The 56,748-nt window shown below is 65.9% G+C and carries 53 protein-coding genes and 1 pseudogene (2 of these 54 cut by a window edge); 36 read left to right on the top strand and 18 right to left on the bottom strand.

What is annotated here, in order from left to right; translation table 11 throughout:
• The 4 genes and pseudogenes from OVY01_RS02770 to OVY01_RS02755 all read left to right on the top strand — a co-directional run.
• Positions 1-277 carry the 3' end of an amidohydrolase family protein gene (locus tag OVY01_RS02770; protein ID WP_267845465.1) on the top strand. The gene continues 584 nt to the left of window position 1, outside the view, so 277 of the gene's 861 nt are visible here — the last part of the coding sequence; its start codon lies beyond the left edge, outside the window; the stop codon is at positions 275-277.
• A gap of 135 nt (positions 278-412) precedes the next feature.
• A complete protein-coding gene (locus OVY01_RS02765) occupies positions 413-1,471 on the top strand; it encodes an aliphatic sulfonate ABC transporter substrate-binding protein (protein WP_267845464.1) in 1,059 nt (352 codons plus the stop codon).
• 16 nt (positions 1,472-1,487) lie between these two features.
• Positions 1,488-2,378 (top strand): annotated as a pseudogene (locus tag OVY01_RS02760) (ABC transporter permease); the annotation flags it as partial.
• Positions 2,379-2,471: 93 nt separating this feature from the next.
• Positions 2,472-3,311 carry an ABC transporter ATP-binding protein gene (locus tag OVY01_RS02755; protein ID WP_432422216.1) on the top strand — a complete coding sequence of 280 codons (840 nt, stop codon included), beginning with the start codon at positions 2,472-2,474 and terminating at the stop codon, positions 3,309-3,311.
• Between the two features lie 60 nt (positions 3,312-3,371).
• On the opposite strand, the gene OVY01_RS02750 is transcribed toward OVY01_RS02755, so the two are convergent.
• The 5 genes from OVY01_RS02750 to OVY01_RS02730 all read right to left on the bottom strand — a co-directional run bounded on the left by OVY01_RS02750 (position 3,372) and on the right by OVY01_RS02730 (position 11,622).
• A complete protein-coding gene (locus tag OVY01_RS02750) occupies positions 3,372-3,713 on the bottom strand; it encodes a hypothetical protein (RefSeq protein WP_267845463.1) in 342 nt (113 codons plus the stop codon).
• A 5-nt stretch (positions 3,714-3,718) separates the two neighbouring features.
• Positions 3,719-6,208, bottom strand: a complete 2,490-nt coding sequence (locus tag OVY01_RS02745; RefSeq protein ID WP_267845462.1) for a putative bifunctional diguanylate cyclase/phosphodiesterase — start codon at positions 6,206-6,208, stop codon at positions 3,719-3,721.
• A gap of 206 nt (positions 6,209-6,414) precedes the next feature.
• Positions 6,415-7,629 carry a porin gene (locus OVY01_RS02740; protein ID WP_267845460.1) on the bottom strand — a complete coding sequence of 405 codons (1,215 nt, stop codon included), beginning with the start codon at positions 7,627-7,629 and terminating at the stop codon, positions 6,415-6,417.
• A 69-nt stretch (positions 7,630-7,698) separates the two neighbouring features.
• Complete coding sequence (locus OVY01_RS02735) at positions 7,699-9,228, bottom strand: methyl-accepting chemotaxis protein (protein ID WP_267845458.1); 1,530 nt, start codon at positions 9,226-9,228, stop codon at positions 7,699-7,701.
• Positions 9,229-9,324: 96 nt separating this feature from the next.
• Entirely contained in the window at positions 9,325-11,622 is a 2,298-nt protein-coding gene (locus OVY01_RS02730; RefSeq protein WP_267845456.1) for a xanthine dehydrogenase family protein molybdopterin-binding subunit, read from the bottom strand.
• Positions 11,623-11,801: 179 nt separating this feature from the next.
• On the opposite strand from OVY01_RS02730, the gene OVY01_RS02725 reads away from it, so the two are divergent.
• The gene (locus tag OVY01_RS02725; RefSeq protein ID WP_267845454.1) at positions 11,802-12,416 is read left to right on the top strand and encodes a LysE family translocator; all 615 of its coding nucleotides are present in this window, start codon (positions 11,802-11,804) and stop codon (positions 12,414-12,416) included.
• A 29-nt stretch (positions 12,417-12,445) separates the two neighbouring features.
• Here OVY01_RS02725 and OVY01_RS02720 read toward each other — a convergent pair whose 3' ends face one another.
• Together OVY01_RS02720 and OVY01_RS02715 are read right to left on the bottom strand one after the other, a co-directional pair.
• A complete protein-coding gene (locus OVY01_RS02720; protein ID WP_267845452.1) occupies positions 12,446-13,273 on the bottom strand; it encodes an HpcH/HpaI aldolase/citrate lyase family protein in 828 nt (275 codons plus the stop codon).
• Positions 13,274-13,365: 92 nt separating this feature from the next.
• Positions 13,366-14,166 carry a tetratricopeptide repeat protein gene (locus tag OVY01_RS02715; protein ID WP_267845451.1) on the bottom strand — a complete coding sequence of 267 codons (801 nt, stop codon included), beginning with the start codon at positions 14,164-14,166 and terminating at the stop codon, positions 13,366-13,368.
• Between the two features lie 147 nt (positions 14,167-14,313).
• Between OVY01_RS02715 and OVY01_RS02710 the strand changes: the two genes are divergently transcribed.
• Together OVY01_RS02710 and OVY01_RS02705 are read left to right on the top strand one after the other, a co-directional pair.
• Positions 14,314-15,741, top strand: a complete 1,428-nt coding sequence (locus OVY01_RS02710; protein ID WP_267845449.1) for an MFS transporter — start codon at positions 14,314-14,316, stop codon at positions 15,739-15,741.
• Positions 15,742-15,851: 110 nt separating this feature from the next.
• Positions 15,852-16,112 (top strand): DUF1488 family protein, encoded by a 261-nt coding sequence (locus OVY01_RS02705; RefSeq protein WP_267845448.1) that lies wholly within the window; start codon positions 15,852-15,854, stop codon positions 16,110-16,112.
• Positions 16,113-16,145: 33 nt separating this feature from the next.
• Here OVY01_RS02705 and OVY01_RS02700 read toward each other — a convergent pair whose 3' ends face one another.
• A complete protein-coding gene (locus tag OVY01_RS02700; RefSeq protein WP_267845447.1) occupies positions 16,146-16,352 on the bottom strand; it encodes a hypothetical protein in 207 nt (68 codons plus the stop codon).
• A gap of 132 nt (positions 16,353-16,484) precedes the next feature.
• Between OVY01_RS02700 and OVY01_RS02695 the strand changes: the two genes are divergently transcribed.
• The gene (locus OVY01_RS02695; RefSeq protein WP_267845445.1) at positions 16,485-17,597 is read left to right on the top strand and encodes an alpha/beta hydrolase family protein; all 1,113 of its coding nucleotides are present in this window, start codon (positions 16,485-16,487) and stop codon (positions 17,595-17,597) included.
• 37 nt (positions 17,598-17,634) lie between these two features.
• On the opposite strand, the gene OVY01_RS02690 is transcribed toward OVY01_RS02695, so the two are convergent.
• Positions 17,635-18,630 (bottom strand): GntR family transcriptional regulator, encoded by a 996-nt coding sequence (locus tag OVY01_RS02690; protein ID WP_267845444.1) that lies wholly within the window; start codon positions 18,628-18,630, stop codon positions 17,635-17,637.
• Positions 18,631-18,833: 203 nt separating this feature from the next.
• Here OVY01_RS02690 and OVY01_RS02685 point away from each other — a divergent pair, with 203 nt between their 5' ends.
• From OVY01_RS02685 to OVY01_RS02650, 8 genes are read left to right on the top strand one after another with little or no spacing between them, the layout of a single operon-like run.
• Entirely contained in the window at positions 18,834-19,553 is a 720-nt protein-coding gene (locus tag OVY01_RS02685; RefSeq protein WP_267845442.1) for an amino acid ABC transporter permease, read from the top strand.
• A gap of 15 nt (positions 19,554-19,568) precedes the next feature.
• Positions 19,569-20,318 carry an amino acid ABC transporter ATP-binding protein gene (locus OVY01_RS02680; RefSeq protein WP_284700731.1) on the top strand — a complete coding sequence of 250 codons (750 nt, stop codon included), beginning with the start codon at positions 19,569-19,571 and terminating at the stop codon, positions 20,316-20,318.
• 14 nt (positions 20,319-20,332) lie between these two features.
• Positions 20,333-21,496, top strand: coding sequence for a M20 family metallopeptidase (locus OVY01_RS02675; RefSeq protein WP_267845441.1), 1,164 nt, complete (start codon positions 20,333-20,335; stop codon positions 21,494-21,496).
• 4 nt (positions 21,497-21,500) lie between these two features.
• On the top strand, positions 21,501-22,847 hold the full coding sequence (locus OVY01_RS02670; protein ID WP_267845439.1) for a mandelate racemase/muconate lactonizing enzyme family protein: 1,347 nt from the start codon (positions 21,501-21,503) through the stop codon (positions 22,845-22,847).
• Positions 22,848-22,882: 35 nt separating this feature from the next.
• Positions 22,883-24,058, top strand: coding sequence for a M24 family metallopeptidase (locus tag OVY01_RS02665; protein WP_267845437.1), 1,176 nt, complete (start codon positions 22,883-22,885; stop codon positions 24,056-24,058).
• Positions 24,059-24,075: 17 nt separating this feature from the next.
• Positions 24,076-25,350 (top strand): pyridoxal phosphate-dependent aminotransferase, encoded by a 1,275-nt coding sequence (locus tag OVY01_RS02660; RefSeq protein ID WP_267845435.1) that lies wholly within the window; start codon positions 24,076-24,078, stop codon positions 25,348-25,350.
• Positions 25,351-25,364: 14 nt separating this feature from the next.
• Positions 25,365-26,624 carry a glutamine amidotransferase-related protein gene (locus OVY01_RS02655; protein WP_267845434.1) on the top strand — a complete coding sequence of 420 codons (1,260 nt, stop codon included), beginning with the start codon at positions 25,365-25,367 and terminating at the stop codon, positions 26,622-26,624.
• A gap of 59 nt (positions 26,625-26,683) precedes the next feature.
• Positions 26,684-28,903 (top strand): response regulator, encoded by a 2,220-nt coding sequence (locus OVY01_RS02650; protein WP_267845433.1) that lies wholly within the window; start codon positions 26,684-26,686, stop codon positions 28,901-28,903.
• 28 nt (positions 28,904-28,931) lie between these two features.
• Here the strand turns inward: OVY01_RS02650 and OVY01_RS02645 are convergent, their stop codons facing one another.
• The 4 genes from OVY01_RS02645 to OVY01_RS02630 form a co-directional block, all read right to left on the bottom strand.
• A complete protein-coding gene (locus OVY01_RS02645) occupies positions 28,932-29,927 on the bottom strand; it encodes a threonine ammonia-lyase (protein WP_267845430.1) in 996 nt (331 codons plus the stop codon).
• A gap of 85 nt (positions 29,928-30,012) precedes the next feature.
• Positions 30,013-31,221, bottom strand: a complete 1,209-nt coding sequence (locus tag OVY01_RS02640) for a porin (RefSeq protein ID WP_267845429.1) — start codon at positions 31,219-31,221, stop codon at positions 30,013-30,015.
• An 8-nt stretch (positions 31,222-31,229) separates the two neighbouring features.
• A complete protein-coding gene (locus OVY01_RS02635; RefSeq protein ID WP_267845428.1) occupies positions 31,230-32,048 on the bottom strand; it encodes an ABC transporter substrate-binding protein in 819 nt (272 codons plus the stop codon).
• A 205-nt stretch (positions 32,049-32,253) separates the two neighbouring features.
• Complete coding sequence (locus OVY01_RS02630; protein ID WP_267845426.1) at positions 32,254-33,123, bottom strand: LysR substrate-binding domain-containing protein; 870 nt, start codon at positions 33,121-33,123, stop codon at positions 32,254-32,256.
• A gap of 107 nt (positions 33,124-33,230) precedes the next feature.
• Here OVY01_RS02630 and OVY01_RS02625 point away from each other — a divergent pair, with 107 nt between their 5' ends.
• The 4 genes from OVY01_RS02625 to OVY01_RS02610 all read left to right on the top strand — a co-directional run bounded on the left by OVY01_RS02625 (position 33,231) and on the right by OVY01_RS02610 (position 37,032).
• Positions 33,231-33,644 (top strand): VOC family protein, encoded by a 414-nt coding sequence (locus OVY01_RS02625; protein ID WP_267845425.1) that lies wholly within the window; start codon positions 33,231-33,233, stop codon positions 33,642-33,644.
• Positions 33,641-34,585: a 2-hydroxyacid dehydrogenase gene (locus OVY01_RS02620; protein ID WP_267845424.1), complete on the top strand. Its 945-nt coding sequence runs from the start codon at positions 33,641-33,643 to the stop codon at positions 34,583-34,585. Before OVY01_RS02625 ends, OVY01_RS02620 begins: the two co-directional genes overlap by 4 nt.
• Positions 34,586-34,842: 257 nt before the next feature.
• Positions 34,843-36,288 carry an inorganic phosphate transporter gene (locus OVY01_RS02615; RefSeq protein WP_267845422.1) on the top strand — a complete coding sequence of 482 codons (1,446 nt, stop codon included), beginning with the start codon at positions 34,843-34,845 and terminating at the stop codon, positions 36,286-36,288.
• 66 nt (positions 36,289-36,354) lie between these two features.
• Positions 36,355-37,032 (top strand): DUF1003 domain-containing protein, encoded by a 678-nt coding sequence (locus tag OVY01_RS02610; RefSeq protein ID WP_267847642.1) that lies wholly within the window; start codon positions 36,355-36,357, stop codon positions 37,030-37,032.
• Positions 37,033-37,059: 27 nt separating this feature from the next.
• On the opposite strand, the gene OVY01_RS02605 is transcribed toward OVY01_RS02610, so the two are convergent.
• Positions 37,060-37,608, bottom strand: coding sequence for a GAF domain-containing protein (locus OVY01_RS02605; protein ID WP_267845421.1), 549 nt, complete (start codon positions 37,606-37,608; stop codon positions 37,060-37,062).
• Between the two features lie 113 nt (positions 37,609-37,721).
• On the opposite strand from OVY01_RS02605, the gene OVY01_RS02600 reads away from it, so the two are divergent.
• Positions 37,722-37,937, top strand: a complete 216-nt coding sequence (locus OVY01_RS02600) for a GNAT family N-acetyltransferase (protein ID WP_267845419.1) — start codon at positions 37,722-37,724, stop codon at positions 37,935-37,937.
• Between the two features lie 73 nt (positions 37,938-38,010).
• On the opposite strand, the gene OVY01_RS02595 is transcribed toward OVY01_RS02600, so the two are convergent.
• The gene (locus tag OVY01_RS02595) at positions 38,011-38,634 is read right to left on the bottom strand and encodes an FMN-dependent NADH-azoreductase (RefSeq protein ID WP_267845417.1); all 624 of its coding nucleotides are present in this window, start codon (positions 38,632-38,634) and stop codon (positions 38,011-38,013) included.
• A gap of 121 nt (positions 38,635-38,755) precedes the next feature.
• Complete coding sequence (locus OVY01_RS02590; RefSeq protein ID WP_267845415.1) at positions 38,756-39,463, bottom strand: zinc-binding dehydrogenase; 708 nt, start codon at positions 39,461-39,463, stop codon at positions 38,756-38,758.
• A 75-nt stretch (positions 39,464-39,538) separates the two neighbouring features.
• Here OVY01_RS02590 and OVY01_RS02585 point away from each other — a divergent pair, with 75 nt between their 5' ends.
• On the top strand, positions 39,539-40,312 hold the full coding sequence (locus OVY01_RS02585; protein WP_432422215.1) for an SDR family oxidoreductase: 774 nt from the start codon (positions 39,539-39,541) through the stop codon (positions 40,310-40,312).
• A gap of 51 nt (positions 40,313-40,363) precedes the next feature.
• Here OVY01_RS02585 and OVY01_RS02580 read toward each other — a convergent pair whose 3' ends face one another.
• Complete coding sequence (locus OVY01_RS02580) at positions 40,364-40,876, bottom strand: hemerythrin domain-containing protein (RefSeq protein ID WP_267845413.1); 513 nt, start codon at positions 40,874-40,876, stop codon at positions 40,364-40,366.
• Positions 40,877-41,313: 437 nt separating this feature from the next.
• Between OVY01_RS02580 and OVY01_RS02575 the strand changes: the two genes are divergently transcribed.
• The 13 genes from OVY01_RS02575 (at position 41,314) to OVY01_RS02515 (ending at position 54,479) form a co-directional block, all read left to right on the top strand.
• Entirely contained in the window at positions 41,314-42,630 is a 1,317-nt protein-coding gene (locus OVY01_RS02575) for a Zn-dependent hydrolase (RefSeq protein ID WP_267845412.1), read from the top strand.
• Positions 42,620-43,690, top strand: a complete 1,071-nt coding sequence (locus OVY01_RS02570) for an aminoglycoside phosphotransferase family protein (protein WP_267845411.1) — start codon at positions 42,620-42,622, stop codon at positions 43,688-43,690. The genes OVY01_RS02575 and OVY01_RS02570 overlap by 11 nt, the downstream gene beginning before the upstream one ends.
• On the top strand, positions 43,687-44,622 hold the full coding sequence (locus OVY01_RS02565) for a choline kinase family protein (protein WP_267845410.1): 936 nt from the start codon (positions 43,687-43,689) through the stop codon (positions 44,620-44,622). The genes OVY01_RS02570 and OVY01_RS02565 overlap by 4 nt, the downstream gene beginning before the upstream one ends.
• 61 nt (positions 44,623-44,683) lie before the next feature.
• On the top strand, positions 44,684-45,334 hold the full coding sequence (locus tag OVY01_RS02560; RefSeq protein WP_267845409.1) for an HAD family hydrolase: 651 nt from the start codon (positions 44,684-44,686) through the stop codon (positions 45,332-45,334).
• Between the two features lie 114 nt (positions 45,335-45,448).
• Entirely contained in the window at positions 45,449-46,693 is a 1,245-nt protein-coding gene (locus OVY01_RS02555) for an urea ABC transporter substrate-binding protein (RefSeq protein WP_267845408.1), read from the top strand.
• 13 nt (positions 46,694-46,706) lie between these two features.
• Entirely contained in the window at positions 46,707-47,579 is an 873-nt protein-coding gene (locus OVY01_RS02550) for a branched-chain amino acid ABC transporter permease (protein WP_267845406.1), read from the top strand.
• On the top strand, positions 47,576-48,682 hold the full coding sequence (locus tag OVY01_RS02545) for an ABC transporter permease subunit (RefSeq protein WP_267845405.1): 1,107 nt from the start codon (positions 47,576-47,578) through the stop codon (positions 48,680-48,682). Before OVY01_RS02550 ends, OVY01_RS02545 begins: the two co-directional genes overlap by 4 nt.
• A complete protein-coding gene (locus OVY01_RS02540; protein ID WP_267845403.1) occupies positions 48,679-49,416 on the top strand; it encodes an ATP-binding cassette domain-containing protein in 738 nt (245 codons plus the stop codon). Before OVY01_RS02545 ends, OVY01_RS02540 begins: the two co-directional genes overlap by 4 nt.
• Positions 49,413-50,189 carry an ABC transporter ATP-binding protein gene (locus OVY01_RS02535; RefSeq protein ID WP_267845402.1) on the top strand — a complete coding sequence of 259 codons (777 nt, stop codon included), beginning with the start codon at positions 49,413-49,415 and terminating at the stop codon, positions 50,187-50,189. The genes OVY01_RS02540 and OVY01_RS02535 overlap by 4 nt, the downstream gene beginning before the upstream one ends.
• A gap of 57 nt (positions 50,190-50,246) precedes the next feature.
• The gene (locus OVY01_RS02530; protein ID WP_267845400.1) at positions 50,247-51,791 is read left to right on the top strand and encodes an amidase; all 1,545 of its coding nucleotides are present in this window, start codon (positions 50,247-50,249) and stop codon (positions 51,789-51,791) included.
• Between the two features lie 12 nt (positions 51,792-51,803).
• Positions 51,804-52,637, top strand: coding sequence for a DeoR/GlpR family DNA-binding transcription regulator (locus OVY01_RS02525; protein WP_267845398.1), 834 nt, complete (start codon positions 51,804-51,806; stop codon positions 52,635-52,637).
• A gap of 71 nt (positions 52,638-52,708) precedes the next feature.
• A complete protein-coding gene (locus tag OVY01_RS02520; RefSeq protein WP_267847641.1) occupies positions 52,709-53,362 on the top strand; it encodes a nucleoside/nucleotide kinase family protein in 654 nt (217 codons plus the stop codon).
• Between the two features lie 130 nt (positions 53,363-53,492).
• Complete coding sequence (locus tag OVY01_RS02515; RefSeq protein WP_267845396.1) at positions 53,493-54,479, top strand: hypothetical protein; 987 nt, start codon at positions 53,493-53,495, stop codon at positions 54,477-54,479.
• A gap of 21 nt (positions 54,480-54,500) precedes the next feature.
• Here OVY01_RS02515 and OVY01_RS02510 read toward each other — a convergent pair whose 3' ends face one another.
• Entirely contained in the window at positions 54,501-56,123 is a 1,623-nt protein-coding gene (locus OVY01_RS02510) for an alpha-amylase family glycosyl hydrolase (RefSeq protein ID WP_267845395.1), read from the bottom strand.
• Between the two features lie 33 nt (positions 56,124-56,156).
• Here OVY01_RS02510 and OVY01_RS02505 point away from each other — a divergent pair, with 33 nt between their 5' ends.
• Positions 56,157-56,748, top strand: partial view of an alpha-amylase family protein gene (locus OVY01_RS02505; protein ID WP_267845393.1) — the start only. 1,073 nt of this gene lie beyond the right edge of the window; only the first 592 of its 1,665 coding nucleotides appear in the window; it begins with the start codon at positions 56,157-56,159; its stop codon lies beyond the right edge, outside the window.

Raw genomic sequence — 56,748 nt, 5'->3', positions numbered from 1 at the left:
CGGTGCTTATAGAATCAGCCCACGTACGACGGCCGGGGCGACGAATCACGAAGCGGGGCGTGATCATATCAAGACGACCGCACGCACGGCGTATGGCATGTTGAAGGACGCGTTTGGCGTCGGCAGACTGATCTGGGGCAGCGACTGGCCCCACACGAGCTATGAGAGCACCGAGAACCATGCTGCGGCATATGCATTGTTCAACGACATCGTTGATGATCCTTCCGATCGCCAGGCGATTTTGAACGATACCCCGAAGGCGTTGTTCGGGTTCTGAATCACGGATCCGGCTTTAGCATCGCAAGCGCTTTGCTTCGACGAATTGCTTGATTCAATATCGCGCCGGTTGGTCCTATATTGTTCGACCTGACATGCGATCGGGCATCCAGGTAGTCAAAACAGGGACCATACAATGTTCGCATCATCGCCGGCAGCACGTTCCCGCTATTTCGGTCGCACGGGCGTCCTGTCGAGAATCGGCGCCGCGGCGGCGTTCGCGTTCGCCGCGTGCGTGCCGACGTTCGCGCACGCGGCGCCGGCGGCGCAGGTGACGCTCGACTACGCCTACTATTCGCCGGAAAGCCTGGTCATCAAGCAGCAGGGCTGGCTCGAAGCGGCGCTGGCGCCGGAGCATACCCAGGTGAAATGGATATTGAGCCTGGGTAGCAATCGCGCGCTCGAATACCTCAACAGCGGCGCGATCGACATCGGTTCGTCGGCCGGACTGGCCGCCGTGCTGGCCAAGGCCAACGGGAACCCGATCAAGGCGGTCTATGTGTTTTCCCGTCCGGAGTGGACGGCGCTGGTCGTGGGCAGGCAGTCGCCGATCAGGACGCTCGCCGATCTGAAGGGCAAAAAAATCGCGGCGACCGTCGGCACCGATCCGTTTCTGTTCACGCTTCGCGCATTGCACACGATCGGTCTGGGTCGCGAGGACGTCGAGTTGGTCAATCTGCAACACCCGGACGGCCGCACCGCGCTGGCGAAAGGGCAGGTGGACGCCTGGGCCGGACTCGATCCGCACATGGCCGCCGCCCAGGTCGACGATGGCGCCCGGCTTCTATACCGGAATGTGGACTACAACACGTATGGTTTTCTGAATGCGCGCGAGGACTTCATCAAGGCGCATCCGGAAACGCTGACGGCGGTGCTGAAGGTTTATGACAAGGCCCGGGTATGGGTCATCGCGCATCCGGCGGAGACCGCCCGGATTCTTGCCGAAGCGTCCAAGGTATCGTTGCCGGTCGCACAACTGCAATTGAGCCGCAACGATTTCAGCCAGCCGGTCCCCGGCGCGACGCAGGCCGCCGCATTGAAGGCCGCCGCGCCGATCCTGCTCCAGGAAAACCTGGTGCGGCCCGGCACGCAGCCGGACCGGGTGATCGATGCGTTGATCGATGGCGAATTCGCCCGGTCGGTCGCACCGGCGGCGGTGACGCCAGCCGCAACGGCGCACGCCGCGAGTCAATAGAAGGCCGCGAGAAGACATGGCGAAGCGAGCCGACGATACCTTGCGCCTCGAACAAGCGGGCACCGCGGAAGAACCGCGCGATGCGGTGCGAAAGCGCGCAGCGGGGCAGCGCGGATCAGGTCCGGCGGCAGGCGTCACGCGGTGGACACCCGGGACGGCACGCGATCTGCGCCGCTATCGCGTCGTCGGCCTGGTGTTGCCGCTCGGGTTGCTGGCGTTGATCGAGTTGCTCGTGCGTGCGCACTGGCTGGCGGACAATCTGGTGCCGGCACCATCGACGATCGTGGCGTCGTTGTGGCAGATGGGTGCGGCGCGGTTGCTGCGTCACATCGGCGCCAGTGCGCTGCGGGTGGCGGGCGGTTTCGTCATCGGCGCTTCGCTGGCGATGCTGCTGGGCGCGGCGATGGGGTTGAGCCGGCGAGTGGAGGCCTTGTTCGATCCGCTCTGCCAGGCGTTGCGCGCGATCCCGTCGCTTGCCTGGGTGCCGGTGCTGTTGCTTTGGATGGGCATCGACGAAGCGCCGAAAGTGACGATGGTTGCCATCGGTGCGTTTTTTCCGGTGCATCTGGCGGTCGTGTCGGGTATTCGGGGCGTGGATCGCAAATTGATCCAGCTCGGCGAGGTCAACCGTCTGGGCAGAGGCGCGTTGTTCTACCGCATCCTGCTGCCCGCCGCATTGCCGCAGATCTTTACCGGGCTGCGAACCGGCCTGAGTCTGGCATGGATGTTCGTGGTGGCGGGGGAGCTGATCGCGGCGACACGCGGGCTGGGCTATTTGTTGAGCGACGGACGCGAGACGGGACGTCCCGATATCGTCTTCGGCGCGATCATTCTGCTTGCGCTGCTGGGCAAGCTGAGCGACAGCGCGCTGCGCCTGGTGGAGAACGCGACGCTGTCGTGGCGCGACGTGAAACACGAGGCCTCGACGCTTCCCGCTCCATCCGCCCCATCCGCCACGGCGGCCGTCGCCGCCACGGATGCCACGGATGCCACGGCCGGCATGGCCGCCACTGCCCGGGAAACGGTGACGCTCTTCCGTTCGCGAGGTCCCGTGGCCAGGCCCTTGCTCGATATCCGAATCCATGGAAAGTGGTATGGAGAGCGCCGCATCCTCGATGCGCTGGAGTTATGCGTCGACCCGCGCGAGGTCGTGAGTCTGGTGGGTCCCAGCGGTTGTGGGAAAAGTACCTTGCTCAGGATCGTCGCCGGACTCGATGCGGATTTCAGCGGGAATCATGTGCTGGACGGGCAGGCGCAGGTCGGCCCCTCGCCGAAGATCGGCGTGGTGTTTCAGGAGCCGCGTTTGTTGCCGTGGTTGAGCGTCGCCGACAATATCGCGTTTTCGTCGGGTCATCGGCGCGGCGGCGATCCGCGGGTGGCGCGATTGCTGTCCGAGGTCGGGCTGGCGGGCGCGGCGCATCTCCTGCCCAAGCAGCTTTCGGGCGGCATGGCGCAACGCGTGGCGCTCGCCCGGGGACTCTTCGCCCAGCCCCGTCTGCTGCTGCTGGACGAGCCTTTCAGCGCCGTGGATGCGATCACGCGGGAACGTCTGCAGGACCTGCTGCAGAGATTGACGCAGGCGCACGGCACGGCGACCTTGCTGGTGACGCACGACCTCGATGAAGCGGTCCATTTGTCGGATCGTGTTCTGGTGATGACGTCCGAGGGACGGCAAGGGGCCGGGCATATCGCCGAAACCTGCGTCATCCCCGGGCCGCGTCCCCGAACGCGGCGCGAAACACCTCGCGACGGCACGCGCCACCAGCCTGTCACGCAGGACGACCTCGCTGCCGTCAAAATGCGCGTGGCCGGGCGTATCCGCGCGAGCATGACCGGTTGATCGCAAGACAAGGTTCCCGTGCATCCGGAAAGTCCCGTTCTCCGGGCGGGCGAAGACGCCTTACGGGCGCGATTCATCCTCAAGACGCAGTCCGAGGAACCATTCGGCGTAGGGCGTATTGACCGCCATGTGACGGTTCCAGTCCGGGGCGCCATCCGACCACCAGACCGGTCCGCGCTCGCCCAGTTGGTGTTTCGCCCGATCCACCCGCCGACGCGCTTCTTCCCGCGCCACGATGTCTCCCTTGCGCATGGCCTCGCCTTTCGCCCTGCGCGCCTGCATCAACTCCGCGATCAGACCCGCCTTCGTTTCCGGCGGCAACGACGGATCGGTGCACCGCCAGAGACGCGCTCTGACGACGAAGTACCGTCCGTCCGGGGTGGTGGGGTGCGGGGATGTCATGGCCGTCATATTCCCACGGGAACGGCGGTGTGGCTGGGAAGATTGCGCTGTTCCGTCCAAAAGGAAGGCCGCCCGATAAAATAACCTTGCAGATAATCCACGCCATATTGTTCCAGCAGCGTGACGATCTCTTCGGTTTCGACATATTCCGCGATGGTTTCGCACCCCAACGTATGGCCGATGTCGTTGATCGCGATGACCATATCCTGGCTGACCGGGTCCTGCGGGAGATTCTTGACGAAGGAACCGTCGATCTTCACATAGTCGATCGGCAGCTGCTTCAGATAGCCGAATGACGACATGCCGGCGCCGAAATCGTCCAGGGCGAAACGGCAGCCCAGCGTGCGCAGTTCATTCATGAAATGGGCCGCGCACGACAAGTTGCTGATCGCGGCGGTTTCGGTGATCTCAAAGCACAGCAAACGGGGGTCGACGCCACTGTCCGCGATGCATTCGACGATGTAGTTCAGAAAGCGGGAGTCGCCGACGGACGCTCCGGAGAGGTTGATGGCATATTCGCTGTACAGCGTGACCGGTGTGTGCGCGAGCGTGTGCAGGGCCGTGCGCACGACCCATCGATCGATCGCGGTCATCAGGCCATACCGTTCGGCTGCGGGAATGAATTTATCCGGCGTGATCTCCACGCCTTCGTCGGGGTCGACCATGCGGATCAACAACTCGACCTTGTCCGCGCGGTCGGCTTTTCCGGCCGTTGCATCGTTTTTTCGAATCGGCTGGGCGTGCAGGCAGAACAGGCCGTGCTCCAGTGCGTGCTTCAACCGCCGCGCCCATGATGCCTCGTTGACATGCGTGGCAAGGCGGCTGTCGTCCAGATCGACCTCCTGCAAACGGTCCCGGCCTCGTTCCTTGGCGACAAAGCAGGCGATATCGGTCATCCGCATGGCGGATTCGGCCGTCATGTCCGGCCCGTTCAGGACCAACAGGCCGATGCTCAGGCTCGTCTTGAACAGCTGCGCTTCCCATTCGTAGAAAAAGTGATTGGCGAGGTGCAGGAGCTTGCTCGCCAGTCTCAAGGCGTCTTCCCGGCCGTGGCCTCGCAGCAATGCGCCGAATTCATCGCCGCCTAGCCGGGCGAACGTATCGGTCGTGCGAAAGTGTTCCATCAGGTAGATCGAAATCGCACGCAGCATCGCGTCGCCGGCGGCGTGCCCGCACGTGTCGTTGACGATCTTGAAACGGTCCAGGTCGAACAGGAGCAGGACGTCCGGAACGGACAGGGTCCGGTGCGACGCATCCTGCAGGGAAACAGTGAGCTGTCGGTCGAATTCCGTGCGGTTGACCAGCCCGGTGAGGCTATCGTGCGATGCCTGCCAGGCGAGGTTTCGAACGTATTCCCGCTCGCGCGTGATGTTGCGCAGGATGATGACGAAACCGTCTTGCCCCCGGTCCGCGTCGCCCCGGTCGCCAGGACCGAAGGCGGATCCACTGATGCGCGATACCGTGGCCCTGACGTTGATTTCCACACCGTCCCGGAGAACGAGCACCATCTCGACGAATGACTCTTTTTCCGGATGGCCCGGCGTGCCGTCGTTCGCGAGATTGGCAAGCAGCCGCTCCGGCTGACGCGAATGCTCGTAAAGCAGCGAAAAGGCATCGGAGAACGGACGTCCGCCACATGCCGCGCTTCGCGTGCGAAGGAGACCCTCCGCCGCGGGATTGATGAATTCGATGTGGCCCGCGAGGTTCGTGGCGATGACGGCCTCGCCGATCGATCCCAGGGTCGCCCTGGCGCGCGCTTCACTGCGGCGCCACGCCTCCTCGGTTCGCCTGCGCTGCGTCACCAGCCGCCGGACGTGCGATATGGTGAGCAGCATCAGGCTGCTCGCCGCCATCAGGTCGAACAGAAACAACAACAGGGCGACCTGACGGAAAGTTTCGCTCAACTCGAACGAAAAGCCCTGGGTAAGCGGCGCGACTTCTTCGTTGATCTGGAAGATTTCCTTCGCTTCGGCGACGTTCGGAATCGCCGTTGCGGACGATGTGGCGAGCCGGCGGTGAAGCCGCTCGCCTATCCGTTCCAGCCTATCGATGACGTCATCCGTACGCCGCCAGAGATTTACCGGCTCTTTGAGGTAACTGACGTTGCGGAAGATGCGATACACCAACACCGCGCCGCGCGCATCGGGTTGCGCAAATCCGCCCAGCACGAGTTCGTCCATCGCCGGGCGCAATTCGGTTTCGCGGCGGTCTAGCAGGTCGCGAGCCGCTCGCAGATGGCGAAGGTCTTCTATCGCCTGCGCATGCCGCCGAAAATATTCGGCTTCGCCGGTTTCCGCATACAGGTGCAGAAAAAAAATCGCGTCTTTTTCGTTCTTGGACCACACGCTCTCGGCCGCGATATAGGCGCGCAGCGACGACATGATTTCGATACTCACGAACGCGAGGGTGAGCAGAACGAGAACCACCGCGACAAAAGGCCAGACGAGACCGAAGACTTCGCCCCCCGCGGCGCGGCGCGCATATTTTACGAACATGAGAATGATCCGTTGGCATGCCATCTCATTCGCTCGAACGAACGACGGTAGTTGGCTATCGACGGTCCTGACGTCGATCGACTTTCCGAATGTACGGACTGTTTTGTCCGGTGGGTACCGTCACGTGAAACGGCGGGATCGGCAGATTCCTTGAACCATACCGATCGCCCGGGACGACGGGGCCGCGGGGGGCGGTTCGAATCGCTTTAGAACCGGTGAATGATGCCGACCGCTGCGGCGATCTGGCTGCGCGAAGACGCGGGCGCCGATTGAAAACCATCGCCGATGCTCGGTGTCGCATTGATGATGGCGCTTTCCCCCGCCGTGCCCAGCGTTTTTCCGTTCGCGCGTTGAAAGGCCTGTACCGCGTACAGTCCGGTGCGCTTGGACAGGGCGTAATACTGAGACAGGTTGAACTGCTGATACTGCGCAGGGTCCGTGATGCCGTTGGCGCGCGTCGCGCGGGTATAGCTGTAGCCCGTGGCAAGATCGACCCGCGGCGTGGCCACCCAGTGCAGCACCGCTCCCGCCGTATTGAAAATCGCGAGATCGTGGTAAAGCGAGTTGCTGCCCGGCACGTACTGGACGTTGGAGTAGGAAAACGACACATCCCACGAGGCATTGAACTTGTAGCCCGCCGCCACCGCGGCACGTTGTTGCGCCTGGGCCGTCTGATAGCCGTTCGTCACGGACGAGACGCCTTGTTCGCCGTTCGCGTTGGACGTGGAATCGCTGCTGTAGGCGCCGCCGCCAGGCGTCGCGTTGTTGATGCGGGTAATCGCCGCCGTGATGCCGAAGGGTCCGTTCGCGTAGCGCAGCGCGCCGCTCCAGGTGGCACCGCGATTGACGCTGCCCGCGACGCCGGCCAGCGCGTACGAGCCGCTCACGGTGAATCCCATGAGGGTCGGCGACGTATAGACGATCGAGCTGTTGGCCCGATAGATGGTGTCCATTTCGTCCAGGTCGCCGGGGTGCGCGCCGAAGGCGCCGGTGAGCCAGGTGGTCGGACCGTAGGCCGCGAGCAGGGAATAATACGATGTGTACTGGCGGCCAACCGTCAGGGAGCCGAACCTCGGATCGCTCAAACCAACCCAGGCTTGCCGGCCGAACATGGCATTCGTGTACTGCTGGGCGCCCGAGGCCGGGTTGAAACCGGATTCGAGCGTGAAAATGGCTTTCGTTCCGCCGCCAAGGTCCTCGGCGCCCTTGAACCCGAAGCGGCTTCCCGACCATACGCCGGTCAACATCTTGACATTCGACTTCCCGCCCGAATTGGCACCAAGCGAAGCCTGGCTGTTTTGATAGGAAATCGACTCGTCGACGATGCCGTACAGGGTGACGCTGCTTTGGGCGAAAACCGGCATGGCAAACACTACGCCGCAGGCGAACAGCGGCAAGGCGACAGCAGTATTTTTCTTCATGATATTTTTCCTATTCTTTGATTTTGGAATTTTTTTACGGATACCCCGTAAAACGTTGTACCCGTGGTTTCACACCCGGAAGACGGACACCGTCGCCGACAGGCGTTCGGCCTGATCGGCCAGCGAACCCGCAGCGGCGGCGGCTTCCTCGACCAGCGCGGCATTTTGTTGGGTTACCTGGTCCATCTGGGCCACCGCCTGGTTCACCTGTTCGATACCGGATCGTTGCTCGACGGAGGCGGTGGAAATGCCGCTCATGATTTCCGTGACGTCGCCCACGGCGCTCACGATCTCGCTCATGGTGCGACCCGCGGCGCTGACCTGATTGGAGCCCTCGCGTACCTGGTCGATCGAGTCTTCGATCAACGACTTGATTTCTTTCGCCGCCAGGGAACTGCGCTGGGCGAGCGAGCGCACCTCCGATGCGACGACCGCGAACCCGCGGCCCTCCTCGCCGGCGCGCGCGGCTTCCACCGCCGCGTTCAATGCCAGGATATTCGTCTGGAAAGCGATGCTTTCGATCGTCGCGGTGATATCGGCCATCTTCCCCGAGCTTGCGGAAATGGCGTTCATCGCCTCCACGACGCGCGCCACTACCACGCCGCCATTTTGTGCCGTCGAGGAAGCGTTCGCGGCGAACTGGTTGGCGCGCTGCGCGTTTTCCGAATTCTGTTGAACGGTCGCCGTCAGCTGTTCCATGCTCGCGGCGGTTTCCTGAAGCGAGGCGGCCTGTTCTTCCGTGCGGGAAGAGAGATCGTTGTTGCCCGATGCGATCTCGTTCGTGCCGACCGTGACGGCTTCGGAACCGGCCCGGATGCGGTTGATCATGTCCACCAACGATGTCTGCATTTTCGCGATGGAGGCGAGGAGACTCTGCTGGTCGCCGGCCTGCACGACGATGCGCTCCGTCAAGTCGCCCGTGGCGATGCGCTGGGTCACCTTGGCGGCGTATGCGGGTTCGCCGCCCAGTGCACCCACGACGTTTCGGATGATCTGCCAGGAAAGCGCGCCGATGACCCCGGCGGCGACGACGATCAGGCCGATCAGGAACCCGGCCGTTTCCCAGAACGTCTTGTTGATGTCGTCGATGAAGATACCCGTGCCGATCCACCAGTTCCAGGGCTTGAACTCGATCAGGCCATTCAATTTATCCGTCATGACGCCCGTGGAGGGCTGTCTTGCCTGAACCGCCATGATCGGCATCGGATCGCGAGCCAGCGCTTCCCGAAACACATCGCCGTCGGAGCGTCCATCGAGTGCCTTGCCGGCGTTGTTCTTGCCGATCAGCGCCTGATTCCGGTGGATGAGCGTGATGCCTTCCGGCGTCCGGGCCCAGAAAAAGCTTTTATCCGAATAATTCAGTTGGGTCAGGGCTTGCTTGACGCTCGCTTGCGCCTGCTCGCGGGTCAGGGTGCCCGCGACTTCCTGATCATGATAATAATCGGCCAGATGCTGCGCCATTTGCAGCAGATTCGTGATCTGCGCGCGCCGTTCGTCGAGCATCGTATGCTTCAACGTCGTGAGGGCGTAGCCCCCCACGGAAAAAAGCGCGACGAGCGCTGCGGCCACGAGCAAGACTAGCCGGGTGGAAATTTTCATTGGGTTGGTTCTCGATTGGATCCGAAGCGCCGGAGCTCTTACGTCTTGACCCAACCTATAACGGGCGCGCGGGAAAATACTGTAGGCCATTTACCCTTATAAAAGATCCTCGCATCGTATCGGCAGGCGGCGTATCCGTTTGCCGGTCGCGTCGAACACCGCGTTGGCGATCGCGGCGTTGACGCCGATGATGCCGATCTCCCCCAGGCCCTTTACGCCTTCGGGGTTGACCTCCCGGTCGTCGTCGTCGACGAACAGCGCGCTCAGCTCGCCGACGTCGGCCGCGCAGGGAACCAGATAGTCGCCCAGGCTGGCGTTCGGATAATGGCCGGTACGCGCGTCGATGTCCGTGCATTCGAGCAGCGCCGAACCGAGTCCCCAGACCATGCCGCCCTCGACTTGGGCGCGTGCGGCCAGCGGGTTCAGGATCCGTCCCGCGGCGAACGCGCCGACCATGCGCGGCACCCGTATCTGCCCGGTCAGGGCATGTACGCGCACCTCGACGAATTGCGCGCCGAAGGCCCAGGCGAGCTTGTCCCGACGCGGCGTGGACAGTTGCGCGATACCCCGCTCGAGCTTGCCGATCAGCGCGGCATCCGCACCCGCGGGGAGATAGGTGAAGGTGATGTCGATGCGGCCCCCGAACGCGTCCGCCAGCAGCGTGGCGAGCGGCAGCGCGCGTCCGTCGGCATGGCGGATCGCGCCGTCGGCGAAGCGCAAGGCGTCGCGCGTGCTGCCGGCGAGCGCACCGCCGTCGCGCGTCGCGGCTGCCAGCAGCCGGTCCCGTATCTGCGCGCATGCCTGGCCGAGCGCGTTGACCAGGCTGGTCGACGTGGCGGAGCCGCCCGACAGGCCCGCCGGCGGCAGCGCCGTGTCGCCCAGTTGCACGTGCACGGCGTCGACGCGCCATCCCAGTCGGTCCGCGAGCGTCATCGCGAGCAGCGTGGTCAGACCGTTGCCGATCTCGTGATGCGCGGTGGCCACGCCGGCGCAGCCGTCGGCGCACAGGGTGACGCGCACCATCGCCGCCGCGGTCTTCACCGGGCGCGCCGCGCTGGCGCAGCCCCGGCCGATGAGCCAGTCGCCGTCGCGGCGAGCGGCGGGGCGGAGCGCCGCGCCGGGCCCGCCCGTGGCGCGCGGGCCGCCGGTCCAGCCGAACGCGGCGGCGCCGGCATCGAAGCAACGCATCAGCGGCCGCGTGGTGAAAGGCTTGCCGCTGACGGTGTCGCGGCGGGTATCGTTGATACGTCGCAGTTCGATGGGGTCGCGCCCGAGACGATGCGCGAGTTCATCGACGGCGGATTCGAGCGCGAACAGATAGGGCACCTCGGGCGGCGCGCGCATCGGACCCGGCGTATTCCGATCGACCTGCGCGATATGTTCGCGCGTGCGCACGTTCGGGCAACGGTACAGCGCGGAGGTGACATCCACGCCTTCCATCGCGAACAGGTCGAAGCGCGACGTCGCCGCGCCCGCCTCGTGGACCAGCGCCGTGAAATGGCCGCGTGCATCGGCCCCCAGTTGCACGCGATGCCGCGTTTCGGTGCGGTGCGTCGCGACGGTGAAGCTGTCGCGGCGGCCGATTTGCAGCGTCAGCGGCCGGCCGATCCGGCGCGCGGCGAGCGCCACCGGGGCGGTATATTGGGACAAGCCGAGCTTCGAGCCGAAATGACCGCCGATGAAGCGCGCGATCACGCGGATGTGGTCGGCGTCGATGCCCAACTGTGCGGCGAGGCCGTGCCGGACCGCGCCGACGAAGCGGGTGGGTTCGTAGACGGTCAATCGGTCGCCTTCCCAGACGCAGGTGGTGCCGGGCAGTTCGATCGGGTTGTGATGCTGAATCGGCGTGGCGTAGCAGGCGTCCACGTAGGCCACGGATGCGGCGAGACCCTGGAGCGTGTCGCCGACCTGCGGATCCGCGTAGTCGTCCTTCAGATCGGCCAGCGCGCGGGGCGCCAGACGCGCATCGTCCAGGCTGTAGACGCCCGGCGCGGCGGTCTCGTACCGGATCGCGAGGCGCGCGGCGGCCTCCTGCGCCGCTTCCCGGGTGTGCGCGGCGACCAGCGCGACGATCTGACCGGCGTAATGGATGACCGGCGACGCCAGCGGGCAGAGCGTGCTGTTCGCATAGCCGCCGCCGAGCACGTGCCCCACCGGGCGGATCGCGTCGCCGACGTTCTCCCAGGTCAGGATTTCCAGCACGCCGTCGATGCCGAATGCCGCCCGGGTATCGATGCTGCGGATTCGGCCCTGGCCGATGGGGCTGGTCACGACGACCGCGTGCGCGAGACGGGGAATGGCCTCGTCGAGCGCGAACGTCGCCGTGCCGGTGACCTTGGCGACGCCGTCGATGCGGCGGTGGGGATGACCGAGAATCAGGGAAGCGGACGGCATGCGGCGTTCTCCACGGTGTGCGGCTTGTCCGGACGGACTGGCATGTCCTGCAGCAACTAGCGTGCACGGGCCGCCGCCAGGGCAATCCGTACCGGCGCGCAACACGTGAATTGTACCGGTACTGTACCGGGTTCAGTGGTTACACTGTGTCTTCCATTGAACCGAGACCGGAGTTCCCCATGTTGATCGAGATCCTCAGTGCCTTGCCTGCCGGCATTCTGTTCGCGACCGTCATGTCGATTACGCCGGGACCGAACAACATGATGTTGCTCGCCTCGGGCGTCAATTTCGGATTCCGCCGGACCGTGCCGCATCTGTTCGGCATCAGTTCGGGAGTGGCGCTGCTGACGTTATCGGTGGGTTTCGGGCTGGGAGAGGCGTTGCAACGTTTTCCCCGCCTGTACACGGTGCTCGAGGTGGCGAGTGTCCTGTACCTGCTGTACCTCGCCTGGAAAATCGGCACGTCCGGCGGCATACAGACGAAAAAGGGCGAGCGCCGGCCGATGCGCTTTCTCGAAGCGCTCGCTTTCCAGTGGGTCAATCCGAAGGCGTGGATGATGGTATTGACCGCGGTGACGACGATCCGCCTGAGCACGGATTTCAACGTCAACACCGTGTTGATGGCCGCCGTGTTCTACCTGGCCGGGTTGCCCTGCATCTGTTTGTGGGCCGGTTTCGGAACGGCGATGCGGCGTCTTCTGTCACGGCCGGTATGGCTGCGGACCTTCAATATCGCGATGGCTCTCGCGCTCATCGTGACGGTGTATCCGATGGCCCGGCAGATGCTCGGATAGCGGCAGGGAGCGGCAGGGAGCCGGGCAGTTCAACTCGCCAGAATGCGCTTCGCGCGATCGGTCACGGCCTTGTCGATGAACTTGCCGTCGACGGCGGTCGCGCCCTGCGGGTTCGCCGTCCATGCGGCGACCACGCGCGCGGCCCATTCGCGCTGCGCGTCGGTTGGCGCGAAGCCATGGTTGATCGCTTCCACATGGCTGCCATGCAGGCAAAGCTTGCCGCCGAAGCCGAAGCGACGCGCCGTCGCCACCGCGGCGGCGATCGCGTCGGCCTTGTCGGTGGTGCCCGGTTTGTCGTGCGAACGCGTCACGCCGTCGATCGGGGCGGGCAGGCCGGCATGGCGCGACGCGATCACGAACGCGGTACGCACCGCGTCGAGTTCGCTGCCGTCGCCTTCGATGCCGGCATCGACGCCGAATTCGAAGGACCCGAAGGCGAGCCGCGCGACGCCGGGGGCCTGCGCGATGTCGCGCAGTTGCACCACGCCCGCGACCGATTCGACCAGCGCGATCACGACCGCTCCCTCGCCCGCGCGCGCGGACAACGCCGCCAGTTGTCCCGCGCTTTCCACCTTCGGCACCATGAGGTGATGCAGCGGTGTGTCCTTGAACATCGCGAGGTCGTCGTCGTGCCATGGGCTGCCCGGAGCGTTCACGCGAATCACGAGGCGGCCGCGGTTCGCGTCGGTGAGGGCGGTCTGCAGCCAGACCGCGAGCTGTTCGCGCGCGCGGTCCTTCGCGTCATGCGCGACGCCGTCCTCGAGATCGATGACGACCTGGTGCGCGTCGGTCGCGAGCGCCGCGGCGAACCGTTCGGTGTGATCGCCCGGCACAAACAGATAGCTTCTCAGGGTCATGCTGCTTCCTTTCGGTGAACGGCGTTGGCGGGCGTGAGGTCATGCTGCGGGCTGGTTGCCCATGACGCCCGCGAAGGAATTGTTGCACGACTTCACGACGCCTGCGCGTCGTCCGGCGCGCTCGGGATCACCTGGAGGTCCGCTCCGCCTCTCGCCGGCCTGGCGGGCGGCGCGGCCCCGGGCGCCGCGCGCAGCCGGGCGGAGACTTCGTCGAACTTGAGCCGCGCGGCCGGATCGCCGCCCTGGGCCGCGGCCAGCGCATACCAGAGACGCGCCGAGGTCAGATCGACGGCCACGCCGTCGCCGCCTTTCTCGTAAAAACTCGCGACGATATATTGCGACGCCTCGTCGCCGTTCTTCGCCGCCTTCAGATACCAGCCGAAGGCGCGCGCGTAATTGCGCGGGGTGCCGCGGCCATCCATGTACTGCGTCGCGAGCGCGACCTGGGCATCGACGTGACCCTGCGCGGCGGCCTTCAGGAACCAGCGGTGCGCGAGCGCCGTGTCGCGCGGCACGACCTGTCCGTCGTCGTAGAGACGCCCGTACGTGAATTGCGCGTGGGACATGTTCGCCTGCGCGGCCTTGCGCAGCCAGATCAGCGCGCCGGGAATGTCCGGCGGCGTGCCTTCCCCGTTGAGCAGCATCATCGCATAGTCGAATGCGGCGATGCGATTGCCGTGCCGGGCCAGGGTGGCGAATTCACGCAGCGCGACGGGGAAATTGCTCTGCTGGTAATCGGCCAGCGCCGTTTGCAGCGCCGGCGAGGCGGCGGCCTCGGATGTGCCGGGGGCGCGATGCGCCGGCGCCGCGAGCGGCGCGCCCGAAGCGGCGACGAGGGCGAGGGCGATGGCAAGGCCGGCCAACGGGCCGGCGGTACGGGAGGACAGGGACATCGCAATGGTTCCAGAAGGCGATCGGGGCTATCGATCGGGCTATCGATCGGACTATGATATGCGTCCGTGAGCATCGTGGACGAATCCCGCGCGCGGCTTCGGCGTATCCACCCGTTCCGCCTCGCAAAATCATAGGCTGTCGAAAACATGTCCGCATCCACCGGTAAAGAAAAGCACGCGCACCTTCTGCCTTACATCGTCGCCGCCACGTTTTTCATGGAATACCTCGACACGACGGTCATCGCGACCGCGCTGCCGCAGATGGCGCGGACCTTCCATGTCGGGCCGAACGAACTGAGTCTCGGCATGACCGCCTACATGCTCGCGCTCGCGGTCTTCATCCCGGTCAGCGGCTGGGTGGCGGACCGTTTCGGCGCGCGGACCGTCTTCGGTAGCGCGATCGTGGTTTTCACGCTGGCGTCGGTGCTGTGCGGCCTGTCGGGCAGCGTCGGGGAATTCACCGCCGCGCGCCTGCTGCAGGGGCTGGGCGGGGCGATGATGGTGCCGGTCGGCAGATTGATCGTCGTGCGCAATACCGAGAAAAGCCGGTTGATGCAGGCGATCTCGACCATCACCTGGCCGGCGATCGCCGCGCCGGTCGTGGGACCGCCGATCGGCGGATTCATTACCACCTACGCGTCGTGGCGCTGGATATTCCTGCTCAATGTGCCGTTCGGCATCGCGGCCCTGCTCGCGGTGCTGTGGCTGGTGCGCAATGAGCGCGAAAGCGCGCCGCGTCCGCTCGACGTCACGGGCTTCGTGCTGAGCGGCGCGGCGCTGACGGCGATTCTGTACGGCACCGAACTCGCCAGCCAGCGGGAGGCGAGTGTTACGTCCGCGGTACTGTACGTAGTCGTCGGCGTGGTCCTGGGCCTCGTGTCGTTTCGCCATGCATCGCGCGCGGCGCATCCGCTGATCGACTATACGACCCTGCGCGTGCCCACGTATGCGGTGACCGTCGTCAGCGGCGCGATCACGCGCATCGGCATCGGCGCGGTGCCCTATCTGATGCCGCTGCTGTTCCAGCTCGGTTTCGGCCTGTCGGCATTCAAATCGGGATTGCTGCTGCTGGCCAGCGCGGTCGGCAATCTCGGCATGAAGGCGCTGACGACGCGCATCCTCAAACGCCACGGCTTTCGCCGGGTCGCGCTGGTGGACGTGACCGTCGCCGGCGTGTTCATCATCGCCTGCGGACTGCTGACGCCCGAAACGCCGTTGGTCGTCACGCTCCTGGTGGTGTTCGTCTACGGCGTGGCCCGGTCGATGCAGTTCTCGCTGCTCGCGACGCTGGCCTATGCGGATATTCCGCAGAAGCAGATGAGCGGGGCGAGCACGTTGTGGAGCGCGGCGTCGCAGATGACGACCGGGATGGGAATCGCGTTCGGCGCGCTGGCATTGCGCCTGGCCGCCGCTTCACGTGGCGAGGGCGGGGCGCTGCCCGCCGGACATTACACACTGGGGGATTTTCGCTGGGCTTTCGCGCTGGCCGGTGTCGTGACCCTGCTGTCGCTGCCGGGGTATTTCAGGATGGCGTGCGATGCCGGCAGCGGTCTGCGGGAACGCTCGGGCGGTTGAGGGAAGGCCGCACGCGGTGCCCGGATTCGGGGCATCGCGTGCGGGGCATTCGCACGAGGCACGCGGTTTGCTTGCCTGTCGGTCTGTCTTTCACATAAAGGAATGCGATTATGAAGATTGAGTTCACCGGACGCCGTGAAGTGGTCGCGGCCGCGCGCGTTGCCTTTGAAGCCCTCGTGGATGGAAAAGACGTGTGGTGCAGCGTTTCCCTCGATGCGCTGGCGGATCATTACGGCGTGGACGGCCCCGCGTCCCATGACCTCGTGACGACCTTCGAGGCGAATCGCGTGCAGATCGAGGCCTCCGCGGCGAAGCTGCTGGAAAAGAACGGCGGTCAGTCCGTCGAGTTGGAAACCACCGACCTGAACTGAGCCGGGTGTCCGTGGCGCGGTCGCGGCCATTGCCTATTCCGGTGGCATCGCTTCGAGCGCCATGGCACTTGCCCACAGACCGTCGAGCATCCTGTCGGCCCTCTGTTCCGAAAATCCCGCGGGCAGTTCGGCGCGGACCTTCCCCATGACCGCCGGCGTGCGTGCGATGATCTCTCGCAGCAGCGGCCCGGCGTCCCCGCCGTATCCAGAAAAGATTTGCGCGGCCATCAGTGCGCGCATGTCCTTCTGCGCGTCGCGTTGGACATGTGGAACGTGTCATGATTTCCCCGGGCTTGCTGTACTCTTCGAGGCTGGCGGAGGCGTCCTCGTCCGACAGGGCGTCCCACCGATCCATCCTGAGGAGACATGGACATGAAAGCATTCGGTTGTTCCTTCACGCGCACCGTCGCCCGCGCGGGGTGCGCCGCGCTGACGCTGGCGCTCGGCGCCTGCGTTGTTTTCCCCTACTCGATTCCCGCGACCTCGCTGGACAACGCCGCGGCGCGGCAGGCGAGCGCCGATGCGTTGACGGGGCCGGTCGCGATCCTGCGACAAGGCAGCTTCTTCCTCGGCGGCCACGATGTCCATTCGGACACGCTGTCGACGTCGCCGAAATACGAGGCGTCCGGCACGGTCACCGTCGACCAGATGTACGTGCATTACCAGACGCCGGTGAACGCGAAACCGGTGCCGATCACCCTCGTGCACGGTTGCTGCCTGACGGGCACCAGTTGGGAAACGACGCCCGACGGCCGGATGGGCTGGGACGACTATTTCGTCCGTCGCGGTTATTCGACCTATGTCATCGATCAGTCGGAACGCGGCCGCTCGGCGGCGAAAATCGGCGCGATCAACGGCGTCAAGCTCGGCAGCGCGCCGCCCGCGCGCCTGCCGGACGTTTTCGCGGCGTCGCACGAGGCGGCGTGGAAGATCTTCCGTTTCGGCCCCGCCTATCCGCAAGCCTGGCCGGGTGAGCAATTCCCGGTGGAGGCGCAGGGGGAGTTGTGGAAGCAGATGGTGCCCGACTGGAGCGGCTCGTTGCCGACGCCCAACCCGACGGTGCCGGCACTCTCGCAATTGGCGATCAAGCTCGGCCACACCGTGCTGGTGAGTCATTCGCAGGCCGGCATCTACCCGTTCCAGACGGCGGCGTTGAGCACGCGCGGTGTGGCGGGAATCGTCGCGCTGGAGCCGGCCGAATGCCCGTCCGCGAGCGCGGATCTGACGCCCTACGCCAAGATGCCGATTCTGGTGGTGTTCGGCGACTACATCGACCAGTCGCCCCGCTGGGCGCCGCGCCTGAAGGCCTGTCGCGGGTTCGTCGATGCGACGAACCGCGCGGGTGGACAGGCGAAACTGCTGGTGTTGCCCGATATCGGCATCCATGGCAATACCCACATGATGATGCAGGACCGCAACAACCTGGAAGTGGCCGATCAGGTGTTGCAGTGGATCGATACCCAGGTGGAGCGGGCCGCGCAGTGAGCGCTCAGGCCAGCGGCATGCCGCTCGGCGGCCGAGGCTAGCTCCGTGCCGCGGCTGGCCGGGCGATGCGCGTCGCCCGACGTGCGCCGCCCGGCGCCTTTGCCGCGGTGTGGGGGATGTCGCCGATCCCCGGGCGCACCACCGGCACCGGCTCCTCATCCACCAGACGGAAGGCGCGCGACAGATGCTCGCGCATGCTGTCCGCGGCCAGCGTCATGTCGTTCGCCAGAATCGCGTCGATGATCCGCAGGTGCTCGCCGCACCATTCCTTGATGCGCCGCCGGTTCTCGTAACCGCGGAACTCCAGCAGCCGGCGCAGCCGGTTCTGCTGCTGCATCGATTGATGCATGAACGCGTTGCCGCTGAACTCCGCCAGCATTTCGTGGAAATTCGCGTCGGTGTCGAACAGTTGCTTCGGGCTCGCGCCGTTCAGGCCCAGTTGCGAGGTCAGCAGGATATGCTCGCGCCGGCAGCGTTCGAGCGCCGAGCGGTCCGGCGCAAATGTCGCGAGCAGCAGTCCCGCCGGTTCGATCGTCATCCGGAAATCGTAACTGCTGCGCAGCGTGATCGCGGAATCGAGCGATGGCTGGAAACTCCAGCCATGCCCCTTGTTGCGCGCGATCAATCCATCCTCCGATAAACGCGACAGGGCGCGGGTCATCGTCACCCGGTCCACGCCATACCGCTGCGCGATGTCGGTTTGCGTGAGCGAGGCCGGCACGCGCCCCGCCAGACGGTCCGTCACGAGCTGACTGTACAAGGCTTCGTCGCCGGAGACCGGCAGGTCGAGTTCCACGCGATGCGTACCGTCGGCGGGCTTGATCAGGAAGAATCCCTGGTTCCGGCGCGCTTCGATCACGCCAAGCGATTCGAGCACCGTCATCGCCGCGCGCACCGGCGTGCGGGATACGCCGAGCAGGTCGGCCAGTTGCTGTTCGCGCAGGTGATATCCCACCTCGAACCGGGCTTCCCTGATCAGATCCAGTATCTGCTTGGCCAGGAAATGCGCGCCCTTGCCTGCCCCACGTGCCATTGTGCCTCTCCTTCGGCGGTGAAGAAAAAATTATAACAAACAATACAATCCCGAAAACGGGAAAGTGCTCTCACGCCCCGGGAAATCGACGGTAACTCCGACCGAACGGGAATAAACGGCTTGACGCGTCATTTTCGTATTTGTATAAATTGATACAATTCAGACAAACAAAGTCTCGTTGAGACTTTTTTCCGGAGCGCGATATGTCACTGCACCTCCTGCTCGATTACCTCGCGTCGGCCGCTTTCGCCCGGGGCGCGCTCGTCACGCTGGCGCTGACCATCGTCTCGCTGCTCTTCGGCATGGTGATCGGTCTGCTGCTGGCGTTGTTGCAGGGTCTGCCGGGCCGCCTGCCCAGGACGATCGCCTTTTTCTACCTCTGGTTGTTCCGCGGCACGCCGGTGCTGTTCCAGATCATCTTCATCTACAACGTGCTGCCGTCGTTCGGCATTCGGTTCAGCGCCTTCGTGTGCGCGGTACTGGCGCTGTCCCTGAACGAGGGCGCCTTCATGTCCGAAATCTTCCGTTCCGGCCTGCAGGCCGTGAAACGCGGGCAGCGCACGGCCGGGATGGCGCTCGGCATGACGCGCGGCAAGATCTTCCGCCACATCGTGCTGCCGCAGGCGCTGCGCGTCGTGCTGCCGCCGATCGGCAACCAGATGATCGGCATGCTGAAGTTGAGCGCGCTGGTGTCGGTGATCGCCGTGCAGGAATTGCTGCTGGTCGCCGATCAGACCGCGAGCGCGAATTTCCGCTATCTCGAAGCGCTGACCGCGGCGGGCATCTATTACCTCGCGCTGACCACGCTCTTCATGCTGCTGCAAGGCTGGATGGCGCGTTCGCTGGATCCGAAACGCAAGGCCCTGGCCCGCAGGATGTCGTTCACCGAACGGCTGCTGGGCAGCTCGCAAGTCGTTCGTTAAAAAAAGGATCGCGCCATGTCGACCCCTGCTCCCCAACCTTTGCTGCGCATCAGCGGCATCGACAAAAGTTACGGCGATACGCAGATCCTGAAGCGCTGTTCGATCGAAGTGGCGCCCAAGGAAACGATCGTCATCATCGGGCCGTCCGGTTCCGGGAAATCGACGTTGCTGCGGTGCGTCAACCTGCTGGAGACCATCGACGCCGGCAAGATCCTCTTCGAAGGGCGCGACGTGACGCGCGAGCGCCGCCATGAACACCTGGTGCGCCAGCAGATCGGCATGGTGTTCCAGAACTTCGAACTGTTCTCGCACCTCTCCGCGGTCGAGAACATCATGCTTGCGCCCGTCACGGTGCTGGGCATGTCGCGCCACGACGCGCACGATCTCGCCCTCGGTCTGCTGGACAAGGTGCGCTTGCGCAATCGCGCGGAAGCGTTTCCGGATGAACTCTCGGGCGGCCAGCAGCAACGCGTGGCGATCGCCCGGGCGCTGGCGATGAAGCCGAAGCTGATGCTCTACGACGAGCCGACCTCGGCGCTCGATCCCGAAATGATCAGCGAGGTGCTGGACGTGATGACGGACCTCAGCGCCGAAGGCATGACCAGCGTCGTGGTGACCCATGAAATGGGTTTTGCCCGGCGCGCGGCCGACAAGATCGTTTTCATGGACGCGGGCGAGGTCATCGTCACGGCCAGCAGCGAACAATTCTTCAGCGGCGTGGTGCACGAACGCGCACGCCGTTTCCTCGACCAGATCCTGCATTGAATCCGGAGACCTGCATGTCCCTGCAACCCGATCTGTCCCGCATGAAGCGGGACCTCGCGGCACTCGTCGGCGTCAATACCGAAAACCCGCCCGGACGCGAACTGGAGGCGGCGCAGCTCGTGCACCGCCTGCTCGCGGCCGAGGGCTTCGACCTGTCGCTGAGCGAATACAAGCCCGGTCGCGCGAACGTGATGGCGCGCATGGAAAACGGTCCCGGTCCGACATTCGCCTTCAACACGCACCTCGATGTGGTGCCCGCGGGCAATGGCTGGCGGTCCGACCCCTTCATCCTGCGCGAGGCGGACAACCGCCTGTACGCACGCGGTGCCTGCGACGCGAAGGGGCCGCTCGCGGCGATGATCGAGGCGATGCGCATGCTCGCGGCGAATCGCGGGCGCTGGTCGGGCACCTTGCTCGGCGTTTTCACCGCCGACGAGGAGATCGCCAGCGAGGGCGCCAAGCATTATGCCGCCGGCGGTCCGCACGTCGATTTCGTCGTGGTGGGCGAGCCGACCTCGAACGCCACGTTCTCCGCGCACAAGGGCAGCCTGCGACCCCTCGTGCGCGTGCACGGCGTGACGGCCCATTCCGGCACGCCGCATCTCGGCGAGAACGCGATCTATCGCGCGGCGCAGTTGCTCAGCCTGATCGAAGGCCATCACAACGATGTGGTGCGCTGCCGCTGTCATCCGCTGGTCGGCGCGGCGAGTCTGACCGTCACGCGCGTGCAGGGCGGCCATGCGGACAACGTCATTCCGGGTGCCTGCGATCTGCTGCTCGACCGGCGCATGGTACCCGGCGAACGGGACGAGGACGTCAAGCGCGAATTCGACCAGTTGCTGGCGCTCGCGTACGAGCGCTTCGGCGTGCGCGCGGAAATCGTCGAGTACCGCGCGACCACCGGCAGCGCGACGGAGACCGCCCGCGACGAGAAGATCGTGCAGACGAGCCTGGAAGCCTGCCGCGCGAACGGCACCTTCGATCCGGGTCCCTTCGGTTTTCAGGGCGGGTGCGATCTCGTGCATTTCCGCAGTGTCGGCGCGACCGGCGTGGTGATCGGCCCGGGTACGCTGGCCGTGGCGCACAAGCCGGACGAGTTCGTGCCCATCGACGAGTTCCTCGCCGCGAGCCTGATATATCGCGACGTCGCGCTCGACATGTTGCGTACGGGCGCCTGACGTCATGACGTCGTCCCATTCGTCTGCGGATCGCTCGCCGTCGATGCCGACCTCGGTGCCGTCGATGCCGTCGATGCCATCGGTTCCGTCGATGATCTCTCACGTGTCGTTGCACACCGCGGATCTTCACTACGGCGGCGACCTGGTCTTGCACACCGCATCGTCGGGCAGCGTCGACCGGCTCGAAGCGCTGTATCTGCGCGTGGTCGAGGACGGGCGGGTCGGCATCGGCGAGGTGCGTATCAATATCGCCTATCTGAACGGTCTGGCGCCGGCGCAGGTGGTGGCAGAGGCGTGCCGGGCGGTCGCCGCGATCGACTGGCGCCAGGGTGCGACGCGCTTGCTGGCCACGGCGTCCGGCTGGCTCGCGGGTTTCAGCGCGCCGGTACGGATGCTGGTCGACTCTGCGTTGCAGGACGTGCGCGCGCGTCTCGCGGGCACGAGCGTCGCCGCCCTGTGCGGCGCCTCGCCGGTACCGACGACGGCCCTGAAGGCGGCGGACCCGGCCGTCGGCTGGCGCTCGAACCAGACCCTCTTCTGGTCGTCCGACGAAGCCATGCTGGCGCGCGCCGCCGGCTATGTCGCGCGGGGGTTTCACGAACTGAAACTGCGCGTGGGCATCGGCGCGTTCGACGACGACCTGCGGCGCATCGACCTGCTGTGTGCGCGCCTTGGCGACACCGTGACGTTGTCGGTGGACGCGAACGGACAGTGGTCGCCCGGGAGCGCTCCGACGCGCCTGCGCGCGCTGGCCGCGCGCGGCATCGAGTACGTCGAGCAGCCGATCGCCGCGGGCGACTGGCTGGCGCTTGGCCGTCTGTTGGACGACGCGCCGCTGATCGTGATGCTGGACGAGAGCCTGCAATCGAGCGCGGATATCGCCCGCCTGTGCGCGCTGGCCGGCGCGCCGGTTGCCGCGCACCTGAAGCTGGTGAAGCTCGGCGGCATCGCCGCCACCGTCGATGCCGCGCGGCGCCTGCAGGCGGTCGCGATTCCCCTGATGATCGGCCAGATGAACGAAGGCGCCGCCGCGACGGCCGCCGCGCTGCACGTGTGCTGCGCGACCGCGCCGCGCTGGGCCGAACTGTATGGCGCGGACGGTTTGCGCGACGACCCGGTCGAGGGCCTGTCGTATGGCGCGGGCACGGTCCGGGTCGACGATCCCCGCGGTCTGGGCGTGCGACTGCGCGTGGGTATCGACGCCGACGCTGATGCCGACGCAGATGCCGACGCCGATGCCGACGCCGACGCCGACGCAGATGCCGACACCGACACAGATGCCGACGCCACCGCCGACGCCGACGCCTCGCAGGCACGGGCGCGGGCGCGGGCACGGGCGCTTTCCCCTTGATCCTTTCTCATTTTCCTCGAACCAGGAGCATTCCCATGCAGACCCGCCAAGGTCCCGCCCAGGGCAGCGAATCCGCGTTTGCCGCAGCCGAGTACGCAGGCCGTGTCGCCCGCACCCGCGCGCTGCTCGCCAAGGCGAACATCGACGCGATGATCGTCACCGGCCCGGAAAACATCTTCTATCTGACGGGCCAGCAGACGCCCGGCTATTACACGTTCCAGGCGCTCGTGCTGCCGGTGGAAGGCGAGCCCGTCTTCGTGATTCGCCAGCTCGAATACTTCAATTTCATCGCCAATACCTTCATTCCGGACGCGCAGGTGTACGGCGACGGCGACGACCCGATCAACGTTCTGGTCGACGTCATCCAGCGCAAGGGCTGGTCCGGCAAACGCATCGCCATCGACAAGCGCGGCTGGTTCCTGCCGATCGCGGTCTACGAGGCGCTGGGCGAGAAGCTCGGCACGATCGCCGACGGCGCGCGCATCATCGAACAGCTGCGCGCGGTGAAATCGGCGGCCGAGATCGACAAGATCGTCACCGCCGCATCGTATGTCGATGCCGGCATGCGCGCCGGTCTGGCCGCGGTCAAGGTGGGCGCGACCGAGAACACGCTGGTGGCGGCGATGATGTCGGAAGCGATCGCCGCCGGTTCGGAATACGTCGGCATGGAGCCGCTGGTCTCCGCCGGGCCGCGTACCGGCGTGCCGCACGGCACGTGGCGCCGCCGCGCGCTCGAGGCGGATGCGCCGGCCTTCCTGGAGATGGCCGCCTGTCACGACCGCTATCATGCGGCGCTGATGCGCTCGGCGTGGATCGGCACCGCGCGCCCCGAGGCGCTCGACATGGAAAAGGTCTGTCAGGAAGCCTTGCAGGCCGCGCTCGACGCGATCCGCCCGGGCGAGACCTGCGAAGCGCCGCATCTCGCCTGCCAGCGCGTGATCGACCGCGCGGGCTACACCGACAATTTCAAGAAACGCACCGGCTATTCGATCGGCATCGCGTTCGCGCCCGACTGGGGCGAGGGATCGATTCTGAGCCTGTATAGCGGCGTCACGACCCTGCTGGAACCGGGCATGACGTTCCACATTCCGCCGGCGTTGCGCATCTACGGCGAATTCACCGTGGGCGTGAGCGAAACCGTGGTGGTCACGGAGACCGGCTGCCGCGCGCTGGGCACGATCGAGCGCCCGTTGCTGCGGGTTGCTGCATGAATCCAAGAGGTCAGTTCATGTCATCCACGAAGCTCGCACCGCGCATGCGTCGCGTGCGGCCATCTCCCACCGCGGTCATTTCCGACAAGGTCAGGGCATTGCTCGCGCAGGGCAAACCCGTGATTAATCTGGGCGAGGGAGAACTCAATTTCGATACGCCGGCGCACATCAAGCGCGCGGGCATCGCCGCGATCGAGCGCGGCGACACGAAGTACACGGCGGTCGCCGGCACGGCCGAACTGCTCGCCGCCATCGCCGAGAAATTCCAGCGCGACAACGGCATCGCGTACACCAGCAAGGAAGTGATCGCCGGGACCGGCGCCAAGCATCTGATCTTCAACGCGCTGCTCGCGACCATCGATACCGACGACGAGGTGCTGGTCTGCGCGCCGTATTGGGTGTCCTATCCCGATATGGTGGCGCTGGCGGACGGCCGCACGCGGGTGCTGCCCTGCGCCGCCGCCGACGGCTGGAAGCTGCGCCCCGAGGTCCTGCGCGCGGCAATCGGCCCGAAGACCCGCTGGCTGATCCTGAATTCGCCGAACAATCCGTCGGGCGCGATCTATACGCATGACGAACTGAAGGCGCTCACGGACGTGCTGCTCGAGCACGATCACGTGCTGCTGATGGCCGACGATATCTATGAACAGGTGCGTTACGACGGCGCCTTCTTCACGCCGGCCCAGGTCGAGCCGCGTCTGAAGGAGCGGACGCTGACGATCAACGGCGTCTCGAAAGGCTATTCGATGACCGGCTGGCGGCTGGGCTATGCGGGCGGCCCGGCATGGCTGATCGCGGCAATGAACACGCTGCAATCGCAGAGCACGTCGAATCCGAGCACGATCTCGCAGGCGGCGGCCGTCGCGGCCCTGCGTGGCGGTACCGCGTTCATGAGCGACTGGCTCGCGGCGCTGCGCGCGGGACGCGCCGCCGTGCTGGCTTGCATCGCGCGGTGCCAGGGTCTGTCGTGTTCGGCATCGGAAGGCGCGTTCTACGCGTTCGTCGATTGCTCGCGGCTCATCGGCGCGACCACGCCGGACGGTACCCGTCTGCACAGCGATCTGGATTTCGCGAATTATCTGCTCGAAGCGGCGCACGTGGGCGTGGTTCATGGCGGCGCTTTCGGCGTGGAGGATCATATCCGCATCGCCTACGCGGTGGCGCCCGCGACGCTCGCCGAGGCCTGCCGCCGCATCGAGGCGGCCTGCGCCGCGTTGCGGCTGGCGGACCCGGTCCCGGTCCCGGTTCCGGTCTCGTCGGCGAGCGCGGCCGGCGCCGCGGCACCGAACTGAGGGAGGGCGCCGCCATGCTGTATCTGGTCGAGGACGACAGCGATCTGCCCGCGCGGTACGGCGCCCTCGCGGCGCTGCTCGCCGATGCGCTGCACGCCACGCTATGGCCCGCGCCCGCGGCGCTCGACGAGGCGCGTTTTCCGGACGCGGTACAGTTCGTCACCCGGGATCGGGGGCTCGCGCCCAGCGGACTGATCTGGGCGGAACGTCTCGGCGTGCTGCGTGCGCCCTGCGGGGATGCGCCGGCCGCGGCGCGGGAGCGCGATATCGTCGTGCCGCTGCATCCGCGCGTCATGGGCGATGGCGTGTCGGCCGCGGCGTGGCGCAGACAGGCGGACGGTCAGGATGTCCCGGTGCGTCATTGCCGCGTGCTTCGCGCGGGAGACGCCTGGCGAGTCGTCGATGTCGCGACGGGCCTCGCCATCCCGGGACTGGACGACTGCCGGCAGGACGACTTCGGCCGCTGGTCGGCGGCACCCCCTGGGGCCGATAGCCTACGGCGCGCGCCGCGTATCGTACACGGTGAACCCGCACGGCTATGCATCGCGCTGATCGGCAGCGAAGCCGGACAGCGCGAAGGTTACCCCGCCACGCTCGCCGCGCTGGGCGACGCGCTGGATGCCGCCAGGATCGACAGCGCGACGCTCGATCTGCGGTTCGTCGCCCCCGGGACGTTAAGCCCGGCAGGCGCACCCGCCGCGCTCGCCGGGTGCGACGGCATCCTGCTGCCGGGCGGCGCCGACATGCGGGCGGTGCCGGGGCAGGTGAGGGCGGCGCGCCATGGCTGGCTTTCGGGCACGCCGGTGGTGGGGCTGTGTCTCGGCATGCAGACGATGGCGACCGCGGTGTTGCAGGTGGCTCTCGGCACGGACGATGTCGGTTTGACGGAAGTCGACGCGAACGTGCGCGTGCCGAGTTTCGTACCGATGCGCGCCGATCCGCCGGCGGCGTCGGAGGAAAGGCATCGCGTGGGAGAACACCGAATGCAGGTCGTCGACGGCTCGCATCTGAGGACGATTCTCGACGGTGAGCACGGCTTGCGCTACAACCATCGCTATCGCTTCAATGCCGCGCTGCATCCGGCATTGACGGCCGCGGGCCTGAACGTGGTCGCCCGGGACGACAGCGGCCAGATCGTCGATGCGATCGAAGCCCGCGATCATCCTTTTTTCATCGGCATGCAGGGTCACCCCGAGCAAAGCTCGACGCGACACCGTCCGCATCCGCTGTTGCGGGCGTTCGTCGATGCGGCGCGCGCGGCAGCAGCGCGATAACGGGTTTCCGTTTTCTCGGGGAAGGGCGGCGGTGTTGATGCGCAGTACAAGCCCCTTCCATGCTGAATTTGCCGGGTTCGAGCCGATCTTTTTGTATCATAGCGTTCACTACACTCAGGAATCCCCGTGAGGCTGTAGGTTCCCATGATCGGCGACCCCGGCAGGTGCATAAATTGACGTTCACATCCAGCAATGACGGTACACCACGAATGTCGCCACCGTTATCTGGGGTCGTTCCCTGGATCGCCATCGCCACGCTCGTGTCGTTCCTGCCGATTCCGTATCATTATTTCACCCATAAAATTTCCCCGGATCGGCTGGTGGTCGGCAATCGCTACATGGCGGCGGCCACGATGCTCGTGATGGTGCTCGTCTCGGTCACCCTGATCTCGGGAAATCCGGGGGCCGCGGGCGAAACCCGGGGAACGCGCTCGCGGCGCGTGTCGGGCGTGGCGGCGTGGTCGGCGTTGAGTTTGAGCATCGGCGTCATGGGTTCGATCGCCCTGCACGGCACGGATCGGATCAGCCCGTGGATTACGCACGTCCTTTTCGATCTCCCCGCTGCCGCGGGCGGCCATTCCTCGGCGGCGATTTCCATTGGGCTGGCGTGTCTATCGTATGCGCAGTGCCTGCGTCTCGCCACGCGCCTGCGTGCCTCCTACTATGTCACGCTGTTGCCGCTGCTTCTATCGGGAAGCGCCATCCTGGGTCACGCGTACGGCGTACCCGATCTCTATGTGTTCTGGGGCCGCAGCATTCTCGCGCTGCATTCGTCCAGCGCGCTCTTCGCACTTTCGCTCGCGACGCTGCTGGGCCAGGCCGGGACTTCCTGGTTTTCTCCGCTGGCATCGAGCGGGCCGGGCGGTACCGCGGCGCGACGTCTGTTCATCTTCATCCTGGTCATACCGCTGATCGGCTTGTTCCTGATACAGAGGGCGTCGGGCGGATTCATGGATTTCAGGATGGCGCTTTCGCTGTTGGTCATCGCGACGTTCGCGCCGATGCTGGGACTGATTCTGCATATTGGTGCGACGCAAGACCGGCTGGATGACGAGTATCGGGAAAAGGCACGCGCGCAGGCCGCGTTCGCCGAAGATTTGAAGGCGCGTCTTGCGGAACAGGCGCATTCGCTGCGGCATGAGAGCGAGGAGCGCATAAAAGCCGAATCGGCAATGTACCGGGCGCAACGAATGGAGGCCGTGGGTCAACTGACCGGCGGCATCGCGCATGACTTCAACAATCTGTTGATGGCGATCAACGCGAGCCATCATCTCCTTCGACAGCACATTCCGCAGGAACATCCCGCTCACCGGCATCTATCGAACGCGCATGCCGCGGCGAAACGAGGCGAGAAACTGACATCCCAGTTGCTGACCTTCTCGCGAACCCAACGGCTCGACATTCGACCCACCGACCTGGGTGCGGTGATGGATTTCACGCTCGCGATGGTGGGCAATGCGCTCGGACCCACCATTGAAGTCAATTGTGAGTTTCACGCGCCCGCCTTATACGTGCTCGCCGATGCGAACCAGCTCGAAATGGCGCTGTTGAACCTGGCGTTGAATGCCCGCGATGCGATGCCCGACAGGGGCACGTTTACCTTGGCCACCTCCCTGGAAGTGGTGCATACGCCGCAGGGGCTCGACCGCTACATCGCGATTTCGGTGACGGATACGGGAGCGGGCATGTCTTCGGAAGTCGCCGCGCGCGCGGTGGAGCCTTTTTTCACCACCAAGCCTCAGGGCCATGGAACGGGATTGGGCCTTGCCCAGGTGTACGGCTTTGTCAGGCAATGCGGTGGAACCTTCCGGCTGGAAAGCAATCCGGGGCAGGGAACGACCATCGATATGGTGCTCCCGGAAGCGCAGCCACCCGAACGGAAAAAAATGCCGGTCATCGAAAAATACAAGCACGATTGGACAGTCACCGCGAAATCCATCTTGTTGATAGACGATGACGAAAACGTGCGAACTGCGCTTGCCGAGTTGCTTCGTGGTGAAGGTTACGTTGTCGCGGAAGCCGAGGACGGCTACGCGGGACTGGAACTGCTCAAGGAAATACGGCCGGCCGCCGTCATCATCGATTTCCTGATGCCCGGCCTGAACGGCGCGGAAACGGCGCGTATGGCACGCTCGAACATGCCGAACCTGCCCATCATTTTCGTCAGCGGCTATTCCGACACGCTCGCGCTGGATCGCATATCCGAGGCGGTGGTCCTGCGCAAACCGGTCGACATAGACCAGCTGCTCGAAGCCGTGGAAACGGCGACCTGCAGCTGAAGCCGCAGGTCGGACGGTTTCGGACCGCTCACGCCGGCGGGAGCGCGATCGCCTGCGCGAACAGGCTGGCTTCCACGTTGCCGCCCGATGCGATCACCAGCACCGTCTTGCCCCGTACCGGCGCGCCCGGATCGGACAGCAGGGCGGCCAGCGCGACGGCGCCGCCCGGTTCGACGACGGTACGGAACGCCTCGAAGCACAGACGCATCGCCGCCATGACCGCGGTGTCGTCCGCCACCAGCACGCCGCTCAGCCGTTGCCGGTTGATCGAGAACGGCAGTTCCGCGGGCGTGGGCGCCAGCAGCGCGTCGCAGATCGACGGCGGCGTCGTCGCGGCATTGGTCTCGCGCTTGCCCGAGCACAGCGAGCGCCGCGTATCGTCGAAGCGCGCGGGTTCGGCCGCCCAGACCTGCGCGCGCGCGCCCGCGGCCTCCACCGCCAGGCAGGTGCCGGCGGACAAACCGCCGCCGCCGCAGGGCACGATGATCATGTCGGGCCGGTCCGCGCCCAGCACGTCGAGCGATTCGAATGCCACCGTGCCCTGACCCGCGATGACGTGATGATGGTCGCCCGGCGGCACGACCGCGAAACGCCCCTGCCGCGCGAGTTCGGCGGCCACGTCTTCCCGGCTCTGTCTGTCGCGGTCGTAGAGGACGATCCGCGCGCCCTGCGTTTCGGCCTTTTTGATTTTGTTGGCGGGCGCGTTGGAGGGCATGACCACGGTGGTGGGAATGCCGAGCAGACGGCCGACCGTGGCGATGGCCTGCCCGTGATTGCCGGTCGAGTAGGCCACGACGCCGTCCGGACACGACGCACGATCGAGCCGCGAAAGCGCGTTGTAGGCACCGCGGAATTTGAAGGCGGCGGTATGTTGCAGACTTTCCAGCTTGACGAAGACGCGTGCACCGGTCAACGCATCGAGCCGGTCCGAGCGCACGATGGGCGTGTGGATCGCCACGCCCGCCAGCCGTTCGGCCGCGTCGCGCACGTCGGCGGCGGTGGGCGTGAGGTATTGCATGCTCATGGCAACGTTTCCTGTGAAATCATGAGGCGCGCGGCGTTCGCGTCACGCGCCCTGGAGGGGGTCCTGCGCGGCCGCGATACCGCGCCTAGAAACGATGGCGCAGACCCACGGTCACGATCGTCTGCGAAGCGGTGCCATCCACGCCGTACGAGGAAATCGTGGCCCGCGCGCTCTGCAGCGCGCCGCTCGCGGTGCGTTGCGTGCCGTTTGCGCGCTGATAGGCCGCGGTCGTATAGACATCGGTGCGTTTCGAGAGGGTGTAGAACGCGCCGACGCTGCCCTGGTTGTATCGGGCGGACGTGTCGCCGCTGGCCGCCGTCAGCACGTAGCCGGCGCCGAAGCGCAGCGCCGGCGAGACGCGGTAGAACGCGAAGACGCGCCCGGTGTCGAATTTCTCCGTCGTATCGAAGGTCGACTCGCCGTCGTGACGGTATTGGGCGTTGCTGTAGCCGGCACCCACGGAGAGCGGGCCGAAGGCGTAGACGCCGGCGAGCTGGGCAATGGCGAGCGTATGCGCGGTGATGTAACCCGCGTTGATCGATCCGCCTTCGAACAGGGCGTCGGTGGTGGTGCTGTTCCAGGTGCTGCGCCTGCCGTTGTCGCCGTTGGGGTTGCTCGCCTGGAAATAGCCGCCCGACAGGCTCAGCGGGCCGCGATGATAGGCGGCCGCCGCGCTGAAGGTGATGCCCTGGCCGGTGTGTCCGGATACGCCGCCGAATGCGAACAGGCTTTCGAATCGCAGTCCTGCGTAATCCGGACTGGCGTATTTGACGGCGCTCGACACGCGTGCGCTGAAGTCGTTGTTGTCGACGTCGCCCGGGGTCGCGAACGGCACGCTGCCGCCGAAGCCGTCGGCGGTCATCGGCTGCACCAGATCGACGACCGGATCGTACAGGCGGCCGATCGTGACCGTGCCCCAGGTATGGCCGGCGAGCCCGACGAATGCCTGGCGGCCGAACTCGCGGCTGTTTTGCAGCAGCTTGCCGCTGCCGAGCGCGAAGCCGTTTTCCAGCTGGAAAATGGCGTTCAGGCCGCCGCCCAGGTCTTCCTGGCCCCGCAGGCCGAAACGGTTGCCCGATAGGCCGCCGCTCAACAGACTGTAGCGGGTGCCGGCGCTGGTTTTGAGATAACTGATGCCCGCATCCACGATGCCGTACAGGGTGACGCTGTCTTGCGGACTGCCCGATGCATTCACGTCGGCCCGTGCCGCTGCCGGCATGCCCGCGAGGCAAAACGCCAGCGGGCACGCCAGCGCCAACGTCCGCCCCGTCGATGCGATGTTCTTCACTGTCATCGCCCGGCTTATTTGAAGATCGAAACCGACGCGGGCAGCTGCCACTTGCCGATCAATTGCGCGTACGTACCGTCGGCGACGACCTTGGCCAGCGCCTCCTTCAGCGCGGCCGCCATCGCCGCGTTCCCCTTGTTCACCGCCATGCCGATGGTCGTGGTCTGCTCGAATTCCGGGCCGACTGCCGCATAGACGCCGGGCACTTCCGCCATGAGCTTGACCGTGCCGGGCGTCGAGTTGTACAGGGCGTCGGCGCGTCCCTGGCGCAGGCTCAACGCCGCGTCCTGGGCGGTGGGCAACGTCATGACGGTCGGCGCGGCAAGCTTGGCCGCCGCGCAGCGCTGGACGTCGGCGCGCGCATAGGTTTCCTCGATGCCGCCCAGCGTCACGGCGATCGTCTTGCCGCACAGCGACTGGTCGCGGCCGGTGATTTTCGCGGGGTTGGCGGCCTGCACGACGATCCGGTCGCCGATTTTCAGATAGGGCACGAAGTCGACTTGCGTCGCGCGCGCCGGGGTCATGTACATCGCCGAATTGATGAGATCGGTGCGGCCGCCCTGGAGTGCCGGAATCAGGCCGCTGAACTGCATGCTCTGCGCGTCCGGCGTCAGCTTCATCTGCCTGGCGATCGCACTGATCAGATCGATGTCGAAGCCCGTCAGTGCGCCGTCCTTCGTGAATTCGAACGGCGCGAAGGTCGCGGCGACGCCGTAGGTCAGGCGGCCGCTCTCGATCGTCTTCGGCGTGCCGGCCGCATGGGCGGCGCCGCAAAGCGTCAGGGAAACCGCCGCCGCGGCGGTCAGCGAGCGCATCATGGAACGAGGATTCATCGAGCGGCCTTGAGGTTGACATTGCTTAGGTTGTACAAATTTATACAAATCCTAAAATCGTCAGTCAAGGACAAATTCCCGGTTTGCGAGAGAATCGGATGAAAAATCTGTGTTTCGCGAAAGTGCTTCCCGATGGAAGATTGTATTTTTTGTGACTTTTTACAGAGCAGCGTGCCGCCATGCATGCCGGCGGGACGCTGGCCGATCAGGCCTCGACGCTTTGCCGAAGCGCCTGCGTCAGCGCGAGGACCAGCTTCGGCCGTTCGCTTTGCGCATTGCTCAGCAGCAGGATCTCGCGCTGGTACGGCACGCCCGGCAGCGCGGCCACGCGGCAGTTGGCCGCCAGGCGTTCGAGGCCGGACCAGCGCGGCACGAGACTGACGCCGACGCCGTCCGCGACCAGCATCGCGATGGCTTCCAGCGCGTCCAGATCGCACAACGCGTTCGGCACGATACGGTGATCGTCCAGGTAACGGGCCGCATGGCGTCCGCCCCAGGACTGCGGATCGTAGCGGATGTAGGGACGGCCGCGCAGGGCGGTGGCGATATCGTCGCGCCACTGCTTGTTGGAGAGAAAGACGAGCGCTTCGCGGCGCAACGAAACGGCGCGGATCGAGCGGGGCAGCGCGAACGGCGGGGCGACCAGGATCGCCGCGTCCAGTTCCTGCGCCTGCAACGCTTGATACAGCACGCGCGATGCCCCGGGTACGACGATCGGCTTGACGCCGGGCACCTGCCGCGTGAGCGTCTGCAACGCCGCGGGCAGCAGCCCGGTCAGCGCCGTGGAAATCACGCCGATGCGCAGCGTGCCGGTCAGCCCGTGCGGATCCGCGTCGCCCGCGAGCAACGATACCTCCCGGACGATATGCCGGGCGCGCGGCAGCAGGGCCAGGCAGGCATCGGTGGGCTTCGCGGTATGCCCGCCGCGCGCCAGCAACGCGAAGTCCAGATCGCGCTCGAGCGCCTGGATGCGCTGGCCGATCGCCGCGGCGGTCAGGCCCTCGGCGCGCGCGGCGTCCGCGATCGAGCCGCACTCCACCACGGCGATCAGGCTTTTGAGATAACGGCTATCCAAAAGAAATCCTTTCTTTGCGAAAAGGAATACATGCTATCGCTTTCGAAAAGCCGATGCTACGCTTGCAGCCAGCCTGTTTTTCAGACCACGCGTTTCCGGAGTCCGCTTTGCAAACTGCTTTCCACCTCGCCTATCACGTCCGCGATCTCGAAACGTCGCGCCGGTTCTATTGCGACCTGCTGGGGTGCCGGGAAGGCCGCAGCACCGATACCTGGCTCGATGTCGATTTCTATGGTCATCAGCTCTCGCTGCATCTGGGCGAGCCGTTTGCGGTGACGAATACCGGCAAGGTCGGCGAGCACTGGGTGCCGATGCCGCATCTCGGCATGATCCTGGAGATGCCTGTCTGGCAGGCGCTGGCCGACCGCCTGGTGGCGGAGGAACTCGACTTCGTCATCCCGCCAAGCATCCGTTTCGCCGGCGAGCCGGGCGAGCAGGCGACGATGTTCTTCCGCGATCCGTCGGGCAATCCGATCGAGGTGAAGGGGTTCTCGGACATGAACGGGATCTACGCCAGGTGAACCCGCCGATTCCCTTCGTCTGCGCCGCGCACTACACGTCGGGTCCGGCCTGGATTGCCGCGCTGCAACGGGCGATGCCGGACGAGCGCATCGTCGCCCTGGATGCGCTGAGCGACGCGGAAAAGGCGGACTGCACGGTAGCGATCGTCGCCAATGCCGACCCCGCGGCGCTGCGGCAGTTGCCGCACCTGTCCTGGGTACACAGCGTCTGGGCCGGCGTCGAACGGCTGATGGCGGACCTGCGCGACAGGCCTTTGACGATCGTGCGTCTGGTCGATCCGCAACTGGCGGATACGATGGCCGAAGCCGTTCTCGCCTGGACGCTCTACCTGCACCGCGACATGCCGGCCTATGCCGCGCAGCAGGCACGCGGCGAGTGGATGACGCGCGATTACGTGGGGCCCGGGCAGCGGACCGTGGGCTTGCTGGGGTTGGGCGCGCTGGGCGCGGCGGCGGCGCGGCGTTTGCAGGACGCGCAGTTCAACGTGTGCGGCTGGAGCCGGTCTCGAAAAACCTTGCCGGGCGTCGCCTGCTTCGCCGGGGAGGCGGAACTGGACACGATGCTGTCGACGGTCGATATCCTGGTCTGCCTGCTGCCGCTTACCGCGCAGACCACGGGCCTCCTCGACGCGAATCGTCTGGGCCGTTTGCCGCAGCACGCTCAACTGATCAACTTCGGGCGCGGGCCGATCGTCTGCGACGCGGGCTTGCGCGAGGTGCTCGACCGGGGCTGGTTGAAGCACGCCGTGCTCGACGTCTTCGCCGTCGAGCCGCTGCCGCCGCAGGAATGGCCATGGCGGCATCCGCGCGTCACGGTCTTGCCGCATTGCTCGGCCCCGACGAATCAGACCACCGCGTCGGCGATCGTCGCCGGAAATATCCGCACCTATCGCGCGACCGGGGTCGTGCCATCGGGCGTGGACACGGTCCGCGGTTATTGAACCGGGAAGGACGGCGTCTCGATGGATCGCGCGGGCAGGGAACCGGCGTGTGAGGCAGGGGAAATGGCGCGTCTGCGCCGGCGCGGCATCCTGTGTCATCATGGCGGCTCCATCCGGTTCTTGCGTCCGCTCGCTCGCGCGGATCGCGTCCGCGCCGCAGCGTCCGCGTCGGTCGGTGGGCGCGATGCGCCCCGCCGTCCTCGCGACGTGGCCGCAAGGACCGCCGTTCCCGTTTGACTCCGCCAGCGTCCGTTATCGTGGTTGCATTGCTGCTCGTATGTTTCTTGATGGTGCTGGCGTTCGAAGCCACCAATGGTTTTCATGATGCGTCGAATGCGGTCGCGACGGTCATCTATACCCACTCGCTCAAACCGGTTCCGGCGGTCGTCTGGTCGGGGGTGATGAATTTCGTCGGCGTGATGGCGGGGGGCATCGCCGTCGCGTACGCGCTCGTCGAGATCCTGCCGCCGGATGTCCTCACGCCGCCCGACGGCACACCGGCGGTACCGATGCTGGTCTCGATTTTCGCGGCGGCGCTGTTCTGGAACATCCTGACCTGGGCGTTCGGCATTCCGAACAGCAGCTCGCACTGCATCGTCGGTTCGCTGATCGGCGTGGCCGCGTCCGACGCGCTGCTGAAATCGCGCAGCCTGGTTCACGGGGTGGACTGGAAACAGATCGGTACCGTGCTGGAGGGCCTGGCCATTTCGCCGGTGCTCGGGTGCGTGCTGGCGGGCGGACTCTACCTGTTGCTGCGCGTCATCGTGCGCTCCGGCGCGCTCTTCGCGGCGCCGGAGGCGGACCGTCCGCCGGTCTGGTGGCTGCGCGGACTGCTGATCCTGACCTGCAGTTCCGTGAGCTTCTCGCACGGCACGAACGACGGACAAAAGACCATTGGTCTGATCATGCTGACGATCATCGGTCTATTGCCCGCCACGTACGCGCTGAATCCGCAGGCGAGCGCCCAGGTCGCGCAACTCGGGGCCTACGCGAATGCCGCGATTCCGCTGATCCAGAAGTATGGAGACGACGTCAAGGCGCACGCGCTGCGCTCGGCGGCGGAACTGCGGGATGCCGGGCCGCTGCTGCGCGAGCAGGCGACGCAACTGGACGGGCAGCGGCCCGGCCACGGCGCGGAAGATCGGACCGGCGCACGCGGCAGTGACACGCGAAGCGGGCCGGAACGCGGACGCGAACGCAATGTCCGCGCTCGTCTGCGCGGCGATATCTACGACATCGTCTCGCAATTGAAGCATATCGGCGAACTCGATCATGCGGACCCGGCCGACAAGCGGCGCGCCGCGTTGCTGCGCCGGCAAATGAGTCCGCCCGTGCAGTACGCGCCCACCTGGGTACGCGTGCTCAGCGCGCTCTGCCTGGGCCTGGGCACGATGATCGGTTACAAGCGCGTCGTGCGCACTCTGGGGGAAGGACTCGGCAAAGCCCGGATGACCCCGGCGCAAGGGCTCAGCGCCGAGTTGGTGGGATCGGTATTGATCGGCACGGCGGGTTTCACGGGGTTGCCGGTGAGCACCACGCACATCGTGACCTCGGGCATCGCCGGCACCATGCTGGCGGGCGGCAAGGGGCTACAGGGCGGCATGCTGACGCGCATCCTGCTGACCTGGGTGTTGACGCTGCCGGCCACGATGTTGCTGTCCGGCATGCTGTTCTATCTACTGGCGAAACCGGCGCTGGCGTGACGCACCGTCCGCCCGGCGCCGGTACGGGTTTTTCGCGCGAGGAACGAAGATTGCTGTCGGTTGCCGGTGCCCCTTCCTGGCGGCACCGCTTGCGGCGCATATGGACCCTGCGTCGTACCGCCTCAAGCGTTTCCAGATGAACCGGGAAGTGTCATGCAGCCGAGCTATCGAGAGCAGCAGGAGCAGGAAGAGCAGGACGAACAGGCGCAGCAAAATGCCGTCGGCAAGGCAATCGAGGCGAATCTCGACAAGATCGATCTGTTCGCGCAGCGGCAGGACAGAAAGATCTCGGTCGAACAACGCATCATCGAACGGATCTGTCTGATTTTCGGGACACCGCGGTTCTTCATTCTTTTTCTGGCCGCTTGCGTGCTCTGGATCGCTGCGGATTATGTGGATTTCGGGATCAGCGGCGGATTCTTCGATGCGCCGCCTTTTTCCGAACTCCAGGGCGTTGTCTCATTCATGGGCGTGCTGATCACGATCGCGGTGCTGATTCGACAGAACCGGCTCGCCCGGGTGGAGGGGCACCGTGCGCATCTGGAGTTGCAGGTGAATCTGCTCGCGGAGCAAAAGACCACCAAGATCATCCAACTGCTCGAGGAACTCCGGCGCGACATGCCCGATGTGCGCAACCGGAGCGACGAGCACGCCGAGACGCTGCAGGAAATCGTCAATCCCGACGCGGTGCTGCAGGCTATCGAGGCGCGCCGGGAAAATGGTGAGGCCCCCGAGCAACAATAAGGTGTCGCCAGGGCAGCGTACGTCATCTCACGCCGTGGTTTGCAGCGGTTTCTCCGTCTGCGCACGGTTCTCCCATTCGGATCGAATGATTGCCATCAATTCATTGACGGTGGCGCCGATATCGCGCAATGCCAGCAACTGGGCGTTTTCAAGCTGACGGGGTATATGGTCGATGACGCAAAGACTGCCCAGGCGATTGGACGCGGCATCGGCGAGCGGCACCCCTGCGTAAAAGCGCACCTGCGGATAACCCGTGACAAACGGCGCATCGCGGAAACGGGAGTCCAGATGCGTATCCTCGACGATGAACAGATCTTTTTCGAGAATCGTATAATTGCACAGCGACCACTCGCGCGGAAACCGACGCGGCAGCGTCTCCTTGAGTGCGCCATGCACCGAGTTCAAGTCGACCACCGTGCTCACCGTCGTGATCAGCGCGAGCGGACAGTTGGTGATGTAAGCCGCGAGGCGTGTGAGCCGATCCAGGCGAGGATCATCGACAGTCCGGGCGAAGCAGCCTTCGACGACTGCAGACAGCCGGACCTCTTCGTTGTAAACCACGGGAAATGCGCACATTTTGGTCAATTTCCTTCGGCAGGCGGCTTGGTTCGGTATTGCTTAACGGAAAACGAAAATTAAGCGTGGCAGGCTATTCACACTGGGATATAGCGGCAGCGGGAGCGTGAAACTTGAGGGAACTCGACGATAAAACCATCGTCACGCGCCGGTTCGTGCTGCGGCCTTTGAAAAGGTCGGATGCGGAAATTGACACGCGGAACCAGGCGTCGACCGGTACGATCGAGAAATTGGGATTCGAACGGGTGCGTGTCGTGCCGCAGGCCGACTACTTCAAGGGCGCGGCCAGCGACGAGTATCATTATTCATATCGGGTCTCGAACGACTGACCCGAGGCCGCGGCGTCGCGCCCCGGGAACGCCGCCGCCGCTTGCCTCCCACGTCCCCCACTCCCCCCACGCTTCAGCCGCCTGCGCGCATTTTCCCGGCGAGCGCGACCGCTTCGTCCCGCGCCGTCCGCCTGGCCTGCGCATCGACTTGCGGACCGAACAGCGTCTTCTCGATGATCACGTCGTCATGCTCGCGGATTCCCACCATCTCGCACCATGAGCGGATATACGCATTCTGATGCTCGATGGCCGCGCCCAGGGGTGCGCCCCGCGCGGCGATCGTCACGGCGCGCGTATGGGTCAGCAGACCCTGGAGGCCGCGCTCGTCGAACGAAAAAAGCAGGTCTTTCTGGCTGACGACATCGATCAGGTGCTTGAGCCGGTACGGGATGCCGAAGTTCCACATCGGCACGCTGAACACGATCATGTCGGCTTTCTGGAAGCGCGCCGCGAGTGCGCCGATCTCATCCCACGCCTGCTTTTCCTCGGCCGTGCGTTCGCGGCCTTCGAGCGCCGCGTATTTGGCGCCGAGCGCGACCCCGTCGAACTCGGGAAGCGGCGTCTGCCAGACATCCAGCGTATCGAGCGTGGCGCCGGCCTCGCCGGCCTGCCAGGCCTCGATGAACGCGTTCGCGACCTCGTGCGAGGCGGAGCGCTGGCCGCGCGGCGAACTGATGACATGCAGAAGGTGCGACATGATGGTTTCCGTTGGACGCGTGACGCGGGAGGGGTGTCCCGATTATGACCCAATATCGGACCGGCAGCGTCCGCCACGGCCCGTGGGCCGACCCTCCCGCGGCGTTCCCGACGGCATGCCGTCAGGCCGCTGCCAATATCGCCTTCAACGCCTTTTCCTGCGCCGCGTTGCCGAACACCGCATACGCTTTCAGGATGTCGTCGGGCGCGCAGCGATGCGTGATGCGTTGCGCGGGCGAGAGCTTGCCCGAATGTACCGTCTTGAGCAGCAGTGGCGTGGTGTTCGTGTTGACCAGACCCGTCGTCAGCGTGACGTTCTGGATCCACGGCGTTTCCAGATGCAGTTCCACGCTTTTTCCATGCACGCCCACATTGGCGATATGACCGCCCGGCGCGACGACCTTCTGGCAGACGTCGAACGTGGCGGGGATGCCGACCGCTTCGATCGCGACATCCACGCCCGCGTCATCGGTCATCCGCATTAAGGTGGCGACGGCGTCAACGATGGCCACGGTATTCCCGGGCTTCACCTGCCCCGTCAGCACGCCGATTTCGAAACCGGTGGGCAAAATGTTGCTCAACATGACGAGCGCTTCCTCGTCGGCGCCCTGCGGAATGGGGTAGAGACCGTTGTCCGCGTGCGGTATGCGCACGTATTCGGCCTCGGTGCCGTCGATCAGGTGACCGAGGATCCAGCCGCCGTCCGTGCAGTGCGAATAGAGCTGGCGCTTGCAATTGGCGCAGGAACCGCGGGCGGTGATGCACGAGATCAGGACCCGGTCGCCTTTCCTGAAATTCTTGACGCCGGCCCCGAGGGGTCCCCTCGGCACGTGTGCGTTTTACCGTATAGAGTGCATGACAGCCGCATGACGTCCCTCATGCGTTTCAAACCGGGAGCCACCTTCATGAAAACGAGCGGCAACACCATTCTGATCACCGGCGGCGCCTCCGGCATTGGCCGCGCGCTGGCCGAAGCGTTCCATGCGCTGGGCAACGAGGTCGTGATCGCCGGGCGGCGGCGCGAAGCACTGGAACAGACGGCTGCGGCGAATCCCGGAATGAGGATGGCGCTCCTCGATATCGAGGACGCCGCGGGTATCGCGGATTTCGCGCGGCGGCTCGGCGACGATTTTCCGGCGTTGAACGTGGTCATCCACAATGCCGGCATCATGCGGCCGGAATCCCTGCGCGACGGCGCGCTGGCCACCGCGGAAGCGACCATCGCGACCAATCTGCTCGGCCCGATCCGGCTGACCGCGGCGCTGCTGCCCTTGCTGGAGACCCAGGCGCACGGCGCGATCATCACGGTCTCGTCGGGGCTGGCGTTCCTGCCGCTGACGTTGACGCCCACGTACTGCGCGACCAAGGCGGCAATCCATTCCTATACGCAGTCGCTGCGCTATCAATTACGCGATACGCCACTGCAAGTGCTGGAAATCGTTCCGCCGTACGTGCAGACGGAACTGATGGGGCCGGAGCAGGCCAGCGATCCGGACGCCATGCCCTTGCGGGAATTCATCGCGGAGGTCATGGGCATCCTGACGCAGTCGCCTCAGACGGACGAAATCTGCGTGGAACGGGTGAAGCCGCTGCGCCATGCGGAAGCCAGCGGCGGCTATGCCGCGTTCTTCAGGCAGTTCAACGATGGGCGTACCGCGGCGGCCAAGGCGCGCGGCTAACGTTGCATGGCGTCGCTTTGCGTCGCATCGCGGAGAGAGGCATCCAATGCCTCAACTGTTCTCCGCGATATATTCCTCCGGATCCTCGTTCACCGCCTTCACTCCCGTGACATGCACGGCCTCGAACGTGGCGAAGGCGACCGCCAGGTCGTGCCGCATCTGCAGCGGGGCGTGAAAGCGAAAATCGGTCAGGCCTTCGCGCTCCTCTTCGGCCATGTGATCGCCGTTCGCCTTGTTCGCCGCGGCGACGGCCTCGTACCAGCCCTCCGTCCCGGTCGCGTGGCCGGCCACGGCGGCGACCGCATCGCGTATCTCGTTATGGTCCTCGATCGCGTCCTCGGTTTCGTCCTCCGGGCCGTCCTTGCCGCCGGCGCCTTCGCCGATCTGCAGCAAGCCGGGGTAGAACACGACCTCCTCGGCCTTCGCATGCACTTCGAGGAAGGTGGCGAGCCGTGACCAGATGGCGTCGAGCGCCAGCGTGTCGTTGCGATCGATCTGTTCGAGGATGGCGAAAAGGCGGCGCTGCTCGTGGTGATCGTCGAGGATGAGTTGCGTAATGTCCATGTTCTTACCGTTCCTGTACGGGGGTCGATCGGCGCGGTGGGGACGGCGGACTCACACCACTGCGCCACGTGGTGAAAGCGCTTTTATTTCTTACAGGCCGTTTTCACAGTCTAACCGGGGCGGTCGCCTCGCGCTCATCGCGACGCGGCCAGGCCTGTCGATCCGCCTGCTGCGACACGCGGCGGCCAGCCGGGAACGAGTTCAACAAAATCCACATTTCACACACAAACCACTTGACGGCGATTTTTTGAGATTTTGTAATGGTCCCTGACTTGCCGTGCAGGGTTTCGTCATCGCGCCAAGGTCCGCGTGGCGGCGAATTCCACGGCTTCACGCGTGTGCAATCTCACAATCCCACATCGTCCGGATGCCGCGCGGCCTGCGCCGCCGGCGCCGCCGCGGCGCCGTGCGATGCGAAATACCCAGGGAAGCCCCGAATGTCGACGTCCGCCGCGCCCGTTTCGCTTGCTGTGCCCGCCTTGTTCGAGCCCCGGCAGGAAGACTATGCCGCGTTCGCCGCGCTGTTCGCGCAGTCGTGTCGGATCGGCGCCACGGCGGCTGGCGGTCTGCACCGCCTGGCGGCGTCCGTGGACGACGGGCGCGCGCGGACGATGCTGTGCGACTGGCTGCGACAGCACGCGTTCGAGGTGCGGGTCGATCCGGTCGGCAATATTTTCGGTTTGATGACGTTCGATCCGGCCGCCCCCTATGTTCTATGCGGCTCGCATCTCGACAGCCAGCCGTCGGCGGGCCGGTTCGATGGCAGCTATGGCGTGATCGCGGCCGCCGTGGCGATCGCGGCGCTTGCGCGGCATGCGGCCGAGACCGGTGTGCCGCCGGCCTGCAATTTCTGCGTGGTGAACTGGACCAACGAAGAAGGCGCGCGGTTCCAGCCGAGTCTGACGGGCAGCAGCGTGTTCGTCGGCGCGATGCCTTTGCCGCAGGCGCTGGCGCTGCGCGACGCGGCGGGCGTGACCCTGGGCGCGGCGCTGGAGGAGATCGGGTTCGCGGGCGCGCATCCGGTCGCGATACCGGTGGCCGCGTACGCGGAAATCCATGTCGAACAGGGACCGACGCTGGAACGCCGGCGGGCGGCCATCGGCGTGGTGCGCGAGACCTGGGCCGCATCGAAGTGGCGGGTGCGTTTCGACGGCGAGCAGAACCATACGGGACCCACGCCGATGGCGCAGCGCAGGGACGCGCTGCTGGCCGCCGCGCACGCGATCGTGCAGGTGCGCGCGGAGGCGGATCGGCATGGGCTGGAAATGCACAGTTCGGTCGGTCGGCTCGACATTTATCCGAATTCCCCGAACATCGTGCCCGCGCAGGCGACCCTGTTGATCGAACTGCGCTCGCGCGACGTCGCGTTGCTCGGCGAGGCGGGCGAGCGTCTCGCGGCCACGTTGCAGCGCATCGCCGACATGACCGGTACGCAGTGCGTGGTCGAGGACCGGCAACTGCGAGAGCCGGGAAAACTGGATGCGGCATTGTGCGATCTGGCCCTCGATACCGGCCTGCGTCTGCGGCTGGCGACGGAAAACAGCGTCACGATTTCGGGACACGATGCGATCAATCTCAGCCGTGCCTATCCCAGTTGCCTGCTGTTCGTGCCGAGCCGGAATGGCGTCTCGCACAACGAAGCCGAATTCACGTCGGACGAGGATATGCATCGGGGCCTGCGCTTCTTGACGGCGTTCCTGTCCCGGCTCGGCAAGGAAACGCCACGCCACACCGGCAACGATCATGGCAATTGATCCGCAGCGAAGCGGGTGCCGCGCGGCGCAGGGGGATGCCGCCGGCGCAACCGATGCCGCGCCGAACCTGGATACGGCCGGGGGTGCGATCCCGGATTCGACCCTGGATTCCACCCCCGCCGCGATCGTCCGGGCGGCGCTGCGCGACGCGGGTCTCGCGACGTATCCCGCCTGCATGCCGGGCCCGGAAACGGTGGCTTCGCCGATGCGGCTCGCGGCCGAGTGGCAGGGTTTTTTTCTGGGCGATGACGCGGATGCGTCGCTCCGCTATGCGAAGGTCCTGCGCCCGGAGATGCGCGAACTGGTCGATTTCGAGACGAGTGCGCGGGCCAGCCGCTGCGCCGGCGAGACGGCTGCGAGCCCCCGCGTCGTGCTGGCCGATGCCGCGCGGGGCGTGTTGGTGTTCGAGGCGCTGGCGCCGGCACGCTGGCGCTGGGCGCGCATCGACGACCTGACCGATCCGGTGCGCCTGGCGGCCCTCTGGCATGCGAAACGCGCGGTGCATGCCGGTCCGCGCCCTGCATGCGAACGCTCGCCGCACGCCGACATGGAACGCCTGAGCGCCTTGTGCGCCCGCGACGGGATTGTCCTGCCCGCGGACGCCGCGACGATCGGCGCGCAACTGCGGCGTGCGTGCGCGGCGCTGCGGCGTACGCAGGGCCCGGCGGTACCGCTGCACGGCGATGGCGTGGCGAGCAACGTCATGATCGACGCGGCGGGGCAATTGCAGTTGATCGATTTCGATCGCGGCGGTCTGGGCGACCCCTGGTACGACGTCGGCATCGCGCTGAACGAGCTGTATCAGTTCGAGGACGAATGGCGCCACGGCGTGGTGCTCTGGCAGGGCCGTTGCGACGACGCGGACTACGCACGCTGCCGCCTGTATGCACTGGTGGACGACTGGATCTGGACGCTGTCCGCGCTGTGGTTGAGTGCCTGCGGGTCACCGGCGATCGATTTCATGAAGCTCGCGCAATGGACCCTGCTGCGGTGCCGGCAGAGCCTGAACGAAGGACAGCTCGATCTGTGGCTGCAGCATCTGGAACCGGAGCGGACATGAAGGCGATGGGCGAAGGCGTGACCGAGGACGAATGCCGGCTCGAGTCGGTCATGCGCCGCATTCCCGCGTGGCAGGACTCGCCGCTGCGCTATGCGCCGGTGGGCGGCGGCATTTCGAACGCGAACTGGCGGGTCGACGTGGAACGGCTGGGGGCATCCTATTTTTGCAAGATCCCGGGTGCCGGCACCGAGATGTTCATCGACCGCCGCACCGCGCTGGACGCCAGCGTGAAGGCCGCCGCAACCGGCTATGGCGTGCCGGTCTATGCGTTCCTGGAAGACTGCGGCGTGCAGATCTTCGACTTCATGCAAGGCTGGCGCGCGTCCTCGAACCGCGATTTCCTGTCGCGCGACGTGCGGCACAATGCCTTGCAGGCGCTGCAGGCCTTTCATCGGCAGCCGCTGCTGGCGCAGGACAAGACGGTGTTCGACATGATCGACGAACACGACGCGCAGGTCGCGGCCCTGCAAGCGCGCGTGCCGCCCGATCACGCATGGCTGCATGCACGTTACCGCGCCGCCCGGGCGGCGCTGGAGGCGGCCGGGACGACGTCGTGCCCCTGCATGAACGACACCCTGGCGGGGAATTTCATGCTCGATGCGCACGGCGCGATCAGGCTCGTCGATTTCGAATACGCGTCGAACAACGATCCGCACTACGAGCTGGCGTTGTGGTTCGGCGAAATGTTCTTCGAGGAAGCGGTCGAGCATGAACTCATCGAAGCCTATTTCGGCGCGGTCACGCCGGCCACCGTGGCGCGCATCGCGCTGAACAAGGCGCTGGCGGACCTGAAGTGGTCGACCTGGGCGATGGTGCAGCGGGCCATGTCGACGATCGATTTCGATTACTACAAATACGGTATCTGGAAGCATATGCGTGCCCGCGGTCTGATGCGCGATCCGCGCTGGGACGGCTGGCTGCGGCAGGTCTGACGCCTGTGCGCGGGCAGGCCGTCGTACGCCACACGCGTATTCCATCACGGGGACAGGGCGCATGACGCTGGCGATTTTCGATCTCGACGAAACCCTGATCCGGGGCGACTGCGCGAGTCTGTGGAGCGAGCGGATGTGCGCGCTGGCCTGGGCGGAGCGCGCCGCCTTCATGCAGGAGAACGACGCGTTGATGGCCGCGTACGGGCAGGGCCGCCTGGCAATGGAGGACTACATGCGGTTCAGTCTGGCGCCGCTCCGGGGCCGGAGCGTCGAGGACGTCGCGGCGGCGGTGGAACGGTTCGTCGACGCGGTCATCGAACCGCGCATCTATCCCGAGGCACGCCGCACGGTCGCGGCGCACCGCGCGCGGGGCGACCGTTTGCTCGTGATCTCGGCGTCGGGCGCGCACCTGGTGCGGCCGATCGCACGCCGGCTCGGCATCGACGAGGTCCTGGCGATCGACCTCGACGTGGCGGATGGCGTATTGACGGGACAGACGCGCGGCACGCTGACATATCGGGAGGGAAAGGTCACGCGGCTGGACGCCTGGCTGCAGGTGGAGCACGAAAGTCTCGCGGGCGCGAGCTTTTATTCGGACTCCCGCAACGATCTGCCGCTGCTGATGCGCGTCGACCGGCCGCATGCGGTGAATGCCGACGCGGTGCTGAGCGCCCATGCGCGCGCCGCGGGCTGGCCGCAGCTGCGCTGGTGAGGGAACGCGGCAGCGGACGATGTTGTTTTTGTTGGATGTGCGATATTTTTTCGATGGATTTTTGAAACACTACACTGAACTGGTCAAATCACACATCTGCCGGGGAGCGAATCGATGACAACAGCATGGGGATCGCGTCGTAAAGCGTTGAAGTTGGGTGCGGCGGCGGCGATGGGCGCCCTGGTCGGCCCCTACGTCACGAAAAGCGCGTTCGCGGCGGAGCCGATCAAGCTCGGCAGCCTGCTCGATGGTACCGGCCCGCTGGGTCTGGAAGGGCGGCGCATGATTCAGACGACGGAGTTCGCGGTCAATCAGCTCAATGCCGCCGGTGGCCTGCTCGGCCGGCAGATCCAGTTGATCGCGTACGACACGCAAAGCAATATCCAGCTGTACACGCAATACGCGCAGCAACTGGTGTTTCAGCAAAAGGTCGACGTCATCCAGGGCGGCATCACGTCCGCCTCGCGCGAGGCGATCCGCCCGATCTTCGACCGTAGCAAGACGCTGTATTTCTACAATACGCAGTACGAGGGCGGCGTGTGCGACCGCAACGTGTTCTGTACCGGCAGCACGCCGGCGCAGACCGTCGACCATATCGTCGATTACGCATTGAAGCACTGGGGCAAGAAGATCTACATCGTGGCGGCCGATTACAACTACGGTCACATCACCGCGAGCTGGATGACCAAGTTCGTGAAGGCGGGCGGCGGCGCGGTGCTGGGCACGGATTTCTTCCCGCTCGACGTGACCGATTTTTCGTCGACGATCAGCCGCATCCAGGCCGCCAAGCCGGATGTCGTGCTGTCCGCGCTGGTCGGCGCGAACCACCTCGGCTTCTACCGCCAGTGGGCCGCGGCCGGCATGAAATCGAAGATTCCGGTGGGTTCGACCGTCTTCGGTCTCGGCGACGAACTCACCACCATGGACGCGGCGACCACCGACGGCATCCTCACCTGCTTCGGCTTCTACAACAACCTGCCGACGCCCGCGGCGGCGGCCTTCGTCAAGGGCATGCAGGCGAAATACGGCGCCGACGTGACCGATCTCGGCGAACTCGACTCGGCGACGTACGAAGGCATCATGCTGTGGGCCGAGGGGGTGAAGAAAGCCGGTTCGGTCGCGCAGGACAAGGTCATCGCGGCGCTGGAATCGGGGATCGCCATCGACGGGCCGAGCGGCCACGTGAAGATCGACCCGGAAACGCACGCCACCATCCGCAATGCATATCTCGCGACGCCGAAGAACAAGGCCTGGGACATCCTGCAGACCTTCCCGAACCAGATGCCATCGGATACCGGGGGCGCCTGCAATCTGATCAAGTCGCCGCGCACCAACAAGCAGTTCACTCCCTCCCTCTGACCGGCGCACCGCCATGAGCCTCGATCTGACCGGCCTGCTGGCCTTCAACGTACTGACCGGGGTGGCCACGCTCGCGCTGATCACCATCGGCCTGGGCGTCATCTACGGCATGATGCGCATCATCAATCTGGCGCACGGCGAATTCATGATGCTGGGCGCGTACACGGCCGTGGTCGCGAGTTCGGCGGGCGTGAACATCTGGGTGGCGATGCTGGTGCTGCCGCCGCTCGTGGTCGGTCTGATCGGTCTGGTGCTGGAACGCGCGGTCATCCGTTTTCTGTACGGCCGCATGATGGACACGATGCTGGCCACCTGGGGCATCAGTCTCGCCCTGATCGGTCTCATCACGTCGGTGTTCGGCAATGTGGTGAAGTCCGTGCGCATGCCGGTGGGCAGCTTCTCGATCGGGCAATACCACCTCAGCGCGTACAGCCTGGTGATCGTGGCCGTCGGCGTGGCCGTGCTGGCCGCGCTGTGGGTGCTGCTGCGCAAGACGCGTTTCGGACTCGTGCTGCGCGCCACGATGCAGAATCCCGCGATGGCGGCGTCGCTGGGCGTACGCCCCGCCACCGTCTACATGGCCACGTTCTCGCTGGGCGCGGCGCTCGCCGGTCTGGCAGGGGGCGTGCTGGCGCCCATCTCCGGGGTGTCGCCGGGCATGGGCGGCGCCTATATCGCGAAGGCCTTCATCACCGTGCTGGGCGGCGGACCCGCCATCATCGCGGGCACCGGTCTGGCGGCGGGGCTGTTCGGTTTCATCAATGAGATTGCGTCGTTTCTCTCGACGCCCGTGCTCGGCGACATCGCGCTGCTGGTCTCCGCCATCGTGCTGATCCGCATTCTGCCGCAAGGCATCACCGGCCGTTTCCTGAGACGCAGCTCATGACATCGCTTCGCTCATCGTTCCGCGCGTCGTTGCATGCGTCGCCGCATGCGCGCGGCGGCATCGCCGTCGTGATTCTCGGTCTGGTGGTGATGTTCGCGCTGCCCCGGCTTATCAGCGAATTCGGCGTGATGCAGGCCACGCTCTACGCGGCGATGGCCATCTACGGGCTCAGCCAGGGCTTCGTCTGGGGTTTCGCCGGCATCCTGTCCTTCGGTCAGGCGGCGTTTCTCGGCATCGGCGGCTATACGTACGCGGTGGCCGCCCTCAATCTTGAAAACACGCTCGCGGCGGCGTTGCTGGCGATCGTCGTGCCGATGCTGTTCGCGGCGCTGCTCGGCTACTTCATGTTCTACGGGCGCATCAGCGATGCGTATATCGGCGTGATCACGCTGACGGTCTCGGTGATCCTGTTCGAACTGATGAATTCGACCTCCGGCGCCCAATACCATATCGGCGCGACCCCGCTGGGCGGCTTCAACGGCATTCCGGCGATTCCGCCGTTCGCGCCGCCTGGCAAACCGGACGAGCCGCTCGATCAGATCGGCATCTGGTACGTGGCGATGGCGGGTCTGATCGTCGCCTATGTGCTGCTCAAATGGCTGCTGGCCTCGCGCTTCGGCCGGGTCGTCGTGGCGATCCGCGAGAACGAGACGCGCGCGATGCTGATGGGATACGACCCCCGCCTCTACAAGCTCCTCGCCTTCGTCATCGGCGCGGGCATCGCGGGCGCGGCGGGCAGTGTCTTCGCGACATGGGGCGGTTTCATCAGTCCGACCGTGTTCGCGCTGACGATGTCGGCGCAGGTGATCATCTCGGTATTGATCGGCGGACTGGGCACGTTGATCGGCCCGATTCTCGGCGCCGTCGCGATCCAGTATCTGATCAATCTTGCGGGTACGCAGCACACGATCGACCCGAGCCTGGGTCTCGGCATCGTGCTGGTGGCCTTCGTGCTGCTGGTGCCGCAAGGCGTGGTGCCGGTGGTGCGCGCGTTGCTGGCGCGTCTGGCGCCGGCGCCGGCCGCGGTGGCGCCGGACAAGCCGACGGGGTCGGCCGCAACCGCTGCAACGATAGCACCGGCCGAACGGGAGTCGCGCCCATGAACGATCCGCGTTTGCAGGTGCCGCCGCTGCTGGAGGCGAAGGGCGTCACGATGCGCTTTGGCGGCGTCACGGCGGTGCGTTCGGTGGATTTCCGCCTGCACGAAGTGGAGCTGCGTTGTCTGATCGGACCGAACGGCGCGGGGAAAAGCACCTTCTTCAAGATGTTGACCGGGCAGTTGCGCGCCAGCGAGGGCGCCATCCGTTTCCGTACCACCGATATCTCGAAAAGCAGCCCGCACCAGATCGCACGCCTGGGCGTCGGCATCAAGACCCAGGTGCCGAATGTGTTCAACGGCCTGAGCGTGCGCGAAAACGTGTTCATCGGCGCGGCCCGGCGCAAATCGCTCGCGCACGCGAAGCGTATCGTCGCGCAGACCCTCGAACGGCTGCAACTGGAAAAGATCGCCGACCGCATCGTCGGCCAGCTGGCGCACGGCCAGCGGCAGTGGGTCGAGATCGCCACGGTGCTGGCGCAGGAGCCGGAATTGATCCTGCTCGACGAACCCGCGGCCGGCATGAACCACGAGGAAGTGCTGCGCACCGCCGAACTGATCCGCGAGATCAACAAGACGCAGGCGCTGGTGGTCGTCGAGCACGACATGCAGTTCATCCGCATGATCGCGCGCACCGTCACCGTGTTCTCGCAGGGTCAGGTGCTGGTCGAGGGGCCGGTCGAGACGGTCCTGTCGGACCAGCGGGTCAAGGACGTCTATCTCGGAAGGAGCGCGGCATGAGCGTCAATCCCGTCAATTCCGTCGATTCCGCCACGCTCGCGGGCACGCACGGCGAGGCCGGCGCGGCGCCGCTGTTCGAGGTCGAACGTCTCGCCTCGGGTTACGGCCGCATACCGATCCTCGGCGAGCTGAGCTTCGCGGTGCGCGGCGGCGAGCATGTCGGCATCCTCGGACACAACGGCATGGGCAAGACGACGCTGCTGCGCACGTTGACCGGGCATCTTCCCACCACGTCCGGCCGCGTGCGTTTCGCGGGGCAGGACATCACGCATTGGTCGCCTACCGCGCGCGCGAAGGCCGGCATCGGCTACGTACCGCAGGGTCGCGAGATCTTTCCCGCGCTCACGGTACGGGAGAACCTGCGCGTGGGATGTCTGCTGGCGCGCGGTGGCGAGGAGGACACGATCGCCGGCATTCTCGAATTGTTTCCGCGGCTGAAGGCGTATCTCGATCGCGCGGGCGGCGCGCTCTCGGGCGGCGAGCAGCAATTGCTCGCGCTGGCGCGCTGCCTCTGCGCCGGCCCGCGCATCGTGTTGCTGGACGAGCCGACCGAGGGCATCCAGCCGTCCATCATCGACGAGATCATCGATACATTGAAAGACGTGGCGCGGCGGCGCGATCTGACGATCCTGCTGGTCGAGCAGAATCTGAACTTCATTGCCTCGCTGTCGAACCGCATCCTCATCCTGCAAAAAGGCACCGTCACCCGCGAGATTCCGCCGGACGTGGTGCACGACCCGGCGCTGCTGGACGAATTCGTGGGCATCGCGTAACGACGCGCTGCCGGTTCGCTGTTTTCCGTTTGGTCTTCCACAGGACGCTTCCACGCCATGACCTCTTCCTCCGACAGCATTGACGTCCTCGAACTGACGGTCGAGCGCATTCAGGCCGGGTTCGCCGACGGCACGCTGAGCGCCGCGGCGCTGTGCACCGCCTATCTGGCGCGCATCGAGCGGATCAATCCCCGCTACAACGCGATCATCTTCCTGAACCCCGCGGCGCTGGACGATGCGCGCGAGATCGACCGGCGCCGCGCCGCCGGCGAGACGCTGGGTCCGCTCGCGGGCGTGCCCGTCGTCGTCAAGGATACGATGGACATGGTCGGCTTCCCGACCACCGGCGGCTGGTCGCTGCTCTACAGCAAGACGGGCGGCGTCGATCTGCTGCCCGCGACGGATTCTCCGGTGGTCGCGCGCATGCGCGCGGCGGGTTGCGTGATCCTGGGCAAGACCAATGTGCCGGTGTTGAGCGCCACCGGCTCGCACGCCAACGACAGCTGGGCCGGCCCGACGCTGAACGCGGTCGATCCCGCCTTCATGCCCGGCGGCAGCAGCGCCGGTACCGCCACCGCGGTGGCGGCCAGTCTCGCGGTGCTGGGGCTCGCGGAGGAAACCGGCGGCTCGATTCAGAACCCGGCATCGGCACAGGCGCTGGTGGGCATCAAGCCGACCTTCGCGCTGGTGCCGAACGCGGGCGTGATGCCGCTCGCCGGCAGCACGCGGGACGTCGTCGGTCCGATCGCGCGCTGCGTGCGCGACGCGGCGCTGACGCTGGACCTGCTGGCGGGGTATTCGCCGGAGGACGCGAAGACGGTGGCCGCCGTCGGCATGCGTCCGCGCGGCGGCTATGCGGCGGGTCTGCGCACGGATGCGCTCCAGGGGCGCCGCCTGGGACTGTACGGGCCGGGATGGCGCGATCGTGCGCTATCCGCGGAAACGATCGAACTCTATCGGCGCGCGCAACAGGAGATGAGCGCGCGGGGCGCCGTCCTGCTGGACGATCCGTTCGCGGCGAGCGGATTCGCCGATCTCGGGCAGCCCGCGCCGGGAAGCGATCACTTCGACGCCCGCGGCATGGAGACGCTGCCCTACGATATGCAGAAGTACCTGGAACGGCTGGGCCCGGACGCAGCGGTGAAATCGTGGCGGGATTTCGTCGCCGCGACGCGCGCCGAGGACCCGTTTGCGCCCACGGGCGTGCTCACCTATATGTCGAGCCTGCCCGATTTCGCCGCCTGCCTGGCGGATCCCGCGGCGCCGCCGGCGAGCACCGCGTTCTTCGCGTTGCGCGAGCGATATCTCGAGATTTTCGCCGACGTCATGGCGCGGCACGCGCTCGATGGGCTGGTATTCCCGCAATTGCGCGACGCGTTGCCGCCGCGCGAGGGCACCGAAACCCTGCACGAGACGACGGTTTGCGAGATCAACATCGCCGGTTTGCCGGGCGTGACGGTTCCCGCCGGCTATTACGCGTCGGGCTCGCCCTTCAATCTGATCTTCGTGGGCGCGCAATGGAGCGAGACGGCACTGCTGGCGATGGCGTACGATTACGAAAGCGCGACCCGGCACCGCCGCGCGCCCGATCTGAAACCATAGCAAAGTGACTGTATGTCGGAACATCGGCACGACGAAATTCTCCTGCAGCTTCGCGAAAACGGCCGTGTTTCCGTCGCGCTCACGGCCACCGCGCTGAGCGTGTCGGAGGAAACGATCCGCCGCGATCTGAAGGAACTCGAGCAACGCGGTCAATTGCGCCGCATATACGGCGGCGCGGTGCCGCTGCGGCTGGACCAGGAGCGCCCGGTGGTCGAGCGCGGCAAGGTCAATGTCCGCGGCAAGGCAAAGATCGCGGAACTCGCCGAGCGGTTCGTCGAGGACGGCATGTCGATCTTCCTGGATTCGAGCACCACGGCCACCGCGTTCGCGCGCCGGCTCGTCGGCCGCAATCTCACGATCACGACGAATTGTCTCGATATCGCGCTGCTGCTGGGGCCGACGGTGGCACGCGTGAACGTGACGCCCGGCGCGCTGCGCACGAAGGACAATGCGCTGGTCGGCTATGACACGCTCGCCTACATTCGTCGCTTTTTCTACGACGCCGCCTTCATGGGCATCGCCGCCTGCGATTTGCAGCATGGCTGGATGGATTACGAAGAGCATGAATCGCATATGCGCGGCGTGCTGCGCGCACAGGCGCGACGCTCGGTACTCCTGGTGGATATCGACAAGTTCGGGCGGCAGGCCTATCTCAATACGTTCGCGCTGAACGAACCGATGACGGTCGTGTGCGACCGGTCGCCGCCCGCGGCGTTCGTCGAGACCTTTCAGCGGCATGGCGTCGCGTTGCTGTATCCGGGTGAGCGCGGCATGCCGCTGGCGAATTCGACCGCCGCGGGCGGCGCCACCGCACGGGGCGGCAGGGCCCGGGGAGGGCAGATATGAGCGCCATCCAGAGCGTGACGCAAAACGGGGCCGGTGTGCCGGACGCGGCCGCCGATTCGCCGCACGCTGTCATGCCGCACGTCGTCGTGCCGCCCGCCGTTCTGGCGCGCGCCGCCGCGCTGATCGCCGACGGTTCGCGCCGTCTGCTGGGCATCGCCGGTTCCCCCGGCGCCGGCAAGTCCACCTTTGCAGCGGCACTCGCGCAGGCACTGGGAGACCGGGCACAGCTCGTACCGATGGACGGTTTTCACCTGGCGAACCGGGAACTCGCGCGCCTCGGCCGCGCGGCCCGCAAGGGCGCGCCCGATACCTTCGACGTGGCAGGTTACGTCGCCTTGTTGACGCGCTTGCGCGGTACGCCGGATGCGGCGCCGACGGGACCTGCCGCCGGCCCCGTCTATGCGCCGGCGTTCCATCGCGAGATCGAGGAATCGATCGCTGGGGAAATCGCGGTGCTGCCGGAAACGTCGCTGGTCATCACCGAGGGCAACTATCTGCTGCTCGATCAGGCGCCATGGAGTGCCGTCGCGCCCTTGCTCGACGAATGCTGGTTCATTTCGGTCGACGCGGATCTGCGGCGGCAGCGCCTGCTGGCACGGCACCAGCGCTACGGCCGGGATCGGGACGCCGCGTTGCGCTGGATGGCGCAAACCGACGAGCCCAATGCCCGTCTCATCGACGCCAGCGCGGTGCGCGCGGACCTGACCGTGGCCTGGGACGCCTGAGGTCGCGATCCAGCCCATTTGGGGGCGCGGAAGTGGCAGGCCGATTTCGCGCCCGGAAAGAAAGCGTAACGAAAGCCTGGGTTTTTTCACGTACACTCGCACGCCTTTGCGTATTTTTAGGAAAAGCACCGTGCGAGCTTTGCCGTGGATCGGCTTGATGATGGGTGCCTTGTCCCTGGCACCGGGGGCGCAGGCGCAGGAAGTCGAAGCGAATATGGGCGCGCTGCGGGGCTCCGGTGGGGGCGAAAATACCTATACATGGAGTTTCGGATATCGCCAGCCGGTGTTTCGAGATTTCTCGGTCGGCCTCGCCTGGCTCAACGAGGGGCATGTGCCCGATCACCATCGCGACGGCGTCGCCCTGCAGGGATGGTACGAGCATGCGCTGCTCGACCCCCGCCTGACGATCGGCCTGGGGGCGGGACCCTACCGCTACTACGACACGACGTCCGGCGGTTTTCGTCCCTATACCGACGAGCATGGCTGGGCGATGCTGTATTCGGTCACGGCGAAATGGTCCGCGACTCGCCATCTCGCCTATGAATTGCGCTTCAACCGCGTGCAGGCGCCCGGCAGCGTGGACAGCACCAGCCTGCTGTTCGGCGTGGTCTACCGTTTTCCGAAAAACGTGACGGCTCCCGCCGTGGAGGCCGCCGGCGCAACCCGGTCCGGCGGTTTCCTGCATGACGACGAACTCACGGTGATGGCCGGGGAGTCCGTCGTGAACAGCCTGAACTCGGAAAGCACGTTCGCGAAAAGCGTCGAATACCGGCACGCGTTCAGCCGTCACATCGAGGGCACCGTTTCGTGGATCGATCAGGGCAACACGCCGCTGACCAGCAGGAACGGCGTCGCCGCCCAGGTCTGGCTGACCGAGCCGTTGTACCAGGACAGGGTGGTGCTGGGCCTGGGCCTGGGGCCCTACGTGGCCGCCGATACCTACCGGATCAGCCGCGACAGCTCGCGCACCGGCGCGAAGTTGTCGGGCCTGCTGACGATGTCCGCCGCCTACCGGTTCACCGGCCACTGGGTCGCCCGCATCTCGTGGAACCGCACGGTGACCGACTACAACCGGGATACGGACATGTTCATGGCCGGCGTGGGCTACCGCTTCTGAAACGGCGGGTAGGGTGCGCGGTCATCGTCGCTCGCCCGCCGCCCCGTCCGTGCAGAGGATCACGACACCTTCGTCGGCGGCCAACTGCAAGGTATCGCCGTTCGCGGCGGCGTCCGGCCGGGTCGCATCGGTCGACAGCAGGAGGACCCCCGCGTGCGCCGGCACGGTCGCGGGTAACGCGCCCAGGTTCAGCGCCACCCGGATCCGGGTCGGCCGGTCGCCGTCTTCGCCGGGCAGGGAACGCTCGTACGTCAATACGTCGCCCTGTGCCCGCACCTGCCCGACCGCACCGCCCACCAGCGCCGGTGTCGCGCGCCGCAGCGCGAGCAGGCGCCGGTATAGCGCGAGCATCGACGCCGGATCGTCCGTCTGCGACGCGACGTTGACCTGCCGCGTGTCGCCCGGCGGCAGCCAGGGCGTACCCGTCGTGAAGCCGCCGTTCGCGCTCGCGTCCCATTGCATCGGCGTGCGCTCCGGGTCCCGTCCCTGGCCGATGCCGGGCTGCCGGAGCTCTGCGGGGTCCTGCACACGGTCCGCCGGCACGACCACGTCGTGCATGCCGATCTCGTCGCCGTAGTACAGCGTCGGCGTGCCGCGCAGCGTCAGCAGCAGCATCGCCGCCACGCGCGCCTGGGCCGCGCCGAGCCGGGAGGCGACGCGCGGGTTGTCATGATTGCCGAGCACCCAGTTCGGCCAGGCATGCGGCGGCAGCAAAGCTTCGTATTCGGTGATGATGCGCGCCAGGTTGACGGCGCTCCAGTGGGCGTTGATCAACTGGAAATTGAAGGGCAGGTTCGCGCCCTCGCCATGCGTGCCGTAATAGGCCACCAGCCGTTGCACGGGCAGATAGATCTCGCCGATCAGCACGCGTTCGCCGAAACCGTCGAGCGTCGCGCGCATCGATCGCACGATGTCCTGTACCTCGGGCTGGTCCTCCGTATGCGTCTGCAGCAGGCGGTGATGGTCGGGTTCCCCGGCAGCGGCATCCGGGTTCGGCGGATTGTCGCGAAACTGCGCGTCCTTGATGAGCAGCCAGAGCACATCGACGCGGAAACCGTCGACGCCGCGTTCGAGCCAGAAGCGCAACACGCCGTCCATCGCCGCGCGCACGTCCGGGTGCCGCCAGTTGAGGTCGGGCTGCTCGCGCAGGAAGGCGTGGTAATAATACTGACCGGTCGCGGCATCGAATTCCCAGGCGCTGCCGCCGAAACGGCTCAGCCAGTTGTTCGGCGGCCCGCCGTCGGGTGCCGGGTCGCGCCACAGATACCAGTCGCGTTTCGGGCTGTCGCGCGAGGCGCGGCTGTCGACGAACCAGGGATGACGGTCCGAGCTGTGGTTCGGCACGAAGTCGAGCAATACGCGGATGCCCAGGGCGTGCGCGCGCGCGACCAGCGCGTCGAATTCGGCGAGCGACCCGAAGAGCGGATCGATCGCGCAATAGTCGGCGACGTCGTAGCCGAAATCGGCCATCGGCGACGGATAGATCGGCGAAATCCACAATGCGTCGACGCCAAGCATGGCGAGGTGGTCGAGACGTTCTGTGATGCCCGCGAGGTCGCCGACGCCATCGCCGTTTTTATCCTGGAACGATCGCGGATAGACTTGATAGATCACGCCTCGCTGCCACCACGTCAATGTCGTCATCGTCGCGCCTCTTTATTTTCTTGAACAGCAAACATGTTAAACGACCTTTGGTACAAGAACGCCATCGTCTACTGCCTGTCGGTGGCGACCTTCATGGATTCCAACGGCGACGGCGTCGGCGATTTCCAGGGTCTGATGCGGCGTCTCGATTATCTGCAGGGGCTGGGCGTGACGACGCTCTGGCTGATGCCCTTCCAGCCTTCGCCGTGTCGCGACAACGGCTATGACATCGCCGACTACTACAATGTGGACCCGCGCTACGGGACGCTCGGCGATTTCTCCGAATTCACCCATGCATGCCGGCAACGCGGTTTGCGGGTCATGATCGATCTGGTCGTGAACCATACGTCGGACCAGCATGCGTGGTTCCAGGAAGCGCGCCGCGATCCCGAGTCGAAGTACCGCGACTGGTACGTCTGGGCGAAGCGCAAGCCGGCGAACGCCGCGGACGGGGTGGTGTTTCCCGGCGTGCAGAAATCGACCTGGACGTACGACGAGGCGGCGGGCGCCTGGTATTTCCACCGCTTCTACGATTTCCAGCCCGATCTCGACACGGCGAACCCGCACGTGCAGGCCGAACTCCTCAAGATCATGGGCTTCTGGATCCAGCTGGGCGTCTCGGGAT

The sequence above is a fragment of the Robbsia betulipollinis genome, from assembly GCF_026624755.1.
Taxonomy (GTDB): domain Bacteria; phylum Pseudomonadota; class Gammaproteobacteria; order Burkholderiales; family Burkholderiaceae; genus Robbsia; species Robbsia betulipollinis.
Note: the sequence above shows the minus strand (reverse complement) of the source record. Positions and strands in the feature narration are given on the sequence as shown.

What these genes read in the sequence shown, in the direction of transcription:
- OVY01_RS02765 (WP_267845464.1), top strand. Translation starts at nt 413, where the DNA reads ATGTTCGCATCATCGCCGGCAGCACGTTCCCGCTATTTCGGTCGCACG.
- OVY01_RS02755 (WP_432422216.1), top strand. Translation starts at nt 2,472, where the DNA reads ATGGCCGCCACTGCCCGGGAAACGGTGACGCTCTTCCGTTCGCGAGGT.
- OVY01_RS02750 (WP_267845463.1), bottom strand. Translation starts at nt 3,713, where the DNA reads ATGACATCCCCGCACCCCACCACCCCGGACGGACGGTACTTCGTCGTC.
- OVY01_RS02745 (WP_267845462.1), bottom strand. Translation starts at nt 6,208, where the DNA reads ATGTTCGTAAAATATGCGCGCCGCGCCGCGGGGGGCGAAGTCTTCGGT.
- OVY01_RS02740 (WP_267845460.1), bottom strand. Translation starts at nt 7,629, where the DNA reads ATGAAGAAAAATACTGCTGTCGCCTTGCCGCTGTTCGCCTGCGGCGTA.
- OVY01_RS02735 (WP_267845458.1), bottom strand. Translation starts at nt 9,228, where the DNA reads ATGAAAATTTCCACCCGGCTAGTCTTGCTCGTGGCCGCAGCGCTCGTC.
- OVY01_RS02730 (WP_267845456.1), bottom strand. Translation starts at nt 11,622, where the DNA reads ATGCCGTCCGCTTCCCTGATTCTCGGTCATCCCCACCGCCGCATCGAC.
- OVY01_RS02725 (WP_267845454.1), top strand. Translation starts at nt 11,802, where the DNA reads ATGTTGATCGAGATCCTCAGTGCCTTGCCTGCCGGCATTCTGTTCGCG.
- OVY01_RS02720 (WP_267845452.1), bottom strand. Translation starts at nt 13,273, where the DNA reads ATGACCCTGAGAAGCTATCTGTTTGTGCCGGGCGATCACACCGAACGG.
- OVY01_RS02715 (WP_267845451.1), bottom strand. Translation starts at nt 14,166, where the DNA reads ATGTCCCTGTCCTCCCGTACCGCCGGCCCGTTGGCCGGCCTTGCCATC.
- OVY01_RS02710 (WP_267845449.1), top strand. Translation starts at nt 14,314, where the DNA reads ATGTCCGCATCCACCGGTAAAGAAAAGCACGCGCACCTTCTGCCTTAC.
- OVY01_RS02705 (WP_267845448.1), top strand. Translation starts at nt 15,852, where the DNA reads ATGAAGATTGAGTTCACCGGACGCCGTGAAGTGGTCGCGGCCGCGCGC.
- OVY01_RS02700 (WP_267845447.1), bottom strand. Translation starts at nt 16,352, where the DNA reads ATGCGCGCACTGATGGCCGCGCAAATCTTTTCTGGATACGGCGGGGAC.
- OVY01_RS02695 (WP_267845445.1), top strand. Translation starts at nt 16,485, where the DNA reads ATGAAAGCATTCGGTTGTTCCTTCACGCGCACCGTCGCCCGCGCGGGG.
- OVY01_RS02690 (WP_267845444.1), bottom strand. Translation starts at nt 18,630, where the DNA reads ATGGCACGTGGGGCAGGCAAGGGCGCGCATTTCCTGGCCAAGCAGATA.
- OVY01_RS02685 (WP_267845442.1), top strand. Translation starts at nt 18,834, where the DNA reads ATGTCACTGCACCTCCTGCTCGATTACCTCGCGTCGGCCGCTTTCGCC.
- OVY01_RS02680 (WP_284700731.1), top strand. Translation starts at nt 19,569, where the DNA reads ATGTCGACCCCTGCTCCCCAACCTTTGCTGCGCATCAGCGGCATCGAC.
- OVY01_RS02675 (WP_267845441.1), top strand. Translation starts at nt 20,333, where the DNA reads ATGTCCCTGCAACCCGATCTGTCCCGCATGAAGCGGGACCTCGCGGCA.
- OVY01_RS02670 (WP_267845439.1), top strand. Translation starts at nt 21,501, where the DNA reads ATGACGTCGTCCCATTCGTCTGCGGATCGCTCGCCGTCGATGCCGACC.
- OVY01_RS02665 (WP_267845437.1), top strand. Translation starts at nt 22,883, where the DNA reads ATGCAGACCCGCCAAGGTCCCGCCCAGGGCAGCGAATCCGCGTTTGCC.
- OVY01_RS02660 (WP_267845435.1), top strand. Translation starts at nt 24,076, where the DNA reads ATGTCATCCACGAAGCTCGCACCGCGCATGCGTCGCGTGCGGCCATCT.
- OVY01_RS02655 (WP_267845434.1), top strand. Translation starts at nt 25,365, where the DNA reads ATGCTGTATCTGGTCGAGGACGACAGCGATCTGCCCGCGCGGTACGGC.
- OVY01_RS02650 (WP_267845433.1), top strand. Translation starts at nt 26,684, where the DNA reads ATGCTGAATTTGCCGGGTTCGAGCCGATCTTTTTGTATCATAGCGTTC.
- OVY01_RS02645 (WP_267845430.1), bottom strand. Translation starts at nt 29,927, where the DNA reads ATGAGCATGCAATACCTCACGCCCACCGCCGCCGACGTGCGCGACGCG.
- OVY01_RS02640 (WP_267845429.1), bottom strand. Translation starts at nt 31,221, where the DNA reads ATGACAGTGAAGAACATCGCATCGACGGGGCGGACGTTGGCGCTGGCG.
- OVY01_RS02635 (WP_267845428.1), bottom strand. Translation starts at nt 32,048, where the DNA reads ATGAATCCTCGTTCCATGATGCGCTCGCTGACCGCCGCGGCGGCGGTT.
- OVY01_RS02605 (WP_267845421.1), bottom strand. Translation starts at nt 37,608, where the DNA reads ATGTGCGCATTTCCCGTGGTTTACAACGAAGAGGTCCGGCTGTCTGCA.
- OVY01_RS02595 (WP_267845417.1), bottom strand. Translation starts at nt 38,634, where the DNA reads ATGTCGCACCTTCTGCATGTCATCAGTTCGCCGCGCGGCCAGCGCTCC.
- OVY01_RS02585 (WP_432422215.1), top strand. Translation starts at nt 39,539, where the DNA reads ATGAAAACGAGCGGCAACACCATTCTGATCACCGGCGGCGCCTCCGGC.
- OVY01_RS02580 (WP_267845413.1), bottom strand. Translation starts at nt 40,876, where the DNA reads ATGGACATTACGCAACTCATCCTCGACGATCACCACGAGCAGCGCCGC.
- OVY01_RS02575 (WP_267845412.1), top strand. Translation starts at nt 41,314, where the DNA reads ATGTCGACGTCCGCCGCGCCCGTTTCGCTTGCTGTGCCCGCCTTGTTC.
- OVY01_RS02570 (WP_267845411.1), top strand. Translation starts at nt 42,620, where the DNA reads ATGGCAATTGATCCGCAGCGAAGCGGGTGCCGCGCGGCGCAGGGGGAT.
- OVY01_RS02565 (WP_267845410.1), top strand. Translation starts at nt 43,687, where the DNA reads ATGAAGGCGATGGGCGAAGGCGTGACCGAGGACGAATGCCGGCTCGAG.
- OVY01_RS02560 (WP_267845409.1), top strand. Translation starts at nt 44,684, where the DNA reads ATGACGCTGGCGATTTTCGATCTCGACGAAACCCTGATCCGGGGCGAC.
- OVY01_RS02555 (WP_267845408.1), top strand. Translation starts at nt 45,449, where the DNA reads ATGACAACAGCATGGGGATCGCGTCGTAAAGCGTTGAAGTTGGGTGCG.
- OVY01_RS02550 (WP_267845406.1), top strand. Translation starts at nt 46,707, where the DNA reads ATGAGCCTCGATCTGACCGGCCTGCTGGCCTTCAACGTACTGACCGGG.
- OVY01_RS02545 (WP_267845405.1), top strand. Translation starts at nt 47,576, where the DNA reads ATGACATCGCTTCGCTCATCGTTCCGCGCGTCGTTGCATGCGTCGCCG.
- OVY01_RS02540 (WP_267845403.1), top strand. Translation starts at nt 48,679, where the DNA reads ATGAACGATCCGCGTTTGCAGGTGCCGCCGCTGCTGGAGGCGAAGGGC.
- OVY01_RS02535 (WP_267845402.1), top strand. Translation starts at nt 49,413, where the DNA reads ATGAGCGTCAATCCCGTCAATTCCGTCGATTCCGCCACGCTCGCGGGC.
- OVY01_RS02530 (WP_267845400.1), top strand. Translation starts at nt 50,247, where the DNA reads ATGACCTCTTCCTCCGACAGCATTGACGTCCTCGAACTGACGGTCGAG.
- OVY01_RS02525 (WP_267845398.1), top strand. Translation starts at nt 51,804, where the DNA reads ATGTCGGAACATCGGCACGACGAAATTCTCCTGCAGCTTCGCGAAAAC.
- OVY01_RS02520 (WP_267847641.1), top strand. Translation starts at nt 52,709, where the DNA reads ATGCCGCACGTCGTCGTGCCGCCCGCCGTTCTGGCGCGCGCCGCCGCG.
- OVY01_RS02510 (WP_267845395.1), bottom strand. Translation starts at nt 56,123, where the DNA reads ATGACGACATTGACGTGGTGGCAGCGAGGCGTGATCTATCAAGTCTAT.